Source organism: Streptomyces sp. CBMA152 (assembly GCF_014596475.1).
Lineage (GTDB): Bacteria > Actinomycetota > Actinomycetes > Streptomycetales > Streptomycetaceae > Streptomyces.
The window spans coordinates 173,015-229,607 of record NZ_MECJ01000025.1 but is presented as its reverse complement, the minus strand read 5'-3'; the positions used below and the strand labels follow the sequence as shown (position 1 = coordinate 229,607).

At 70.8% G+C, this 56,593-nt stretch carries 53 protein-coding genes (2 of these 53 cut by a window edge); 32 read left to right on the top strand and 21 right to left on the bottom strand.

What is annotated here, in order from left to right; all coding sequences use genetic code 11:
• The 15 genes from prmC to BG418_RS22365 all read left to right on the top strand — a co-directional run.
• On the top strand, positions 1-710 hold the 3' portion of the coding sequence (gene prmC, locus BG418_RS22435) for a peptide chain release factor N(5)-glutamine methyltransferase (RefSeq protein WP_188275747.1). The gene continues 172 nt to the left of window position 1, outside the view; the window shows 710 of its 882 coding nt (coding positions 173-882); its start codon lies off the left edge, out of view; the stop codon is at positions 708-710.
• 56 nt (positions 711-766) lie between these two features.
• On the top strand, positions 767-1,414 hold the full coding sequence (locus BG418_RS22430; protein ID WP_188275746.1) for an L-threonylcarbamoyladenylate synthase: 648 nt from the start codon (positions 767-769) through the stop codon (positions 1,412-1,414).
• On the top strand, positions 1,411-2,061 hold the full coding sequence (locus BG418_RS22425; RefSeq protein WP_188275745.1) for a protein-tyrosine-phosphatase: 651 nt from the start codon (positions 1,411-1,413) through the stop codon (positions 2,059-2,061). The genes BG418_RS22430 and BG418_RS22425 overlap by 4 nt, the downstream gene beginning before the upstream one ends.
• Before the next feature lie 270 nt (positions 2,062-2,331).
• Positions 2,332-3,606: a serine hydroxymethyltransferase gene (glyA, locus tag BG418_RS22420; RefSeq protein ID WP_188275744.1), complete on the top strand. Its 1,275-nt coding sequence runs from the start codon at positions 2,332-2,334 to the stop codon at positions 3,604-3,606.
• 105 nt (positions 3,607-3,711) lie between these two features.
• The gene (locus BG418_RS22415) at positions 3,712-5,046 is read left to right on the top strand and encodes an MraY family glycosyltransferase (protein ID WP_317453722.1); all 1,335 of its coding nucleotides are present in this window, start codon (positions 3,712-3,714) and stop codon (positions 5,044-5,046) included.
• A gap of 263 nt (positions 5,047-5,309) precedes the next feature.
• A complete protein-coding gene (locus tag BG418_RS22410; RefSeq protein ID WP_188275743.1) occupies positions 5,310-5,744 on the top strand; it encodes a hypothetical protein in 435 nt (144 codons plus the stop codon).
• Positions 5,745-5,954: 210 nt separating this feature from the next.
• On the top strand, positions 5,955-6,794 hold the full coding sequence (gene atpB / locus BG418_RS22405) for a F0F1 ATP synthase subunit A (protein ID WP_188275779.1): 840 nt from the start codon (positions 5,955-5,957) through the stop codon (positions 6,792-6,794).
• Between the two features lie 77 nt (positions 6,795-6,871).
• The gene (gene atpE / locus BG418_RS22400) at positions 6,872-7,108 is read left to right on the top strand and encodes an ATP synthase F0 subunit C (RefSeq protein ID WP_188275742.1); all 237 of its coding nucleotides are present in this window, start codon (positions 6,872-6,874) and stop codon (positions 7,106-7,108) included.
• Between the two features lie 52 nt (positions 7,109-7,160).
• Positions 7,161-7,706, top strand: coding sequence for a F0F1 ATP synthase subunit B (locus BG418_RS22395; RefSeq protein WP_188275741.1), 546 nt, complete (start codon positions 7,161-7,163; stop codon positions 7,704-7,706).
• Complete coding sequence (locus tag BG418_RS22390) at positions 7,703-8,518, top strand: F0F1 ATP synthase subunit delta (protein WP_188275740.1); 816 nt, start codon at positions 7,703-7,705, stop codon at positions 8,516-8,518. The genes BG418_RS22395 and BG418_RS22390 overlap by 4 nt, the downstream gene beginning before the upstream one ends.
• A gap of 142 nt (positions 8,519-8,660) precedes the next feature.
• Positions 8,661-10,253: a F0F1 ATP synthase subunit alpha gene (atpA, locus tag BG418_RS22385; protein WP_188275739.1), complete on the top strand. Its 1,593-nt coding sequence runs from the start codon at positions 8,661-8,663 to the stop codon at positions 10,251-10,253.
• 20 nt (positions 10,254-10,273) lie between these two features.
• Positions 10,274-11,191, top strand: coding sequence for a F0F1 ATP synthase subunit gamma (locus BG418_RS22380; protein ID WP_188275738.1), 918 nt, complete (start codon positions 10,274-10,276; stop codon positions 11,189-11,191).
• Positions 11,191-12,633 carry a F0F1 ATP synthase subunit beta gene (atpD, locus tag BG418_RS22375; RefSeq protein ID WP_188275737.1) on the top strand — a complete coding sequence of 481 codons (1,443 nt, stop codon included), beginning with the start codon at positions 11,191-11,193 and terminating at the stop codon, positions 12,631-12,633. The genes BG418_RS22380 and atpD overlap by 1 nt, the downstream gene beginning before the upstream one ends.
• Positions 12,634-12,762: 129 nt before the next feature.
• Positions 12,763-13,137, top strand: coding sequence for a F0F1 ATP synthase subunit epsilon (locus tag BG418_RS22370; protein ID WP_188275736.1), 375 nt, complete (start codon positions 12,763-12,765; stop codon positions 13,135-13,137).
• 138 nt (positions 13,138-13,275) lie between these two features.
• Positions 13,276-13,722, top strand: coding sequence for a DUF2550 domain-containing protein (locus BG418_RS22365; protein WP_188275735.1), 447 nt, complete (start codon positions 13,276-13,278; stop codon positions 13,720-13,722).
• A gap of 209 nt (positions 13,723-13,931) precedes the next feature.
• On the opposite strand, the gene BG418_RS22360 is transcribed toward BG418_RS22365, so the two are convergent.
• From BG418_RS22360 to BG418_RS22345, 4 genes are all read right to left on the bottom strand, one after another.
• Positions 13,932-15,785: a glycoside hydrolase family 18 chitinase gene (locus BG418_RS22360; RefSeq protein ID WP_188275734.1), complete on the bottom strand. Its 1,854-nt coding sequence runs from the start codon at positions 15,783-15,785 to the stop codon at positions 13,932-13,934.
• Between the two features lie 159 nt (positions 15,786-15,944).
• Positions 15,945-16,589 carry a response regulator transcription factor gene (locus tag BG418_RS22355; RefSeq protein WP_188275733.1) on the bottom strand — a complete coding sequence of 215 codons (645 nt, stop codon included), beginning with the start codon at positions 16,587-16,589 and terminating at the stop codon, positions 15,945-15,947.
• Positions 16,586-17,779, bottom strand: coding sequence for a histidine kinase (locus tag BG418_RS22350; RefSeq protein ID WP_188275732.1), 1,194 nt, complete (start codon positions 17,777-17,779; stop codon positions 16,586-16,588). The genes BG418_RS22355 and BG418_RS22350 overlap by 4 nt, the downstream gene beginning before the upstream one ends.
• 89 nt (positions 17,780-17,868) lie before the next feature.
• Positions 17,869-18,441, bottom strand: a complete 573-nt coding sequence (locus BG418_RS22345) for a cob(I)yrinic acid a,c-diamide adenosyltransferase (protein WP_188275731.1) — start codon at positions 18,439-18,441, stop codon at positions 17,869-17,871.
• Between the two features lie 281 nt (positions 18,442-18,722).
• Between BG418_RS22345 and BG418_RS22340 the strand changes: the two genes are divergently transcribed.
• The 3 genes from BG418_RS22340 to BG418_RS22330 all read left to right on the top strand — a co-directional run bounded on the left by BG418_RS22340 (position 18,723) and on the right by BG418_RS22330 (position 22,957).
• Entirely contained in the window at positions 18,723-19,571 is an 849-nt protein-coding gene (locus tag BG418_RS22340; protein WP_188275730.1) for a 3-hydroxyacyl-CoA dehydrogenase family protein, read from the top strand.
• Between the two features lie 159 nt (positions 19,572-19,730).
• Positions 19,731-20,054, top strand: a complete 324-nt coding sequence (locus tag BG418_RS22335) for an STAS domain-containing protein (RefSeq protein ID WP_067163978.1) — start codon at positions 19,731-19,733, stop codon at positions 20,052-20,054.
• A gap of 263 nt (positions 20,055-20,317) precedes the next feature.
• Positions 20,318-22,957: an ATP-binding protein gene (locus BG418_RS22330; protein ID WP_188275729.1), complete on the top strand. Its 2,640-nt coding sequence runs from the start codon at positions 20,318-20,320 to the stop codon at positions 22,955-22,957.
• A gap of 292 nt (positions 22,958-23,249) precedes the next feature.
• On the opposite strand, the gene nucS is transcribed toward BG418_RS22330, so the two are convergent.
• The gene (gene nucS, locus BG418_RS22325) at positions 23,250-23,921 is read right to left on the bottom strand and encodes an endonuclease NucS (RefSeq protein WP_188275728.1); all 672 of its coding nucleotides are present in this window, start codon (positions 23,919-23,921) and stop codon (positions 23,250-23,252) included.
• A gap of 215 nt (positions 23,922-24,136) precedes the next feature.
• Between nucS and BG418_RS22320 the strand changes: the two genes are divergently transcribed.
• Entirely contained in the window at positions 24,137-24,529 is a 393-nt protein-coding gene (locus tag BG418_RS22320) for an SCO5389 family protein (RefSeq protein ID WP_188275727.1), read from the top strand.
• Between the two features lie 170 nt (positions 24,530-24,699).
• Here BG418_RS22320 and BG418_RS22315 read toward each other — a convergent pair whose 3' ends face one another.
• A complete protein-coding gene (locus BG418_RS22315) occupies positions 24,700-25,746 on the bottom strand; it encodes an LLM class flavin-dependent oxidoreductase (RefSeq protein ID WP_188275726.1) in 1,047 nt (348 codons plus the stop codon).
• Positions 25,747-25,960: 214 nt separating this feature from the next.
• On the opposite strand from BG418_RS22315, the gene BG418_RS22310 reads away from it, so the two are divergent.
• Positions 25,961-26,290, top strand: coding sequence for an ATP/GTP-binding protein (locus tag BG418_RS22310; protein WP_188275725.1), 330 nt, complete (start codon positions 25,961-25,963; stop codon positions 26,288-26,290).
• Positions 26,291-26,314: 24 nt separating this feature from the next.
• Here BG418_RS22310 and BG418_RS22305 read toward each other — a convergent pair whose 3' ends face one another.
• From BG418_RS22305 to mce, 7 genes are all read right to left on the bottom strand, one after another.
• Complete coding sequence (locus BG418_RS22305) at positions 26,315-27,160, bottom strand: ABC transporter permease (protein WP_188275724.1); 846 nt, start codon at positions 27,158-27,160, stop codon at positions 26,315-26,317.
• Entirely contained in the window at positions 27,157-28,308 is a 1,152-nt protein-coding gene (locus BG418_RS22300) for an ABC transporter ATP-binding protein (protein ID WP_188275723.1), read from the bottom strand. Before BG418_RS22300 ends, BG418_RS22305 begins: the two co-directional genes overlap by 4 nt.
• 175 nt (positions 28,309-28,483) lie before the next feature.
• Positions 28,484-29,263, bottom strand: coding sequence for an ABC transporter permease (locus BG418_RS22295; RefSeq protein WP_188275722.1), 780 nt, complete (start codon positions 29,261-29,263; stop codon positions 28,484-28,486).
• A 1-nt stretch (position 29,264) separates the two neighbouring features.
• Positions 29,265-30,275 (bottom strand): ABC transporter ATP-binding protein, encoded by a 1,011-nt coding sequence (locus BG418_RS22290; protein WP_188275721.1) that lies wholly within the window; start codon positions 30,273-30,275, stop codon positions 29,265-29,267.
• A 148-nt stretch (positions 30,276-30,423) separates the two neighbouring features.
• On the bottom strand, positions 30,424-31,362 hold the full coding sequence (locus BG418_RS22285; protein ID WP_188275720.1) for a cellulose-binding protein: 939 nt from the start codon (positions 31,360-31,362) through the stop codon (positions 30,424-30,426).
• Positions 31,363-31,476: 114 nt separating this feature from the next.
• Positions 31,477-35,649 (bottom strand): polarized growth protein Scy, encoded by a 4,173-nt coding sequence (scy, locus tag BG418_RS22280; protein WP_188275719.1) that lies wholly within the window; start codon positions 35,647-35,649, stop codon positions 31,477-31,479.
• A gap of 169 nt (positions 35,650-35,818) precedes the next feature.
• Complete coding sequence (gene mce, locus BG418_RS22275; protein ID WP_188275718.1) at positions 35,819-36,247, bottom strand: methylmalonyl-CoA epimerase; 429 nt, start codon at positions 36,245-36,247, stop codon at positions 35,819-35,821.
• 138 nt (positions 36,248-36,385) lie between these two features.
• Between mce and BG418_RS22270 the strand changes: the two genes are divergently transcribed.
• Positions 36,386-37,588, top strand: a complete 1,203-nt coding sequence (locus BG418_RS22270; RefSeq protein ID WP_188275717.1) for an acetyl-CoA C-acetyltransferase — start codon at positions 36,386-36,388, stop codon at positions 37,586-37,588.
• 49 nt (positions 37,589-37,637) lie between these two features.
• A complete protein-coding gene (gene meaB / locus BG418_RS22265; protein ID WP_188275716.1) occupies positions 37,638-38,597 on the top strand; it encodes a methylmalonyl Co-A mutase-associated GTPase MeaB in 960 nt (319 codons plus the stop codon).
• 377 nt (positions 38,598-38,974) lie between these two features.
• Here meaB and BG418_RS22260 read toward each other — a convergent pair whose 3' ends face one another.
• The 4 genes from BG418_RS22260 to BG418_RS22245 all read right to left on the bottom strand — a co-directional run bounded on the left by BG418_RS22260 (position 38,975) and on the right by BG418_RS22245 (position 41,654).
• Positions 38,975-39,451, bottom strand: coding sequence for a MarR family winged helix-turn-helix transcriptional regulator (locus tag BG418_RS22260; protein WP_188275715.1), 477 nt, complete (start codon positions 39,449-39,451; stop codon positions 38,975-38,977).
• A 135-nt stretch (positions 39,452-39,586) separates the two neighbouring features.
• Positions 39,587-40,369, bottom strand: coding sequence for an AIM24 family protein (locus BG418_RS22255; RefSeq protein ID WP_188275714.1), 783 nt, complete (start codon positions 40,367-40,369; stop codon positions 39,587-39,589).
• On the bottom strand, positions 40,366-41,016 hold the full coding sequence (locus BG418_RS22250; protein ID WP_188275713.1) for an AIM24 family protein: 651 nt from the start codon (positions 41,014-41,016) through the stop codon (positions 40,366-40,368). The genes BG418_RS22255 and BG418_RS22250 overlap by 4 nt, the downstream gene beginning before the upstream one ends.
• Positions 41,016-41,654 (bottom strand): AIM24 family protein, encoded by a 639-nt coding sequence (locus BG418_RS22245; RefSeq protein WP_188275712.1) that lies wholly within the window; start codon positions 41,652-41,654, stop codon positions 41,016-41,018. The genes BG418_RS22250 and BG418_RS22245 overlap by 1 nt, the downstream gene beginning before the upstream one ends.
• A gap of 216 nt (positions 41,655-41,870) precedes the next feature.
• On the opposite strand from BG418_RS22245, the gene BG418_RS22240 reads away from it, so the two are divergent.
• The 4 genes from BG418_RS22240 to BG418_RS22225 all read left to right on the top strand — a co-directional run bounded on the left by BG418_RS22240 (position 41,871) and on the right by BG418_RS22225 (position 46,423).
• On the top strand, positions 41,871-42,212 hold the full coding sequence (locus BG418_RS22240; protein WP_188275711.1) for a DUF3817 domain-containing protein: 342 nt from the start codon (positions 41,871-41,873) through the stop codon (positions 42,210-42,212).
• Positions 42,209-42,502 carry an MTH1187 family thiamine-binding protein gene (locus tag BG418_RS22235; RefSeq protein ID WP_188275710.1) on the top strand — a complete coding sequence of 98 codons (294 nt, stop codon included), beginning with the start codon at positions 42,209-42,211 and terminating at the stop codon, positions 42,500-42,502. Before BG418_RS22240 ends, BG418_RS22235 begins: the two co-directional genes overlap by 4 nt.
• A 147-nt stretch (positions 42,503-42,649) precedes the next feature.
• On the top strand, positions 42,650-44,464 hold the full coding sequence (locus BG418_RS22230) for a glycosyltransferase family 2 protein (RefSeq protein ID WP_188275709.1): 1,815 nt from the start codon (positions 42,650-42,652) through the stop codon (positions 44,462-44,464).
• A gap of 3 nt (positions 44,465-44,467) precedes the next feature.
• Entirely contained in the window at positions 44,468-46,423 is a 1,956-nt protein-coding gene (locus tag BG418_RS22225; RefSeq protein ID WP_188275708.1) for a kelch motif-containing protein, read from the top strand.
• A 5-nt stretch (positions 46,424-46,428) separates the two neighbouring features.
• On the opposite strand, the gene BG418_RS22220 is transcribed toward BG418_RS22225, so the two are convergent.
• Complete coding sequence (locus BG418_RS22220; RefSeq protein WP_188275707.1) at positions 46,429-47,463, bottom strand: glycoside hydrolase family 6 protein; 1,035 nt, start codon at positions 47,461-47,463, stop codon at positions 46,429-46,431.
• Positions 47,464-47,609: 146 nt separating this feature from the next.
• Between BG418_RS22220 and BG418_RS22215 the strand changes: the two genes are divergently transcribed.
• From BG418_RS22215 to BG418_RS22205, 3 genes are all read left to right on the top strand, one after another.
• Positions 47,610-48,119, top strand: a complete 510-nt coding sequence (locus BG418_RS22215) for a MarR family winged helix-turn-helix transcriptional regulator (protein WP_188275706.1) — start codon at positions 47,610-47,612, stop codon at positions 48,117-48,119.
• Between the two features lie 148 nt (positions 48,120-48,267).
• Positions 48,268-48,606, top strand: coding sequence for a DUF3817 domain-containing protein (locus tag BG418_RS22210; RefSeq protein WP_188275705.1), 339 nt, complete (start codon positions 48,268-48,270; stop codon positions 48,604-48,606).
• A gap of 72 nt (positions 48,607-48,678) precedes the next feature.
• Positions 48,679-50,379 carry a methylmalonyl-CoA mutase gene (locus tag BG418_RS22205; RefSeq protein WP_188275704.1) on the top strand — a complete coding sequence of 567 codons (1,701 nt, stop codon included), beginning with the start codon at positions 48,679-48,681 and terminating at the stop codon, positions 50,377-50,379.
• Positions 50,380-50,574: 195 nt separating this feature from the next.
• Here BG418_RS22205 and BG418_RS22200 read toward each other — a convergent pair whose 3' ends face one another.
• Together BG418_RS22200 and BG418_RS22195 are read right to left on the bottom strand one after the other, a co-directional pair.
• A complete protein-coding gene (locus tag BG418_RS22200; RefSeq protein ID WP_188275703.1) occupies positions 50,575-51,951 on the bottom strand; it encodes a cell wall metabolism sensor histidine kinase WalK in 1,377 nt (458 codons plus the stop codon).
• Positions 51,948-52,688 (bottom strand): response regulator transcription factor, encoded by a 741-nt coding sequence (locus BG418_RS22195; RefSeq protein ID WP_188275778.1) that lies wholly within the window; start codon positions 52,686-52,688, stop codon positions 51,948-51,950. Before BG418_RS22195 ends, BG418_RS22200 begins: the two co-directional genes overlap by 4 nt.
• Positions 52,689-52,766: 78 nt before the next feature.
• On the opposite strand from BG418_RS22195, the gene BG418_RS22190 reads away from it, so the two are divergent.
• Entirely contained in the window at positions 52,767-53,924 is a 1,158-nt protein-coding gene (locus BG418_RS22190; RefSeq protein WP_188275702.1) for a glycosyltransferase, read from the top strand.
• Complete coding sequence (locus BG418_RS22185) at positions 53,921-54,910, top strand: SDR family NAD(P)-dependent oxidoreductase (RefSeq protein ID WP_188275701.1); 990 nt, start codon at positions 53,921-53,923, stop codon at positions 54,908-54,910. The genes BG418_RS22190 and BG418_RS22185 overlap by 4 nt, the downstream gene beginning before the upstream one ends.
• A 295-nt stretch (positions 54,911-55,205) precedes the next feature.
• On the opposite strand, the gene BG418_RS22180 is transcribed toward BG418_RS22185, so the two are convergent.
• Positions 55,206-55,832: a TetR/AcrR family transcriptional regulator gene (locus tag BG418_RS22180; protein ID WP_188275700.1), complete on the bottom strand. Its 627-nt coding sequence runs from the start codon at positions 55,830-55,832 to the stop codon at positions 55,206-55,208.
• A gap of 328 nt (positions 55,833-56,160) precedes the next feature.
• Here BG418_RS22180 and BG418_RS22175 point away from each other — a divergent pair, with 328 nt between their 5' ends.
• On the top strand, positions 56,161-56,593 hold the 5' portion of the coding sequence (locus BG418_RS22175; protein ID WP_188275699.1) for a tetratricopeptide repeat protein. It continues 539 nt past the right edge of the window; only the first 433 of its 972 coding nucleotides appear in the window; its start codon is at positions 56,161-56,163; its stop codon lies off the right edge, out of view.

Sequence of the window (56,593 nt, the reverse complement as noted above, 5' to 3'; positions counted from 1 at the left end):
AGGACGCCGACTTCGACGCCCGTTACTGGGAGGCGGTCGCCCGGCGCGAGGCGCGCGAGCCGCTCCAGCACATCACCGGCCGCGCGTTCTTCCGCTATCTGGAACTCCAGGTCGGCCCCGGCGTCTTCGTGCCCCGTCCCGAGACCGAGTCGGTCGTCGGCTGGGCCATAGACGCCGTGCGCGCCATGGACGTGGTCGAGCCGCTCATCGTCGACCTGTGCACCGGCTCCGGCGCGATCGCGCTCGCCATGGCCCAGGAGGTGCCCCGCTCGCGGGTGCACGCCGTGGAACTGTCCGAGGACGCGCTCAACTGGACCCGCAAGAACGTCGAGGGCTCGCGCGTCGTGCTGCACCAGGGCGACGCGTTGACCGCGCTGCCCGAGCTCGACGGCCAGGTCGACCTGGTCATCTCCAACCCGCCGTACATCCCGCTCACCGAGTGGGAGTACGTCGCCCCCGAGGCCCGGGACCACGATCCCGAACTCGCCCTCTTCTCCGGCGAGGACGGCCTCGACACCATCCGCGGCATCGAGCGCACCGCGCACCGTCTCCTGCGGCCCGGCGGGCTCGTCGTCATCGAGCACGCCGACACCCAGGGCGGCCAGGTTCCGTGGATCTTCAACGAGGAGGCCGGCTGGGCGGACGCGGCCGACCACCCCGACCTGAACAACCGCCCGCGCTTCGCCACGGCCCGCAAGGCCCTGCCGTGACCATCCTGACCCTTACCTGCTTCAAGACCGCGTACGTGTACGAGGAGGCCCGTTAAATGGCTCGGCGATACGACTGCAACGACGCGACCGACCGCACGACCGGTCTGCGCGAGGCCGCCTCCGCAGTGCGCCGCGGCGAACTCGTCGTCCTCCCGACGGACACCGTGTACGGCATCGGCGCCGACGCGTTCAGCTCCGAGGCCGTCGCCGGCCTGCTGGACGCCAAGGGGCGCGGCCGCAACATGCCCACCCCTGTGCTCATCGGGTCCCCGAACACGCTGCACGGCCTGGTCACGGACTTCTCCGAGCAGGCGTGGGAGCTCGTGGACGCGTTCTGGCCGGGTGCCCTCACCCTGGTCGCCCGCCACCAGCCGTCGCTGCAGTGGGACCTCGGCGACACCCGGGGCACGGTCGCGATCCGGATGCCGCTGCACCCGGTCGCCATCGAGCTGCTGACCGAGGTCGGCCCGATGGCCGTGTCCTCAGCCAACCTCACCGGGCACCCCTCGCCCGAGGACTGCGACGCCGCGCAGGAGATGCTGGGCGACTCCGTCTCGGTCTACCTGGACGGCGGCCCGACCCCGGGCATCGTCCCGTCGTCGATCGTGGACGTCACGGGCAAGGTCCCGGTACTGCTGCGCGCGGGCGCGCTCGACGCCGACGAGCTGCGCAAGGTGGTACCCGACCTTGAGGTGGCGAATTGACAGCCCCTGAGACGGGGCGTGGCATAGGCACCGGGATCACCGGCACCACCTTCCGCATCCTCCACGTCAGCACCGGCAACGTGTGCCGCTCGCCCATCACCGAGCGGCTGACGCGGCATGCCCTGTGCGACCGCCTCGGCGACCCGTACACCGGGGGTCTGATCGTGGAGTCCGCGGGCACCTGGGGCCACGAGGGCGCCCCGATGGAGGCCAACGCGGCGGCGGTCCTCGCCGACTTCGGCGCGGACGCCTCCGGCTTCACCGGACGCGAGCTGCTCGACGAGCACGTCATCACCGCGGACCTGGTCCTCACCGCCACCCGGGACCACCGCGCCCAGGTCATCTCGATGGGCCACTCGGCGGGGCTGCGCACCTTCACGCTCAAGGAGTTCACCCGCCTGGTGCGCGCCATAGACCCGGCGACGCTGCCCGACCCGGACCAGGACGGCATGGTCGAGCGCGCCCGCGCCCTGGTGCGCGCGGCCGCCGCCCTGCGCGGCTGGCTGCTGGCCCCCAGCGCCGAGGCGGACGAGGTCAACGACCCGTACGGCGCCCCGATCACGTTCTTCCGCTCGATCGGCGACGAGATCAACACGGCCCTTGAGCCGGTGGTCACGGCGCTCACGGGTGTGCCGGCGCCGCACTGACGGGCGTCCACGCGCTGTTTACGGGCGTCCCCGCGCCGCACTGTCGCGGGCGCGGGCCCTGCGCCGCTCTGACGGGCTATCGGCCCCGTGCCGGCCCCGGCGTACCGGTCGCGTACCGAAAGGCCCGCAGGCGGCGCCAGGCGGGTTGTGCGGGGCATCGCCCGCGCCCGGCGCGCGCAGGGGTGACGTGAATCCGCCGGGCGCGGGCGCACGCGGCGGCCTACATTGGATCTGACGCCCCCACGCCCCCTGCCAGGCCCGGAGACCCCGATGACGGTCACCACCGCAGCCGTATCCGCCGCCCGCGGGAAAGCCCCCGACAAGGCCCCCGAGGGGGCGCTCGACGCTCTGCGGCGCCAGGACCCCGAGATCGCCGAGGTGCTGCTCGCCGAGGAGGCCCGCCAGGGCGCGTCCCTCCAGCTCATCGCCGCCGAGAACTTCACCTCGCCCGCCGTCCTCGCGGCGCTCGGCTCCCGGCTCAGCAACAAGTACGCCGAGGGCTACCCGGGCGCGCGCCACCACGGCGGCTGCGAGGTCGTCGACGTGGCCGAGCGGATCGCGGTGGACCGGGCCAAGGCGCTCTTCGGGGCCGAGCACGCCAACGTCCAGCCGCACAGCGGCAGTTCGGCCGTGCTCGCGGCCTACGCGGCGCTCCTGCGGCCGGGCGACACCGTCCTCGCGATGGGGCTCCCGTACGGCGGACACCTCACGCACGGCTCGCCCGCCAACTTCTCCGGGCGGTGGTTCGACTTCGTGGGCTACGGCGTCGACCCGGAGACCGGGATCATCGACTACGCCGAGGTCGCCGAACTGGCCGAGCGCCACCGCCCCAAAGCGATCGTCTGCGGCTCGATCTGCTACCCGCGCCACATCGACTACGCGGCCTTCCGCGAGGTCGCCGACGCGGTGGGGGCGTATCTGATCGCGGACGCCGCGCACCCCATGGGTCTAGTGGCCGGGGGAGCGGCGCCCAACCCCGTCCCGTACGCGGACGTCGTCTGCGCGACCACCCACAAGGTGCTGCGCGGCCCGCGCGGCGGGATGCTGCTGTGCGGCGAGCAGCTGGCGGCCCGTATCGACCGGGCGGTCTTCCCGTTCACCCAGGGCGGCGCCCAGATGCACACCATCGCGGCGAAGGCGGTCGCGTTCGGCGAGGCGGCGACGCCCGCGTTCAGCGGGTACGCCCATCAGGTGGTCGCCAACGCGCGCGTGCTCGCGGCCGGGCTCGCCGCCGAGGGGTTCTCGCTGGTCACCGGCGGCACCGACACCCATCTGATCCTGGCCGACCCGGCACCGCTGGGCACCGACGGCCGCAGCGCCCGGGGCCGGCTCGCGGGCACCGGGATCGTGCTTGACACCTGCGCCCTGCCGTACGACGACGCCCGCGGCATCCGGCTCGGCACGGCCGCCGTGACCACCCAGGGGATGGGCGAGGCGGAGATGGCGAGGATCGCGGTGCTGTTCTCGGCGGCGCTGGGAGAGGACCCCGACATCCGTGCCGAAGTGCGCGAACTGGCCGAAAGGTTCCCTCCTTACGCGCACTAGACGGGGTTGACTGCAACCATCTCGTGTACCCGCATGTCCTCAACCATGTGGTCGCGAAGCTAGTGTGTGGGGCTGAGATGGCCAGCGATACCTCTGGGGCAGCCCGTGCGTGAATACCTGCTGACGTTGTGCGTCACGGCCGCGGTGACCTACCTGCTGACCGGGCCGGTGCGGAAGTTCGCCATCGCGACCGGTGCGATGCCGGAGATCCGTGCCCGCGACGTGCACCGGGAGCCGACGCCGCGGCTCGGCGGTATCGCCATGTTCGGCGGCCTGTGCGCGGGTCTGCTCGTCGCCGACCACCTCGACAGCCTCAACGGCGTCTTCGAGCGGTCCAACGAGCCGCGCGCGCTGCTCTCCGGCGCCGCCCTGATCTGGATCATCGGCGTCCTCGACGACAAGTTCGAGATCGACGCGCTGATCAAGCTCGGCGGCCAGATGATCGCGGCGGGTGTGATGGTCGTGCAGGGTCTGACGATCCTGTGGCTGCCCATTCCCGGCATCGGCACGGTCTCGCTGACCTCCTGGCAGTCGACCCTGCTCACGGTCGCCCTGGTGGTCATCACCATCAACGCGGTGAACTTCGTGGACGGCCTCGACGGCCTCGCCGCCGGCACGGTCTGCATCGCCTCGGCGGCGTTCTTCATCTACGCGTACCGGATCTGGTTCGGATACGGCATCGAGGCCGCGGCCCCGGCCACCCTCTTCGCGGCCATCCTGATGGGCATGTGCCTGGGCTTCCTGCCGCACAACATGCACCCCGCGCGGATCTTCATGGGCGACTCCGGCTCGATGCTGATCGGCCTGGTGCTCGCGGCGGGCGCGATCTCGATCACCGGGCAGGTCGACCCGGACTCGATGAACCTGTTCGTCGGCGGCGAGCGCGCGGCCACCCACGCGATGCTGCCGGTCTTCATCCCGCTGCTGCTGCCGCTGACGATCATCGCGCTGCCGATGACCGACCTGGTGCTCGCGATCGTGCGCCGCACGTGGAAGGGCCAGTCGCCGTTCGCGGCCGACCGCGGGCATCTGCACCACCGCCTGCTGGAGATCGGCCACTCGCACAGCCGGGCCGTGCTGATCATGTACTTCTGGTCGGCGCTGCTGTCCTTCGGCGCGGTGGCGTACTCGGTGCACTCGGCGTCGATGTGGATCGTGTTCCTGATCGTCGCGCTGAGCGCGGTGGGTCTGGTGCTGCTCCTGCTGCCGCGCTTCACGCCGCGCGCGCCGCGTTGGGCGGAGGCGTTCGTCCCGCCGCGCTACCGGCGCCGTACGCGGCTCGCCGCCGCCTCGGCCGGGGCCGGTGGTGCGCAGGAGTGGGACGGGACGGAAGAGGAGCGCACGCCGGTCGGCGCGGGTGTCTCCGGCGTCAACGGAGCGACCGCCGTCGGCCCCCGTTCGCGCTTCCCCGACCGACGGAAGACGAGTGCGTCACGCTGACGAATTGCCGCACCGGGTCCCAATACCAGACAAGTCGCCGCCCGTTTTGCACATGCGCGCATGTTCACTCTCATGTGTGACGGGCAGCACATCACCATGGTAAAGACCTCATCAAATAGTTTGTGATACGGTTCACGAGACCCGGCAACAGAGCCGAAGGACCGTAGTGCGACGGCCCATTGGCCCGAGGGATCACACCTCGGCCGGGGCCTACGCTCGTCCATGACGACACCCTGCCCCCACCAGTAAGCGGAGCTGCCGCCATGCCGTCCAACGACGCCCGCACCCTCCTTCAGACCGCCGTACCCACCGCTGCCGCCGGCGCGCTCGCCGTCGTGATCAGCTCCGTGGTCGCGGGCGGCAAGGGGGCCATCGGCGCCGCCATCGCGACGGTCGTGGTCATCGCTTTCATGGGGATCGGGCTCATCGTCCTGCAACGTACGGCGCGGAACCTGCCGCATCTGTTCCAGGGCATGGGACTGATGCTGTACACGGCTCAGCTGTTGCTGCTCTTCATCTTCGTCGCGGTCTTCAAGAACACGACGCTGTTCAACCCCAAGGCATTCGCCGCCACGCTCGTCGCGCTGACCCTCGTCTGGATCGGCATGCAGGCGCGTGCGCACATGAAGGCCAAGATCCTTTACGTGGAGCCGGATTCGGAGGGCCACAAGCCCGAGAAGTCCGGGTCTTCGTCGTGAAGGGTAGGGGCGGGATAAATGCGAGTTCGAGACCCTGCTATCGTCCGGTGCCAACTGCGGCACTGCGGACGCGGGCATCTGAGCTGACGCCTGCTCGATCGCGAGGCTCGATGCCCGACCGCCGCCCCATCATCCGTAACACCAGTCCAGTGCCGAACCGCGGCTGCGCGCCGCGCCGACACAACGAGGTTGCCGTACCTATGCGCCACGCTGAAGGAGCCCGCGGTGAGTGCTGACCCGACGCAGCTCGCTTTCGACACCAGTTGCCACCTGTTCCAGGACTGCGGTGGCTTCGAGGGTCCGGGCCTGCACTCGTTCCTGTTCAAGCCTCTCTGGGGCGACGCGGACGGCAACGGCGTTTATTTCAACAAGCCGATGCTGCTCGCCCTGCTGGGTTCGGTCATCATCCTCGGCTTCTTCTGGGCCGCCTTCCGCAAGCCGAAGGTCGTCCCCGGCAAGCTCCAGATGGTCGCCGAGGCGGGCTACGACTTCGTACGCCGCGGCATCGTCTACGAGACGATCGGCAAGAAGGAGGGCGAGAAGTGGGTTCCCCTCATGGTCTCGCTGTTCTTCTTCGTCTGGATGATGAACCTGTGGTCGATCGTTCCGGTCGCGCAGTTCCCGGTGACGTCGATCATCGCGTACCCGGCGGCTCTCGCGGGGATCGTCTACGTCGTCTGGATGAGCCTCACCTTTAAGCGCCACGGCTTCATCGGCGGCTTCAAGAACCTCACGGGTTACGACAAGTCGCTCGGCGCGGTGCTGCCGATGGTCATGGTCATCGAGTTCTTCTCGAACGTGATCGTGCGCCCCTTCACCCACGCGGTGCGACTGTTCGCGAACATGTTCGCCGGTCACACCCTGCTGCTGCTCTTCACGATCGCCAGCTGGTACATGCTCAACGGCATCGGTATCGCCTACTCGGGTGTGTCGTTCGTGATGGTCGTCGTGATGACCGGCTTCGAGCTCTTCATCCAGGCCGTCCAGGCGTACGTGTTCGTGCTTCTGGCCTGCAGCTTCATCCAGGGCGCCGTCGCCGAGCACCACTGACCGCCCGCCCCCTCAAAACCCCCCAGTCGTCCGGTGGCCAACCCCCACCGGTCCGTGAAAGAGAAGGAAGAACTGGCATGTCCCAGATCCTCGCTGCTGCTTCCGATGGCGTCACCGGCTCCCTCAGCTCCGTCGGTTACGGCCTTGCCGCGATCGGCCCCGGCGTCGGCGTCGGCATCATCTTCGGTAACGGCACCCAGGCCATGGCCCGTCAGCCCGAGGCGGCCGGCCTGATCCGCGCCAACCAGATCCTCGGTTTCGCGTTCTGTGAGGCGCTGGCCCTCATCGGCCTCGTCATGCCGTTCGTCTACTAAGACGAACGACGACTAGACCGATCCGACGAAAGGCACTGATGTGAACCTCACCATGGTTCAGCTGGCGGCCGAGGGCAAGGAAAACCCCCTCGTTCCGCCGTGGCCTGAGCTGGTCATCGGCCTGATCGCCTTCGTCATCGTCTTCGGCTTCCTCGCCAAGAAGCTCCTCCCGAACATCAACAAGGTTCTGGACGAGCGTCGCGAGGCCATCGAGGGCGGTATCGAGAAGGCCGAGGCCGCGCAGACCGAGGCTCAGAGCGTGCTGGAGCAGTACAAGGCCCAGCTCGCCGAGGCCCGCCACGAGGCTGCCCGCCTGCGCCAGGAGGCGACCGAGCAGGGCACCGCGCTCATCCAGGAGATGAGGGCGGAAGGCCAGCGGCAGCGTGAGGAGATCATCGCTGCCGGTCACGCCCAGATCGAGGCGGACCGCAAGGCCGCCGCGCACGCGCTCCGTCAGGACGTGGGCAAGCTCGCCACCGACCTGGCCGGCAAGCTCGTCGGCGAGTCCCTCGAGGACCACGCCCGACAGAGCCGCACCATCGACCGCTTCCTCGAGGGTCTTGAGGACAGCGCGGCGAAGGCCGAGGCCACGCGATGAACGGAGCGAGCCGCGAGGCACTGGCTGCCGCGCGCGAGCGACTCGACGCGCTGATGGACAACACGTCCGTCGACGCGGCGAAGCTCGCCGGTGAGCTGGCCGCCGTCACCGCGCTGCTCGACCGCGAGGTGTCGCTGCGTCGGGTCCTGACCGACCCGGCGCAGGCCGGCGAGGCCAAGGCCGAGCTGGCCGGACGCATCCTCGGCGGCCAGGTCGGCGGCGAGAGCGCCGACCTGGTGAGCGGCATGGTCCGCTCCCGCTGGTCGCGTTCGCGCGACCTGGTGGACGCGCTGGAGGAGCTGGCGAACACCGCCGACCTCACCGCCGCGCAGAAGTCCGGCGCGCTGGACGACGTCGAGGACGAGCTGTTCCGGTTCGGCCGGATCGTCACCTCGAACCCCGAGCTGCGGTCCGCCCTGACCAACCGCGCCGCCGCCTCGTCCGCCAAGGGCGAGCTGCTGCGCAGCCTGCTGGGCGGCAAGGCGAACGCGGCCACCGAGCGGATCGTCACGCGGCTTGTGACCCAGCCCCGTGGACGTAGCCTGGAAGCGGGCCTCGAGTCCCTTTCCAAGCTCGCCGCGGCGCGCCGGGACCGCATGGTCGCGGTCGTCACCTCGGCGGTGCCGCTGACCGACGCCCAGAAGCAGCGCCTCGGTGCGGCTCTGGCGAAGGTGTACGGCCGCCAGATGCACCTGAACCTGGACGTGGACCCGACGGTCCTCGGCGGGATCTCGGTGCGGGTCGGTGACGAGCTCATCGACGGGACCGTCGCGGAGCGTCTCGACGAGGCGAGCCGGCGGCTGGCCGGCTGACCTGCTCCGGCAGCGTCACCAACTCAACAAAGCATCACCAGCGGCCCGGTTGGGCCGTGCAGAGATTGCAGAAGATTCCTGGGGGTCGGCCCCCAGACCCCCAAAGAAACTTCGGGCCCAACAAGGAGAGCAGGGAACCCAGATGGCGGAGCTCACGATCCGGCCGGAGGAGATCCGGGACGCGCTGGAGACCTTTGTCCAGTCGTACAAGCCGGACGCGGCCTCGCGCGAGGAGGTCGGTACGGTCAGCCTTGCCGGCGACGGCATTGCCAAGGTCGAGGGCCTTCCCTCGGCGATGGCCAACGAGCTGCTGAAGTTCGAGGACGGCACCCTCGGTCTCGCCCTCAACCTCGAGGAGCGCGAGATCGGTGCGATCGTCCTCGGCGAGTTCAGCGGCATCGAAGAGGGCCAGCCGGTCACCCGTACCGGCGAGGTCCTGTCCGTCGCCGTCGGCGAGGGCTACCTGGGTCGCGTCGTCGACCCGCTCGGCAACCCGATCGACGGCCTCGGCGAGATCGAGACCGACGGCCGCCGCGCCCTTGAGCTGCAGGCCCCGGGCGTCATGGTCCGCAAGTCGGTCCACGAGCCGATGCAGACCGGCTACAAGGCCGTCGACGCGATGGTGCCGATCGGCCGCGGCCAGCGTCAGCTGATCATCGGCGACCGTCAGACCGGCAAGACCGCGCTGGCCGTCGACACGATCATCAACCAGCGCGACAACTGGCGCACGGGCGACCCGAAGAAGCAGGTCCGCTGCATCTACGTCGCCATCGGCCAGAAGGGCTCCACCATCGCCTCGGTGCGCGGTGCCCTGGAAGAGGCCGGCGCGCTGGAGTACACGACCATCGTCGCCGCCCCGGCGTCCGACCCGGCCGGCTTCAAGTACCTTGCGCCGTACACCGGTTCGGCCATCGGTCAGCACTGGATGTACCAGGGCAAGCACGTCCTGATCATCTTCGACGACCTGTCGAAGCAGGCCGACGCCTACCGCGCCGTGTCGCTGCTGCTGCGCCGTCCGCCGGGCCGCGAGGCCTACCCGGGCGACGTCTTCTACTTGCACTCGCGTCTGCTGGAGCGCTGCGCCAAGCTCTCCGACGACATGGGTGCCGGTTCGATGACGGGCCTCCCGATCGTCGAGACCAAGGCGAACGACGTGTCGGCGTTCATCCCGACCAACGTCATCTCCATCACCGACGGCCAGTGCTTCCTGGAGTCCGACCTGTTCAACGCCGGCCAGCGTCCGGCCCTGAACGTCGGTATCTCGGTCTCCCGTGTCGGTGGCTCGGCCCAGCACAAGGCGATGCGCCAGGTGTCCGGCCGACTGCGTGTGGACCTCGCCCAGTACCGCGAGCTGGAGGCGTTCGCCGCCTTCGGTTCCGACCTGGACGCGGCCTCCAAGGCGTCGCTGGAGCGCGGTAAGCGCATGGTCGAGCTGCTGAAGCAGGGCCAGTACCAGCCGATGCCGGTCGAGGAGCAGGTCGTCTCCGTCTGGGCCGGTACCACCGGCAAGATGGACGACGTCCCGGTCGAGGACATCCGCCGCTTCGAGGCCGAGCTGCTGGAGTACCTGCGCCGCGAGCGCAAGGAGCTCCTCACCTCGATCGCCGAGGGCGCCAAGATGTCGGACGACACGCTGCAGTCGATCGCCGACGCCATCGCTGCCTTCAAGCGCCAGTTCGAGACCTCGGACGGCAAGCTCCTGGGCGACGACGCGCCGGTCTCCACCAGCAAGTGACGACGGAAGGGACCTGACTCATGGGAGCGCAGCTCCGGGTCTACAAGCGTCGCATCCGATCCGTCACCGCGACCAAGAAGATCACCAAGGCGATGGAGATGATCGCCGCCTCGCGCATCGTCAAGGCGCAGCGCAAGGTGGCCGCCTCCAAGCCGTACGCGACCGAGCTCACCCGCGCGGTGACCGCGGTGGCGAACGGTTCGACCACCAAGCACCCGCTCACCACCGAGGCCGAGTCCCCGGTCCGGGCCGCGGTCCTGCTCGTCACGAGCGACCGCGGTCTGGCCGGCGGCTACTCCTCCAACGCCATCAAGGCGGCGGAGCAGCTCACCGCGCGGCTGCGCGGCGAGGGCAAGGAGGTCGACACGTACATCGTCGGCCGCAAGGGTGTCGCCTACTACGCATTCCGTGAGCGCAAGGTCGCGGACGCGTGGACCGGCTTCACCGACAGCCCGACGTACGCGGACGCCAAGCAGGTGGCCGCCCCCCTCATCGAGGCCGTCCAGACGGACACGGCCGAGGGTGGCGTGGACGAGCTGCACATCGTCTTCACGGAGTTCGTGTCGATGATGACGCAGACGCCGGTGGACAACCGGATGCTGCCGCTGTCGCTGGACCAGGTCGAGGAGGAGAGCGGCAAGAAGGGCGAGATCCTTCCGCTGTTCGACTTCGAGCCGTCGGCGGAGGACGTCCTCGACGCCCTGCTGCCGCGCTACGTCGAGAGCCGTATCTACAACGCGCTGCTGCAGGCCGCGGCTTCCGAGCACGCCGCCCGCCGCCGCGCGATGAAGTCGGCGACCGACAACGCCGGGGAGCTCATCAAGAGCCTCTCCCGGCTTGCCAACGCGGCCCGCCAGGCCGAAATCACCCAGGAAATCAGCGAGATCGTCGGTGGCGCGAGCGCCCTGGCCGACGCGACCGCGGGGAGTGACAAGTAATGACGACGACAGTTGAGACGGCCGTTGCCACGGGCCGCGTCGCCCGGGTCATCGGCCCGGTCGTCGACGTGGAGTTCCCCGTCGACGCCATGCCGGAGATCTACAACGCGCTGCACGTCGAGGTGGCCGACCCGGCCGAGGACGGCAAGCTCAAGACGCTGACCCTGGAAGTGGCCCAGCACCTGGGTGACGGCCTGGTCCGCACCATCTCGATGCAGCCCACCGACGGTCTGGTCCGCCAGGCCCCGGTCGTCGACACCGGCAACGGCATCACCGTTCCGGTCGGCGACGTCACCAAGGGCAAGGTGTTCAACACCCTCGGCGAGATCCTGAACGTGGACCCGTCCACGGTCGAGGTCACCGAGCGCTGGCCGATCCACCGCAAGGCCCCGAACTTCGACCAGCTCGAGTCGAAGACGGAGATGTTCGAGACCGGCGTCAAGGTCATCGACCTTCTCACCCCGTACGTCAAGGGTGGAAAGATCGGCCTCTTCGGCGGCGCCGGCGTCGGCAAGACGGTGCTCATCCAGGAGATGATCTACCGTGTCGCCAACAACCACGACGGTGTGTCGGTGTTCGCGGGCGTCGGTGAGCGTACCCGTGAGGGCAACGACCTCATCGAGGAGATGACGGACTCCGGCGTCATCGACAAGACCGCGCTGGTCTTCGGCCAGATGGACGAGCCCCCGGGCACGCGTCTTCGGGTCGCCCTGGCCGGTCTGACGATGGCGGAGTACTTCCGTGACGTCCAGAAGCAGGACGTCCTCTTCTTCATCGACAACATCTTCCGGTACACCCAGGCGGGTTCCGAGGTGTCGACCCTGCTCGGCCGTATGCCCTCCGCGGTGGGCTACCAGCCGAACCTGGCCGACGAGATGGGTCTCCTCCAGGAGCGCATCACCTCGACCCGTGGTCACTCGATCACCTCGATGCAGGCGATCTACGTCCCCGCGGACGACCTGACCGACCCGGCCCCGGCCACCACGTTCGCCCACCTCGACGCGACGACGGTTCTCTCCCGTCCGATCTCCGAGAAGGGCATCTACCCGGCCGTGGACCCGCTGGACTCCACGTCCCGCATCCTGGACCCGCGGTACATCGCGGCGGACCACTACAACGCCGCGATGCGCGTCAAGGGGATCCTGCAGAAGTACAAGGACCTCCAGGACATCATCGCGATCCTCGGTATCGACGAGCTGGGCGAAGAGGACAAGCTCGTTGTCCACCGCGCCCGTCGCGTCGAGCGCTTCCTGTCCCAGAACACCCACGTCGCCAAGCAGTTCACCGGCGTGGACGGCTCGGACGTGCCGCTCGACGAGTCGATCGCCGCGTTCAACTCGATCTGCGACGGTGAGTACGACCACTTCCCCGAGCAGGCGTTCTTCATGTGCGGTGGCATCGAGGACCTGAAGGCCAACGCCAAGGAGCTGGGCGTCTCCTGAATCGCCTGACTCGTAAGAGTCGCGTTTCGGTGGAGAGGGGCGGGCCGGTCCCGCCCCTCTCCTCACGCCTACTAGACTTTGACCCAACACCCGGCAGTAACCGCCGGGTGGTGACCCGAGGAGCCCACCTTGGCTGCTGAGCTGCACGTCGAGCTCGTCGCCGCGGACCGTAGTGTCTGGTCCGGCGAGGCCACCCTGGTCGTCGCGCGCACCGCGTCCGGCGACATCGGCGTCATGCCCGGTCACCAGCCGCTCCTCGGAGTGCTGGAGTCCGGCCCGGTGACCATCCGTACGAGCGAGGGCAGCACCGTCGTCGCCGCTGTGCACGGCGGGTTCATCTCGTTCGCGGACAACAAGCTCTCTCTGCTCGCGGAGATCGCGGAGCTCGCGGACGAGATCGACGTCCAGCGTGCCGAGCGCGCGCTGGAGAGCGCCAAGTCGGCCGAGGACGCCGTCGCCGAGCGGCGCGCCGAGGTCCGGCTGCGTACGGTGTCGGTGCGCTAGCGCCCCGCCGAACAGTTTTGCCCTCAGCCGCGGTCACGGGTCTGGAATTTTCCACACCCGGCCGCGGCTGAGGCGATGCAGGCACAGTGAGACCGGGGTGATCCCCCGGCCCCGAATGGAGCGAGGAGGTCGGTGGAGATGACCCTCGTTCTGCTTGTGGGCGGCGTGGTTGTCGCGCTGGTACTGGTGGGACTCTTCGTCTTCGGTCTGCGCCGACGCCTGATCCAGCGTTCCGGCGGGACCTTCGACTGCAGTCTCCGCTGGAACGTGCCGGAGGGGGGCGACCCCGGGGGCAAGGGCTGGGTGTACGGGGTGGCCCGCTACAGCGGCGACCGTATCGAGTGGTACCGCGTCTTCTCGTACGCGCCTCGGCCCCGCCGTCTTCTTGAGCGCTCCGCCATCGAGGTGGTCGCCCGGCGCAAGCCCGCGGGCGAGGAGGAGCTGGCGCTCCTGTCCGACGCGATCGTGCTCGGCTGTACGCACCGTGGCGTGCGCCTCGAACTCGCGATGAGCGAGGACGCGCTGACGGGGTTCCTGGCATGGCTGGAGGCGGCGCCGCCCGGCCAACGGGTGAACGTGGCTTAGGGATTAGCCCCCACCCCGCCCCTTCCCGAAATCCTGCGGAGCCCCATAGGGGCGCGGGGAACTGCGCGATCAGCCCAGCACGGTCCGCAGGCGAAAACTGTTCCTTTGGCCGCAGGCCGTCTGTGGCTTGTCGCGCAGTTCCCCGCGCCCCTGAGGGGTACCCGGGCAAGCGGGGACGGGCCGCCTGCCCGGGAGCGTGGTCGGGCCTGCTATCGCAAGCCCGCGTCGATCGCCGACACCAGCTCGCCGCCAGGCGTGTCGCCGCTGAACTCCCAGAAGAACGCGCCCTTGAGGCCCTGGTTCTTCACGTAGGACATCTTCCCCGCGATCGTCGACGGGGTGTCGTAGCTCCACCAGTTGGTGCCGCAGTGGGCGTACGCCGTGCCGGCGATCGTTCCGGTCGTGGGGCACGCGGTCTTGAGGACCTTGTAGTCCTCGATGCCCTGCTCGTACGTGCCGGGCGCCGGGCCCGTCGCCGTGCCGCCGGGGGCGTCCTGGGTGACGCCCGTCCAGCCGCGGCCGTAGAAGCCGATCCCCAGGTTCAGTTTGGCCGCGGGGATCCCCTTGACCTTGTACTTCTGGATCGCCGCGTCCGTGTTGAAGCCCGCGATCGGGATGCCGGCGTACGAGGTGAGCGGCGAGTGCGGAGCCGTCGGCCCCTTCGCGTCCCACGCACCGAAGAAGTCGTACGTCATCACGTTGTACCAGTCGACGTACTGTGCCGCCCCGGCGTAGTCCGCCTGGTCCATCTTGCCGTTGGCCGAGCCGTCGGCGGTGACGGCGGCCGTCACCAGCGCCGAGGAGCCGAACTTGGCCCGCAGCGCCGCCAGCAGGTTCTTCAGCGACGCCTGACCACTGGTGTCGCAGGACAGGCCGCACGCGTTCGGGTACTCCCAGTCGATGTCGATGCCGTCGAAGACGTCGGCCCAGCGCGGGTCCTTGACCAGGGAGTAGCAGGAGTCGGCGAACGCGGCCGGGTTGGCCGCCGCGGCGCCGAAGCCGCCCGACCAGGTCCAGCCGCCGAACGACCACAGCACCTTGAGGTTCGGGTACTTCTTCTTCAGCTCGCGCAGCTGGTTGATGTTGCCCGCGACCGGCTGGTCCCAGGTGTCGGCGGTGCCGTCGACGCTGGAGGAGGCGTCGTACGTCTTCTGGTAGTCGGCGTACGCGTCACCGATGGCGCACTGGCCGTTGGTGACGTTCCCGAACGCGTAGTTGATGTGGGTGAGCTTCGCCGCCGAGCCCGAGGTGACGATGTTCTTCACCTGGTAGTTGCGCTGGTAGATGCCCCAGTCGGTGAAGTAGCCGAGCTTGACGGTGGAGCCCGGGTTCGGGGTGCCGCCACCGCCCGTGGTGGTGACGGTGAGCGAGCCGGAGGAGGGCCCCATCTGGTCGGCGCTGTCGCGCGCGGTCACGCTGTACGTGTACGTCGTCCCGGCGGTGAGGCCGGAGTCGGCGTACGTCGTGCCGGTGACCGTCGCGATCTTCGTCGAGCCGCGGTAGACGTCGTAGTTCTTGACGCCCTTGTCGTCGGTGGCCGCGCTCCACGACAGGCTCAGCGAGGTGTCGGTGACGTTGCTCGCGGTCGGGGTGCCGGGCGCGGAGGGCGGGTTGTCGCCGGGCGGGGTCGAACTCCCGTCACAGGAGCCGCCGTTGAGCTTGCAGCCCGACGGGGCACCGGAGCCCGCGCCGTTGAAGCCGAAGGTGACGCTGGCGCCGGGGGCGAGCGTGCCGTTGTACGACTTGTTCTTGGCGGTCCAGTGGTCGGCGGTGTGGGTGACGTCCGCGTCCCAGAACGAGGTGACGGACGTACCGGAGGGGTAGTCCCACTCCACGGTCCAGGAGGTGAGCGTCGTGGTGCCGGTGTTCTTGACGGTCCACTGGGCGCCGAAGCCGGAGCCCCAGTCCTGGGTCTTGGCGTAGGTGGCGGAGGCCGAGGCGGCGGCCTCGGCGGGGGACGCGGCGGCCAGGCCGACGAGTGCGGCCAGGGGGAGTGCCAGCGCGGTCAGGGCCGCGGTCGCTCTCGATCTCAAGCGGGTGCGCAGGCGTGGTGCAGTGCTCAAGGGAGACTCCCTGAGTGAGGTCCGACGGGTGTGGGGGTGGGACCCTGCTCCGTCCGGTGAGCACACGGATGTCGTGGCACGCTCACACAGCAGTGCCGTGAGCGTAGGAAGGTCTGGACCAATCGTCAAGAGGTCCAGACCAACGGCCGGAAGTCGTCGTCATATCCCCAACTCCTGGGCGAGAACCGCAGCTTGGACCCTGCTGCGCAGCTCCAGCTTCCCCAGCAGACGGCTGACATGCGTCTTCACCGTGGCCTCCGCCATCTCCAGGCGTACCGCGATCTCGGCGTTGGAGAGACCCTCGCCCAGACACGACAGGACCTCGCGCTCGCGGCGGGTGAGTGCGTCGAGGGCGGCCGGCGGCTCGGCCGGGGCCTTCGGGGTCGGCGCCGCGAACTCCGCGATCAGACGGCGGGTGACCGCCGGGGCGATCAGGCCCTCGCCGCGCGCCACCGTCCGTACCGCCTCGATCAGGTCCTTCGCCTCCGTGTTCTTCAGCAGAAAGCCCGCGGCGCCCGCGCGCAGCGCGCCGAAGACGTACTCGTCGAGGTCGAAGGTGGTCAGGACCAGGACGTCGGCGAGCTGTTCCGCGACCACCTGACGCGTCGCCGATACGCCGTCCAGCCTCGGCATCTGCACGTCCATCAGGACCAGATCCGGGCGCAGTTCGCGCGCGAGGCGCACCGCCTCCTCGCCGTCGGCGGCCTCCCCGGCCACCTCGATGTCGGGGGCGCTGCCCAGGATCAGCACCAGACCCGCCCGCACCGACGACTGGTCCTCGGCGACCAGTACCCGGATCGTCATACGCTCGACTCGCCTTCCGTGATGGGCAGTTCGGCCCACACCCGCCAGATCCTGCCGCCGTCGCCGCCCGGTTCCGGGCCCGCCGCGAAGGTCCCGCCGAGCAGCGCGGTCCGCTCCCGCATCCCCACCAGACCCGCCCCCGACCCGGGCGCGCGCGACCCCGGCCGGTCGCCGTACGGGCTGGTCACCTCGACCGTGAGCGCCCGCCCGGTGTGCGCGAGGGTTGTCGTGACCGTGCCCGGCGAGGCGTGTTTGAGGGCGTTGGTCAGCGACTCCTGGACGATCCGGTACGCGGCGAGCTCGACCGGTGCGGGCAGCACGGCGCCCGGTGGCCGGGTGTCGTCGAGGGCGAAGTCGAGCCCGCTGGAGGCGCCGTTGGTACGGGCCCGTCGGAGCAGTGCGTCGAGCGCGGCGAGCGTGGGCGCGGCGGCCGGTTCGCTCTCGGCGCCGCTGTCCCGGAGCAGCCCGATGAGCCGGCGCATCTCGTCGAGCCCGGCCACGCTGTTTTCGCGGATCACGGTGAGCGCCCGGCCGGTGGTCGCCGGATCGTCCAGGGAGAGCGCGGCGGTGGAGTGGATCGCGATGGCGGAGAGGTGGCCCGCGACCAGGTCGTGCAGCTCGCGGGCCATCCGGGCGCGCTCGCCGACCACGGCCTGGGCGCGGTCGATCTCGGCGAGCAGCGCGGTCTGCTCGGCGCGCAGCGTCGCCGTCTCGGCCGCGTCGCGATGGTTGCGCACCAGCGCGCCGGTGGTGGCGGGCGTGAAGAGGACGAGCCCGGCGGCGATGCCGATGAGCAGGGCCTGCGGGGTGCGGAACCAGGCGAGGAAGCCGATGGTCAGGGCGACGCTGACCAGTCCGGTGGCGACCGGGACACGGCGGGCGGCGGCGGGCGTGCCGTACAGGACGGCCGCGTAGACGAGGTCCGTGAACATCAGGACCGTGGCCAGGTTCCCCGCGGTGAACTGGTCGGCGACCACCATGGCCGCACCGCCGGCCAGGGTGGCCTGCGGGCGGGTGCGGCGCAGCAGCTCCAGGCCCGCGGTCACCCCGAGCGGCACCAGCGACCAGCCCCAGCCGAGCAGCCCGCTGCCCCCGGAGACCAGCCGCAGCACCCACAGCAGCACACCGCCGCCGAGCCCGACGACGGCGATCTGGACGTCGTGGCGGTGCGGGCGGGGAAAGCGTTTCACCGCCCCATGAAACACGGTGGCAGGGGCCCGGGCGTCCTCTTACCGGCCGAGACGGCGCTACACCGAAGGATGCAGTGGCCGCGCTCTTCCTACCGCTCGCCGCCCGGCACCCACAACACGTCCCCGACCTCCTTGTTCGCGGTGCGGGCCAGGATGAACAGGAGGTCGGAGAGGCGGTTCAGATACGTCGCGGTCAGCGGGTTCATCGCCTCGCCGTGCACCTCAAGCGCCGCCCACGTCGAACGCTCCGCGCGGCGCACCACCGTGCACGCCTGGTGCAGCAGCGCGGCGCCGGGAGTGCCGCCCGGGAGGATGAAGCTGCGCAGCTTCTCCAACTGCTCGTTGAAGCGGTCGCAGTCCGCCTCAAGGCGGTCGACGTAGAACTGCTCGACCCGCAGCGGCGGGTACTTGGGGTCCTCGACCACCGGCGTCGACAGGTCCGCGCCCACGTCGAACAGGTCGTTCTGGACCCGGACGAGAACCTTCGCCACCTCCTCGGACAGCTGCCCGAGCGCCAGCGCCGTGCCGATCACGGCGTTCGCCTCGTTGGCGTCCGCGTACGCCGAGATCCGCAGATCCGTCTTGGCGGTACGGCTCATGTCACCCAGGGCCGTCGTGCCCTTGTCGCCGGTACGGGTGTAGATACGCGTCAGATTGACCATGGGGTCAGAGTAGTTAGCCCCAGGCCGTCCCCAAAGTGACCCGCGACGCCCTCGTGGTCCTCGATGACATTGAGGAGGTGTGGGGCCAAAAGGTGCTCAAGTACGCGGTAAAGCCCGAGCGATGACCATGATCCCTGCCCCCGATGAGACCCGGCACACCCATCTCGGTGTGATGTCCGTCATCTGAGACGTGACGCGCATCTCTTAGGGCTCCCAAGACGGCTCACGGCCGATAGCCTCCGCCGGAGAGCCGTACAAGTAAGCCGTCAAAGGGGTGTGAAGTGGCCAGGAAGCTCGCCGTCATCGGGGCCGGACTCATGGGTTCGGGTATCGCGCAGGTCTCCGCCCAGGCGGGCTGGGACGTGGTGCTGCGCGACGTCACCGACGCGGCGCTGACCCGGGGCACCGACGGCATCAAGGCCTCGTACGACAAGTTCGTGAGCAAGGGCAAGCTGGCCGCCGAGGACGCGGAGGCCGCGCTCGCCCGCATCACCACCACGACCGACCTGGACGCGGTGGCCGACGCGGACATCGTCGTCGAGGCCGTCTTCGAGAAGCTGGAGGTCAAGCACGACATCTTCCGCGCGCTCGACCAGATCGTGCGGGACGACACCGTGCTCGCCTCCAACACCTCCGCCATCCCGATCACCAAGATCGCGGCGGTCACCAAGCGCCCCGAGCGGGTCGTCGGCGCGCACTTCTTCTCGCCGGTCCCGCTGATGCAGCTGTGCGAGCTCGTACGCGGCTACAAGACCAGCGACGAAACCCTCGCCATCACCCGTGAGTTCGCCGAGTCGGTCGGCAAGACCTGCATCGTCGTCAACCGCGACGTCGCCGGTTTCGTCACCACCCGCCTCATCTCGGCGCTCGTCGTCGAGGCGGCGAAGCTGTACGAGTCGGGCGTGGCCACCGCCGAGGACATCGACCTCGCCTGCAAGCTGGGCTTCGGCCACGCGATGGGACCGCTGGCCACCGCCGACATGACCGGCGTGGACATCCTGCTCCACGCCACCGGCAACATCTACACCGAGTCCCAGGACGAGAAGTTCGCGCCGCCGGAGCTGATGCGCCGGATGGTTGACGCGGGTGACATCGGGCGCAAGAGCGGGCAGGGCTTCTACAAGCACTGATTGACACACCCTCACCTCCTGTCTCCCCAGCATCACTCCATGGGGTGAATTAGGTATCGGTTCGCTCACAGACGGCAACTTCCCTGCGTTCTGTGCAGTCAGTTGGTGCAGTAAGAGACGACAGGCAGACAGGCATACGGAGCACTCCGGGGAGTACACATGCATATCAGGGGCGACCACGTCGAGCTGGTCGTCGGGGGCCGCCTCGACGTCCGCAGCGCGGCGGACGCCCGTACGGTCCTGCACTCGGCCGTCGACGACGGAGCCGGCGACCTGGTGCTCGACCTGACCGAACTCGACTCCTGGGACGCCACCGGGCTCGGCGTGATCATGGGCGCCCACCGGCGGGCCGGCCGCTGCGGCCGACGGCTCGTCCTGCGCGGCGTGCCACCCCAGATGCAGCGCCTGCTCGTGGCGACCCGGCTGCACCGCATCCTCGCCATCGAGGGCGGCATCGCGGCCGAGGCGCTGCCGCGCGTATGACCATGGCAGGTGGCTCCCGCGGACGACTTGTGCAGTAGTTGTGCGCGGGGTGTGAGAGCGGCACTCCGCGCGCAATCCTCACCGGACTGTGACGCTCTGGGCGGGGTGGCACCCCGCCGCTACAGAGATACTGGGCGAAGGATTAAGGTGCGGTCTCCCGCCGGTCGACATCCCAAGCGGCGGGGTCCGGACCAGAGCGACAGCGCAGTACGTAGCGGCCGGGAGGGGCACCGTTACGCACGCGCATCTGGGGGGCTTTCACCATGGACCCGATGGACGACAACCGGGGACCGGAAGAGTTCGACCACGATTCGGACGGCCCGGACGCCTCGGGCGCCGGTGCCGGTGCGCCGCATCCGCAGCGCGACCGTGACGCCGTGACCCCCAGCCTCGGCCGGCGCAGCGCCGGTCCGGCCCGTACGGTCCAGCTCGTCTCCGGCGACTTCCTGCTCACCGTCAACCCCGTCGACGGCAGCGAGATCGAGCCGTGCCCGCCCGGCGAGATACCCGGACGGCCCGCCCGCCGCACCGCCGCCGAGCGCGCCGAGCGCGAACGCTCGCTCAGGCCCCCGGTGCCCGCGGCCCCCGCCGCGCCCGCGCCCGTCCTGCTTGAGCGCGGCGAGGAGCGCGAGCGTCTTGGCCGGCTGCTCGGGCGCGGCCGCTCGGTGCGGCTCACCGGTCCGGCCGGCTCCGGGCGCACCGTGCTGCTCGACGCCGTCGCCGCCGACTGCGCGCGCCTCGCGCCCGACGGCGTCGTCCGCCTCAACGGCCACCGCCGCACCGCCCATGAACTGCTGCACGAGCTGTACGCGGCCGTCTACCGCTCCCCGCTGCACCGGCCCGACCGGGCGGGGCTGCGGGAGCGGGTGCGCGAGATCGGCGCGGTCGTCCTCGTCGACGACCTGGAGTTCGGCGGGGCCGCGCTGGAGGAACTGCTCGACGCCGCGCCCGAGTGCGCGTTCCTGCTCGCGGCGACGCCCGAGGTCGCGGCGCCGCTCGCCGACTCGCACCTCGAAGAGGTCTTCCTGGCCGGTCTCGGCCGGGGCGCCTCCCTTGAACTCCTTGAGCAGGCCGTGGAGCGGCCGCTCACCGACGACGAGGCCAACTGGGCGGGCGACCTCTGGTTCGAGTCGGAGGGCCTGCCACTGCGGTTCGTCCAGGCGGGTGCGCTGCTGCGGCAGCGGGACACGCTGCGCGGCGAGGGCGTCGCGCGCGACGAGTTCGGGCTGCCGGTGGAGGAGCCGTCCGACCTGTCCGTGTTCTCGGCCGAGGGCCGGGAAGTGCCGCTGCCCTCGCTCGGCGACGGCGCGGCCCCCGCCGCCCCGCTCGCGGCCCGACTCGGCCAGGCCGCCCGGGACACCCTGCGGTTCGCCGTCGCGCTCGGCGGCGAGGTGCCGCACCAGGCGCATCTGCCCGCGCTCATCGGGGACACCCACGCCGACGCCGCGCTCGGCGAACTGCTCGGCTGTGGCCTGCTCTCCCCGGCCGGTACGCGCTACCGGCTCGCGGCGGGCGTGCTCACCCAGCTCGACGCGGCCGGATACGGCGAGGAGGCGGGGGAGCGGGCGCACACGGCGGCCCAGCACTACGTCTGGTGGACCGGGCACCCTTCGGTCACCCCCGAGCGCGCGGCCGCCGAGTCGGACGCGGTGCTCGCGGCGCTCGGCGCGCTGGTGCCGGGCGGCGACTCCGGCCACCCCGCGACGGCGGTCGAGCTCGCGCGCAGCGCGGCCCCCGCTTTTGCGGCCGGGTTGCAGTGGGGCGCGTGGGAACGGGCGCTGCGCATAGGCTCGGCAGCAGCACGCGTGACAGGCGAGGTGGCCCAAGAGGCGTACTTCCACCACGAGTTGGGCGTACTGGCGCTGTGCAGCGGGAACGTGGACCGCGCACGGGCCGAGCTGGAGGCGTCCATCGGGCTCAAGGGCGCGCTCTCCGACAAGCGCGGCACGGTCGCGGGCCGGCGGGCGCTGGCCCTGGTCGAGGACCGCTCCGGCGGCCCGGTGGTCTCCGGCGGCCGCACCCCGGCGGGCGACGAGGTCCCGGCGGCGCGGTACGAGGAGTCCCAGTCGCCCCCGGCCGGCGTCCCGGCGCCGCCGATACCGCTCGAACTCCCGGACTCCACGCCCACCTTGCTGACCCCGCGCGCGGTCACCGCCCCGGCCCGTCGTCGCCGTACGTTGCTGACCGGCACGCGCCGCAACCTGGTGGCGGCGGGGGCGGGCGCGCTGCTGGCGGCGGTCCTGGGCACGGTGGTCACCCTGGGCGCCACGTCCAGCGGCTCCTCGGACTCGCCCGGCGACAAGGTCAAGCAGCAGCAGTCGGCGAACGAGGGGGATGTGGGGGGCGAGGGCGGGGTGCCCGCGCAGACGCCGTCGGACGGTGCGACGGAGCGGACGCCGGGCGGCGGCTCCCACTCGACTCCCGGCCACTCGTCCAAGCCCGGCACCCCCGGGACGACCCCGGACACCCCCGGCACCACGCCGCCGGGTTCCACGACGCCCTCGGGCAAGCCGTCCACGCCGACGTCGAAGCCGACGAAGCCGACCGGGAAGCCGTCGTCGCCCACGACCGGGGGGACGTCGGGGTCGCCCACGACGGGGGGCACGACGTCGACCGGGGGGTCGAGCACGGGGGGTACGACGGGTGGCACCTCGACGGGTCCGACCACGGGCGGGTCGACGACCACGTCGGGCGGTTCGGGGTCGACGGGCGGGTCGGGCACGGGTGGCACGACGGGGCCGACCTCGGGTGGGTCGACGACATCGGGAGGGACGGGGTCGGGCGGTACGACGGGGTCGACCACCGGCGGTACGACGACGACCGGCACGTCCGCGGGCACGACGGGCTCGGGCACGTCCGGCACGCCGGGCGGCAGCACGTCCCCGAGCCCGTCGAAGTCGTAGTCCCCCACCCCGCCCCTTCCCGAAAGCCTCCGGCGGATGTCTTTCGGCTGGCCGCCGGTGGGGGCTTGTCGCGCAGTTCCCCGCGCCCCTAAGAGAGGGCCCGAAGGGCCCATTTAAGGGGCGCGGGGAACTGCGCGAGCAACCCAGCACGATCCGCAGACGAAGAACGGGGTGCAGGGGCGCAGCCCCGCTTGAGGGGTCCGGGGGCCTAGCCCCCGGGAAACACCTCCGCCCCCCACCCACCCCCGGAGGGTCTAGGTGAAGGGGCGGGGTGGGGCCCGGAACCGGGGGGCTAGAACAGGCGGAGTTTGTCGTCCTCGATGCCGCGCATCGCGTTGTAGTCCAGGACCACACACCCGATGCCCCGGTCCGTGGCGAGCACGCGAGCCTGCGGCTTGATCTCCTGCGCCGCGAACACCCCCTGCACAGGGGCAAGGTGCGGATCGCGGTTCAGCAGCTCCAGGTAGCGCGTGAGCTGCTCGACCCCGTCGATCTCGCCCCGGCGCTTGATCTCGACCGCCACCGTCCCGCCGGACGCGTTGCGGCACAGGATGTCGACCGGCCCGATCGCCGTCGGGTACTCGCGGCGGATCAGCGTGTACCCCTCGCCCAGCGTCTCGATCCGGTCCGCGAGCAGCTCCTGCAGATGCGCTTCCACGCCGTCCTTGATGAGACCAGGGTCCACACCCAGTTCGTGCGAGGAGTCGTGCAGGATCTCCTCCATCGTGATGATGAGCTTCTCGCCCGCTTTGTTGACGACCGTCCAGACGCCGGAGTCGTCCCCGGTCCCCTCCTTGAGGGTGCAGGGCGGAGACATCCAGTTGAGGGGCTTGTACGCCCGGTCGTCCGCGTGAATGGAGACACTGTTGTCCGCCTTCACCAGGATCAGCCGGGTGGCGGAGGGCAGATGGGCGGTGAGGCGGCCCGCGTAGTCGACGGAGCAGCGGGCGATGACGAGACGCATGGTCGACAACGCTACTCGAATCCCCCCGCCGAACGCGATTCGTCCGGCAAAGCGTTGTTCGTTATTGGCCGGTTACGTGCCGAGTACCTGTCGCGGGCCCCATACCGCGCCTACCGTATAAGCGGGAGGTTGTCGGCCAAGCACGCTGCGTGGCCGACTTCGTTCCTTTCCCTGCCCGTAAGACCCCCACGTTCGGGGTCGCGAGAGGAGAAACCATGTCGCTCGACGTCTCACCGGCCCTACTCGAACAGGCCGAGCGAGGCGAGGTCGACGAAGCCGATTTCGTCGACTGCGTCCGGAACTCCCTACCGTACGCATGGGAGATGATCAGTTCGCTGGTGGCTCAGCTGAAGGTGGACGGCGGCGAGTTCGCCGACAACCAGACGCCTCCGCCGGATGAACAGGCACGTGGCCAGCTGCTGCGTGCGCTCGCGAGTGACGCCATCCGCGGTGCTCTCCAGCGGCACTTCGGTGTCCGTCTGGCGTTCCAGAACTGCCACCGTGTCGCGGTGTTCCCGTTGGACCCGTCGTCCGACGAGCGGCTCGCCCGCTTCACGTCGATCCGGGGCCAGCTGCTCAACCAGTCGCCGGAGCTGAGGGACTGCTGAAACCTTGCCGCCGCTCCGCATCGCGGGAGGTGCAACTGATGCGGAGCGGGGGTCCGATCGCGGGGCTCCGCCCACCAGCCCCGCCCAACGCCCGTCACGGTCTTCCGGCGGCGTTACGTACGGTCCCTCCGGCGGCGCACATATCCCTCACGGTCCCTCCGGCACCCCCGTCACGTCCCCTCCGGCCGCTCAAGGAGCGGCACCACCTCAGCGCCCAGACGTCGTACGTTCTCCTCCGTCGCCGCCAGGTCGCCCGCGCCCTCGACCAGGAAGGCGAAGCGCGTGACCCCCGTCTTCTCGGACGTCGCCGCGATCCGGTCGGCCGCCAGCTGCGGAGGGCCCACCGGGTGCAGGGAGCACAGGAGTTCCGTGTACGCGATGGGGTCGCGCATCGGGCGGTGGCGGCCGTCGACCGTCACATGGGCGTCGAGCCCCGTCTTCAGCCAGCCGGGCATCGACTTGAGCAGCGTCTCGGCCGCGTCGGCCTGGCTGTCCGCGATCTGGGCCACTCCGGCCGACACATGCGGCGCGGCCGCGACCGCGTCCGGCGCCACACCGGACGCCAGCGCGTGCGAGCGCCACAGGGCGACCATCTCCGCCTTCTCCTCGTCGCCGCAGTGCATCCCGAGCAGCATCGGCAGGCCGCGCTCGGCGGCGAGTTTGACGCTCTTGGGCGAGGTGCACGCCACGATGACCTCGGGCCCGGGCGGGCCGTCCGCGAGGAGCTCGTCGGGCCGGGGCACCACCGGGACCTCCCGGAAGGCGAAACGTTCTCCCAGACTCGAGACCCGCGGTTCGGTCAGCCAGCGCAGAAGCAGGTCGAGGGACTCCGGGAAGCCCTCCTCGTACGCCTTCAGGCCGGAGCCGAAGACCTCCAGGTCGACCCAGGGCCCGCCGCGGCCCACGCCCAGCGAGAACCGGCCACCGGACGTCAGGTGCAGCAGCGCCGCCTGTTCGCCGAGTGCCACCGGGTGCGCGCTGGGCAGCACGCTGACGGCCGTCCCGACGCGGATCCTGCGCGTACGCCCCAGGAGCAGCGCGGCCAGGGTCACGGCCGACGGGCACACCCCGTACGGCACGAAATGGTGTTCGGCGAGCCACACGGAGTCGAGGCCCGACTCCTCGGCCACTTCGGCGGACCGCACCGCCCGGTGCAGTGCCTCCCCCTGGCCCTGGCCCGGGAACTGGGCTGCCAGTACAAAAGTTCCGACGCGCATCGCTCTTGCCTCCTTACGGCCGACGCGGCCCCCCTCTTACCGGCAACAACGCATGACAAGTGCCAAGGGCACGGCCCGGCGTGAACTTCTTGCGATAGTCCGGTAAGTGTCCCCCGTACGAGTCAACGTGCCACTTCGGTCCGGGCTCGGGTACCCGGGTCCGGTGGCTCTACGCTGGAGGCAGCCCGTCCGCCCGGCCCCGTGAGGTGTTTCCGTGTCCCCGCGCCGCAACCGCCCCAAGGGCGGCGACCAGCCGACCGAGCCGACCGCCGCGGGAAGCGGCGACCGCTACGGCCTTCAGCGCACCGAGACGTATCAGGGCGAGGAGTGGTCCGTACGTCATGTGAGCGGTGCGAGCTCAGGCGGCAAGCGGTACCGCTGTCCTGGCTGTGACCAGGAGATCCCGGCCGGGGTCCCGCACGTCGTGGCGTGGCCCGAGTACGGCGGCGTCGACGACCGGCGGCACTGGCACAAGGCGTGCTGGAACGCGAAGGACCGCCGCACCAGCAGGGTGCAGCGGTCCAGGAACGCGCCGAGGTACTGACCGTACGTAGTACGGAAGATGGCGTCAGACGTCGCGCCTGCCCAGGGCCGCGAACGCGCCACCGAGGGCGACCGCCGTCACACCCGCCAGGATCAGCAGCGGCATCCAGCCGTGCGGACCGGAATCGGTCACCGACGCGCCGTAGAACACGGCCAGTTGGCTCGGGATCGAGTACTGGAACAGGGCCTGGCGCACCGAGTCGAGCGACGGCGAGAACATGAACAGCGCCAGCACGAGCGGCAGCAGCACCACGCCGATCATGACGGTGATCGCGCCGGCCGAGTGCCGGATCAGCGCGCCGATGGCGAGCGAGAGCAGGCCGAGCGTCGAGATGTAGAGCCCGACGCCGACGGTCGCCTTCAGCAGCTCGCCGCCGGACGGCTGCCTGCCGCTGGTCACCATGCTGGTCTGGAACATCGCCACCAGGAAGGTGGAGGCCGTCACGATGACGAACGACAGCAGGAAGAAGACGACCGCCTTCGCGGTGAGGATCCGGGCCCGGCTGGGGCACGCGGTCAGCGTCGTGCGGATCATGCCGGTGCCGTACTCGGAGGCGATGGTCAGCACGCCGAGCGTGATCACACAGATCGAGCCGAGCAGCACGCCGTAGAAGCCGAGGCTCACCACCGGGGTGTCGCCCATGTGCGAGTCCGACGAGTTCACGGCGACGGCCGCGAGCAGCCCGATGCCGAGCACGAGCACGATCAGCACGCCGAGCGTCCACATCGTGGAACGCACCGAGCGGATCTTGGTCCACTCCGAGGCGAGCGCGTCGCCGAGGGTGGCGGGCCGCACCGGGATCGGCGAGGTGTACGCGCCGTAGGCCGCACCCTGCGCCTGCTGCGGGGCCTGCTGGTAGGGGGTGCTCATCGGGCGTCCTCGGGCTCGGTCAGGGAGGGTGCGGCGGCGGGGGCCGGGGGAGCGGCGGGAGCGGCCACCGGGGGCTGCGCCGGGGCGGCCGGGGCCACAGGAGCCTGGCCCGGGGCCGCGTACGGGTTCTGTCCCGGCGGCGGCGGTGCGTACCAGCCCTGGGTGGGCACCTCGGGGATCACCGGCGGCGGCGCGTACCCGGGCGGCACCGGCGGCATCAGACCGGCCTTCTGGTCGGCCGTGGAGCGGTAGTCCACCGCGCCCTGCGTCATCCGCATGTACGCCTCCTCAAGGGAGGCCTGGTGCGGCGAGAGCTCCCACAGGCGTACGTCGGCGCCGTGCGCCAGGTCGCTGATGCGCGGCAGCGCGAGACCGGTCACCCGCAGGGCGCCGTCCGGCTCCGGCATGACCTGGCCGCCGGCCTCGGTGAGTGCGGCCGTCAGCTTCTCGCGCCCGGTCTGCTCGGGCGTGCGCACGCGCGCGAAGTCGGCGGAGTTGTGCGAGATGAAGTCCTTGACGCTCATGTCGGCGAGCAGCTGGCCCCGGCCGATCACGATCAAGTGGTCGGCGGTCAGCGCCATTTCGCTCATCAGGTGCGAGGAGACGAAGACGGTCCGGCCCTCGGCGGCGAGCTGCTTCATGAGGTTGCGCACCCACAGGATGCCCTCGGGGTCGAGCCCGTTGACCGGCTCGTCGAAGAGCAGGACGTGCGGGTCGCCGAGGAGCGCGGCGGCGATGCCGAGCCGCTGGCCCATGCCGAGCGAGAACCCCTTGGAGCGTCTGCCCGCCACGTCCTGGAGGCCGACGACCCCCAGCACCTCGTCGACGCGGCGGGCCGGGATGCCGGAGAGCTGGGCGAGGGAGAGCAGATGGTTGCGGGCGCTGCGGCCGCCGTGCACGGCCTTGGCGTCGAGCAGCGCGCCGACCTGACGGGGCGCGTTGGGGAGCGTACGGAAGGGGTGGCCGCCGATGGTGACATGGCCGGAAGTGGGCTGGTCCAGGCCGAGGATCATGCGCATGGTCGTCGACTTGCCGGAGCCGTTGGGCCCCAGGAAGCCGGTGACGGCGCCGGGCCTCACCTGGAAGGAAAGGTTGTACACGGCTGTCTTGGCGCCATAGCGCTTCGTCAGGCCGACTGCCTCGATCATTCTCCAGCCCCATCGACGGTGTGGGTCGTCGGGGCGGTGGCCGTCCGCAGCCAGGGTGCCCCCGTATGAGTGAGGAGCTTATCCAGGACTTTACGGTTCCGGCCAAGCGAAGAGACGTGCGTTACGTGTGCTTCTGCCCGGTATGCACTGCACGCCTCCCGGCCCTCACCAGGCGCTACGCGTCCCGCTCCTTCAGCACCAGATAGCCGCCCACGAGCGCCGCGACCACCCACAGCGCCATGATCCCGAGCCCCGCCCAGGGCCCGTACGGCGGTGGCTCGCTGTTCATCGCGTCCGGCACCACCCGCATGATCTTCGAGCCTGCCTGGTCCGGGAAGTAGCGGGCCACCTTCTTGGCGCCCGGCACCGCCGACAGGATCTGCGAGACCAGGAAGAAGAACGGCATCAGGATGCCGAGCGAGAGCATCGAGCTGCGCAGCATCGTGGCCACGCCCATCGAGAAGAGCGCGATCAGCGCCATGTAGAGGCCCGCGCCGAAGACCGCGCGCAGCACGTTGGGCTCGCCGATGGTGGTGCGGTGCGGGCCGAGCAGCGCCTGGCCCAGGAAGAAGGAGAGGAAGCTGGTCGCCATGCCCACGACCAGCGCGAGGGCGGTGGCGACCGCGAGCTTGGCGAAGAGGAAGGTGGCCCGCTGCGGCACGGCGGCCAGTGAGGTGCGGATCATGCCGGAGCTGTACTCGGTGCCGACCACCAGGACGCCGAAGACGACCATCGCGAGCTGGCCGAGCACCATCCCGGAGAAGCTGATGAAGGTCGGGTCGAAGGTGGCGCGCTCGGCCGGCTTGAGGTCGTTGAACTGCGACTTCATCAGCGCGCTCAGGGCCGCGCTCACCGCGACCGTGACGACGAACGCGCTGATCAGGGTCCAGGAGGTGGAGGAGACCGAACGGATCTTGGTCCACTCCGAGCGCAGTACGGCGGGTGCCGATGCCATGTCAGACCCCCTCGCCCCGGGAGGTGGCGTCCTCGTTCCTCGCCCGGTAGTCCTCGCCCCAGTTCGGCGCGGGCGCCTTGGGGCTCTGTGGCGGACCGTGGGCGGTGTCCGAGTGCGCGTGGTACTCCACCGAAGCCGCCGTCATCTGCATGAACGCCTCCTCCAGGGACGCCTGCTGGCCGGAGAGTTCATGCAGCACGATCTGGTGCTGGGCGGCCAGTTCGCCGAGCCGCTCGATCCTGCCGTTGTCGATCTCCAGGGCGCCGTCGGCGGTCTGCGTCACGGTGATCCCGGCCCGGCTCAATACGTCGAGCAGGTGTTCCCATTGGGGTGAGCGAAGTCGTACGAAACTCCGAGAATTCTGGCGAATGAAATCCGCCATCGATGTATCGGCGAGCAGTCGCCCCTGCCCGATAACGATCAAGTGATCCGCCGTCAGCGCCATTTCGCTCATCAGGTGAGACGACACGAAGATCGTTCTGCCTTCGGCGGCGAGGGCTTTCATGAGATTGCGGATCCAGTGAATTCCCTCGGGGTCCAGACCATTGACGGGTTCGTCGAACATCAGGATCTCGGGGTCGCCGAGCAGCGCGGACGCGATTCCCAGACGCTGGCCCATGCCGAGCGAGAAGCCCTTCGACTTCTTCTTCGCGACCGGCGTGAGACCCACCGTGTCCAGGACCTCCGCGACCCGCCGCTCGGGGATGCGGTTCGACTGGGCAAGGCACAGCAGGTTGTTGTACGCGCTGCGGCCGCCGTGCATCGCCTTGGCGTCCAGGAGCGCCCCGATGTACTTCAGCGGCTCGTCGAGGTCGCGGTAGTGGCGGCCGTCGATGCGCACCGTGCCGCTGGTCGGGTTGTCGAGATCGAGCATCATGCGCATCGTCGTGGACTTGCCGGCGCCGTTGGGGCCCAGGAACCCGGTCACCACACCCGGTCTGACCTGGAAGGACAGGTCGTCGACCGCGACTTTGGAACCGAAGCGCTTGGTAAGACCCGCTAGCTCGATCATGGAGTCACGCTAAACGCGGACAAAGCCCCCCGCCACTTGTGTGACGGGGGGCTTCATGTCGTACTCATACGTCCCGTACCACCGCGTGCCGTACGCACGCGGTGGACACGGACGCAGCCCACGGGGGAGGAGCTGCGGCCGCTGCGGACTAGCGGGACTGCTGGGCCGGGACGCCGCGCGAGACGGGCTCGTCGTCGACCGGGGAACCGGCGGCGGCCACGGCCGCACCGGTCAGCGTCGCCAGCATTTCGCGGACGTTGGTCAGCTGCGCGTTGATCGAGTCGCGGCGGTTGGTGAGCGCCGCCAGCTCCCGCTCGGATTCCGAACGGATGCGGTCGGCCTTGGCGTTGGCGTCCGCCACGATGTCCTCGGCCTGACGCTGGGCCGTCTCGACCGTCTGACGGGCCCGGCGCTCCGCGTCCGTACGCAGCTTCTCGGCCTCCAGGCGCAGCTGCTCCGCGCGGTGCTCGATCTCCGCGAGGCGCTTCTCGGCCTTGGCCTGACGCGACGCCAGGTCGCGCTCGGACTGCTCGCGGCGCTTGGCGAGGTTCGTCTCGAAGTCGGCGGCGGCCTGCGCGGCCTTGGCGCGGGTCTCCTCGAAGAGGGCGTCTGCCTCCTCGCGCTTGGACTGCGCGTCCTTCTGGGCCTCGGTGCGCAGCTGGGAGGCGTCACCCTTCGCCTTCTCGACGATGCGGACGCCCTCGTCCTCCGCCTTCGCCTTGCGCTCGGCGGCGAACGATTCTGCGTCGTTGCGCACCTGCTGGGCCGCCGACTCGGCGAGCTCACGGTGCTGCTCGGCGGCCCGACGGGCCTCCTCGCGCAGGTCCTTCGCCTCTTCCTCGGCGAGGCGGAGGATCTTCTCGACCCGCGCGCCGAGGCCCGCGTACGACGGCTCCGCGTCGCTCACCTGGGCCTGGGCGTTCTGCGTTTCGAGGTGCAGCTCCTCGATGCGCTTTTCCAGAGAAGTGATCCGTGCCAGAGCGCTGTCACGGTCGGCGACGAGCTTGGTAATGCGGTCGTCCACCTGACCGCGGTCGTAACCACGCCGCACGAGCTCGAAGCCGAAGGGGGAGGAAGTGTCGCTCATGGGGTTCCTGTCGAATGAGACCGGTGAGGTGATAGGGGGAATCCTAGGGGCCCAGGCGGCGTGTCATCGAGCGGATGCCCGTTTGATCTGGAGAATTACCAGCCTTTTGAGTGGCTACCCCTCCGAAGACTTGCCACTCGAACGTGTACTTCCCGCCGCCGCCCCAGCCTTGGCCGCCTCCTTGCCCGCGGCCTTGCCGCCCAAGGACGGGGCCTCGAAAGACTCCAACGCCTCAAGTACGTCCTGGACACGGGAGATCTCGGCATTGATGTCCGCGCGCCGCCTGACCAGCACGTCCAGCTCGCGCTTGCCCTCCTCGACGGTGCGCTTGGCCTCCGCCTCCGCCTCGTCGCGCAACTTGGTGGCCTCGCGGATCAGCTCGGCCTTCTTGGCCTCGGCCTCCTTGAGCAGACCCTCCGCCTTCTTGACGGCGGCGATACGGACCTTGCTCGCCTCGGAGTTGGCGTCCGACAGAAGTTCCTTGGCCTTCGCCTCGGCCTCGACGGTCTGCTCGGTGGCCGCCGTGACCAGTTTGTCGACGCGCTCGCCCGCCGTCTTCATCTGCTCGGCGCTCTCCCGCCGGGCCCGCTCGTGCAGCTCCTCGATCTCCGACTCGGTCCGCGCGCGCATCTCCTCGGTGCGCTCCCTTATGGCGGTGGCGTCCGTACGGGCGCCGGCCAGCAGCTCGTCCGCGTCCGTACGGGCCTTCTCCACCAGGGAGTTGCCCTCCACGGTCGCCTCGGAGACGATCCGCTCGGCCTCCTTGCGGGCAGCGCCCACCATCGTGTCGGCCTGCTCCTCGGCCAGGGTCGCCGCGAGCAGCGCCTCCTCCTGGGCCTTGTTGATGAGCTGGTCGGCCTGCTCGGCCGCGTCCGCCCGGCGCTTGGCCGCGGCCGTACGGGCCTCGTCGAGCAGCCGGTCGGCCTCCTCGCGGGCCTCGCTGCGGGCCTGCTCGGCGGCCTCCTCGGCCTGGACCCGCGTCTTGTCGGCCTCCGCACGGATGCGCTGCGCGGCCTGCTGGGCGGAGCCCACGGTCTCGGCGGCCTCGGCACGCAGCCGCTCGGCCTCACCATTGGCCTCGGTGCGCACGCGCTCGGCGTCCGCGCTCGCCTCGGAGAGGATCCGCTCGGCCTCGCTGCTCGCCTCGCCGATGAGCTGGTCGGCCTGCTCGGCGGCGTCGGTCCGGCGCTTGTCGGCGGCCTGACGGGCCTCGTCGAGCAGCCGCTCCGACTCCGTACGGGCCTCGCCCACCAGCTGTTCGGCCTCGGCGCGCGCCTCGGCGACGGTCTGCTCGGCCTCGGCGGCCGCGGCCCCGAGGGTCGAACCGGCGTCCGCGCGCGCCTCGGTGGTGACCAGCTCGGCGTAGGTGTCGGCCTCGGAGGTGGTGCGCTCGGCCTGCGCGGTCGCCTCCGCGATGAGACGGTCGTGCTCCGACTGGCCCTCGTCGCGCAGCTGCTGGGCCTCCGAGAGCAACCGCTCGGCGGTCGCCGTCGACTCGGCGGCGAGCAGTTCGGCCTGCGAAGTCGCCTCGGTGACCAGGCGGTCGGCCTGGCTCGCGGCGTCGCTGCGGATGCGGTTGGCGTCCTCGCGGGCGTCCGCCCGGGTGCGCGCGGCGTCCTGCTCGGAGGAGGCGAGCGCGTCGGAGGCCTCGGTGCGCATCCGCTGCGCGTACTCGGACGCGTCCGAACGGGCCTTCTCCGCCTCGGCGATGGCGTCCGCCATCGTCCGCTCGGCGAGCGCCTTGGCGGCCTCGGCCTCCTCGTTGGCGCGCTCACGGGTGCGGTTGGCGTCCTCGGTGGCGCGCTCGCGCTCGGCGTAGGCGTCGGCGCGGACCCGGTCCGCCTCCTCCTGCGCCTCGTTCTTGGTCCGCTCGGCGACATGCTCGGCGGTCGAGCGCAGACCGGAGATCTCCTGCTCGGCCTCCTCGCGCAGCCCCGCCACGGAGTCGCGCACCTGCTGGGCGGTCTGCTCGGCGGCGGCCACCAGCTCGGTGGCGCGCCGGTCGGCCTCCTCGCCGAGCCGCTGCGCCTCGGCCTGCGCCTCCTCGACCCGGCGACGGGCCGAGGCGAGCAGTTCCTCGCTCTGCTCGCGGGCCTGCGCCCGCTCCGAATCGGCCTCGGCGCGCGCCGAGTTCAGCGTCTCCTCGGCCTCGCGGCGACGACGGGTCGCCTCCTCCTGGGCGGCGGCCAGTGCCTCGGCGGCCTCGGCGCCGACCCGCTCGGCGGCGGCCGCGGCCTCCGCGCGCATCCGGTCGGCGGTGTCCTGGGCCTCGCTCTTGAGCCGCTCGGCCTCGGCGGCGGCCTCGGTGCGCAGTCGTACGGCCGCGCTCTCCGCCTCCGCGCGGGCCTCCGACGCGTCGGACGCGGCCTCGGTGCGCAGCCGCTCGGCCTCCTGCTCGGCCTGGGCCTGGAGCGTACGGACGCGCTCGGCGGCCTCGGTGCGCAGCCGCTCGGTCTCCTCGGCGGCCTCGCGGCGGATGCGCTCGCTCTCGGCGCGCGCCTCGGTCAGGGCCTGGTCGGCGGAGGTGTGCCGCTGCTCGGCCTCGGTGTGCAGCCGGGTCAGCTCGTCGGCGGCCTCGGCCTGGCGGGCGGCGACGGCCCGCTCGGTCTCCTCGCGCAGCAGGACGGCCGCCTGCTCGGCGGACGTACGGGTGGACTCGGCGTGCTCCTCGGCCTCGGCGCGCATCCGCTCGGCCTCGGCGCGGGTGCGCTCCAGGGTCTCCTCGGCCTGCTTGCGCAGCGTGGTCGCGCGCTCCAGGGCTTCGTTCCGCACACGCTCGGACTCGGCGCCCGCGGAGGTGCGCAGCTCCTCGGCGTCCGCCTTCGCCTTGGTCAGCAGCTCCTCGGCGGTCCTGGCCGCCTCCTCGATCTGCTGGACGCCCTCGCGGCGGGCCTCGCCGCGGATGCGCTCGCCCTCGGCGACCGCCTCGGCCCGCAGCTGCTCGGCCTCGCCGCGCAGCCTGCGTGCCTCCTCCTGGAGTTCGACCGTCTTGGCCCGGTACTCCTTGGTGTCGTCCTTGGCCGCGCCCTTGAGCTCGACGGCCTGCTCCTCGGCCTGCGAGCGCAGCCGTTCGGCCTCCGCCTCGGCCTCGCGGCGGATCCGCTCGGCCTCCTCGGACGCCTTGCGGGTGGTCTCCTGGGCGTCCGCGGACGCCTTGGTGAGGACTTCCTCGGCGCTGCGGGCGGCCTTGGCGAGCTGGGCCGCGGTGTCCTCGGCGGCGCTGGTGCGGGCCTTGTCGGCGGCCTCGGCGACCAGCCGCTCGGCCTCGGCGCGCGCGTCGTCACGGGCCTGCTGGGCCTCGGCCTTGAGGGCCTCGGCCTCCTGGGTCGCCTCGGCCACCAGACGGGCGACCTCGGTCCTGGCGGTGCGGGTGCGCTGCTCGTTGGCCGACTCGGCGGCGGCGAGCTGCTTGCTCGCCGAGTCCTTGGCCTCGGTGAGGACCTTGTCGGCCTCGGCGCGCGCCTCGCGCAGCGCGCTCTCGGCCTCCTGCATCCGCTGCTCGGCGGCCCGGCTCAGCTCGGCGGCCTGCTGGCGCGCCTGGTCGGACTCGGCGGTGGTGGAGGAGCGCAGCTGCTCGGCGTGGGAGGTGGCCTCCTGGGCCTGTGTGGAGGCGGCGTTGAGGAGGCGCTCGGCGTCCTTGCGGGCGCGCAGCAGGGTCGCCTCGGCCTCGGCGCGGGCCGACTCGGCCTCGGCGCCCAGGCGTTGACGGGTCTCCTCGGCGACTCGGGCGGCCTCCGCGCGGGCGGCGGCCAGCGCCGCCTCGCTCTCGGCGCGCGACTCATCCAGCAGCCGGCGGGCCTGCGCCTCGGTACGGGCGCGCAGCTGCTCGGCCCACGCCACGTTCTCGTTGACGTGCGACTCGACGGTCGCGCGGCGCTCGGCCAGCTCCTGGTCGAGCCGCTGGCGGCGGTTGACCGCCTCCGCGTGCAGCTCGGCCTGGAGCCGGGCCTGGTGCTCGGCGTGCTCCTGGAGGATGCGCTGGGTCTGGGCCCGGGCGTCGCGCAGCTCGCGCTCGGCGTCCGTGCGTAGCTGCTCGGCCTGCATCTGGGCGTTGCGCAGCAGCTGTTCGGCCTGGTAGCCGATGTCCGCCGCGTCGTAGGCAGGGCGAGTCGCGAGGTTGCGGCGCGCCTCGTGCAGCTTGGCGCGCAGCACCTCGACCTGGTAGCCGAGGTCCTCGGCGTGCTGAACGGCCTTCTCCCGCTCGGTCTTCAGCCGGTCCATCTCGGCCTCGAACCGCGAGAGGTGGTCGTCAGGCCGGTGGCTGTCCTGGCGTTCGTAGCCCCGCACTGCGCGGTCCCATCCGTCCCCTGGTCGCGAACACTGCCCGTACGAGCACCGTCCGACGACGGACGGGCCCCCGGTGAATGGTGTCAGATCGACAAGGGGGCGTGGGTCCCAGGCCCCGACCCGACCCCGGCCCGGAACCGCCCACTGTACCGGCCCCGGAATCCGGTGGTCAGTGCTCCGTTGCCGAGGTGACCAGTTCGGTCAGTACGCCGTGGCAGTCCTTGGGGTGCAGGAACGTGATGCGGGAGCCCATCGAACCGATGCGCGGCTCGTCGTAGAGGACCCGGACGCCCTTGTTCCGGATGGCCTCGGCGTCGCCGTCGACGTCGGCCGTGCCGAAGGCGATGTGGTGCACTCCTTCGCCGTTCTTGGCCAGCCACTTGCCCACCGCGGAGTCCTCCCGGGTGGGCTCCAGGAGCTGGAGGTACGAGGCGCCGCCGTCCGACGTACCGTTGATCTTGAGCATGGCCTCGCGCACGCCCTGCTCCTCGTTGACCTCGGAGTGGAACACCTCGAATCCGTACGTAGCACGATAGAACTCGACGGTCTTGTCGAGGTCGAAACAGGCGATTCCGATGTGGTCGATTCGCGTCAGCATGGGTCCAGTGCAGCGCCCCGGAGGTGGTTACGCAACGTGCGCGCGATCACACCGGCTGGCCGGTGACGCCGCCGGTACCGCTCAGTACATTTCCAGTAAACCCTCGTTCACTTCTCACCTCCCAAGGGGCTGTGCCTCATGTCTGGAACGACCGGTACCACTTCAGTGATCGTCGCGGGCGCCCGGACGCCCATGGGCCGACTGCTCGGCTCGCTCAAGACCTTCTCGGGCGCCGACCTCGGCGGCGTCGCCATCAAGGCCGCGCTCGACCGGGCCGGCATCGGCGGCGACCAGGTCCAGTACGTGATCATGGGCCAGGTGCTCCAGGCCGGCGCGGGCCAGATCCCGGCCCGCCAGGCGGCCGTCAAGGCCGGCATCCCGATGAACGTTCCCGCGCTCACGATCAACAAGGTCTGCCTCTCGGGCCTGGACGCGATCGCGCTCGCCGACCAGCTGATCCGCGCGGGCGAGTTCGACATCGTGGTGGCGGGCGGCCAGGAGTCGATGACCAACGCCCCGCACCTGCTGCCGAAGTCCCGCGAGGGCTACAAGTACGGCGCGATCGAGATGCTGGACGCGATGGCGCACGACGGTCTGACCGACGCCTTCGAGAACATCGCCATGGGCGAGTCCACCGAGAAGCACAACGCGCGCCTGGGCATCCAGCGCGCCGACCAGGACGAGATCGCCGCGCTCTCCCACCAGCGCGCGGCCGCCGCCCAGAAGAACGGGCTCTTCGAGGCCGAGATCACCCCGGTCGAGATCCCGCAGCGCAAGGGCGAGCCGGTGGTCTTTGCCAAGGACGAGGGCATCCGCGCCGAGACCACGGTCGAGTCGCTCGGCAAGCTGCGCCCGGCGTTCGCCAAGGACGGCACCATCACGGCCGGCACCTCCTCGCAGATCTCGGACGGCGCGGCCGCGGTGGTCGTCATGTCCAAGGCGAAGGCCGAGGAGCTGGGCCTGGAGTGGATCGCGGAGATCGGGGCGCACGGCAACGTGGCGGGCCCGGACAACTCGCTCCAGTCGCAGCCCTCCAACGCCATCAAGCACGCGCTGGGCAAGGAGGGCATCGGCGTCGAGGACCTCGACCTCATCGAGATCAACGAGGCGTTCGCGGCGGTCGCGGTCCAGTCGATGAAGGACCTCGGGGTGTCCCCGGAAAAGGTGAACGTCAACGGTGGCGCGATCGCCCTGGGCCACCCGATCGGCATGTCCGGCGCGCGCGTGGTGCTCCACCTCGCGCTGGAGCTGAAGCGCCGGGGCGGCGGCACGGGCGCGGCCGCGCTGTGCGGCGGCGGTGGCCAGGGCGACGCCCTGATCATCCGCGTGCCCGGCAAGTAAGCGCCACTCCTGTACGTACGCACTGAACCCTGAACCGAACGGAGCGGCAATGGTGGACGTCCCCGAACTGGTGGCCCGGGCGAGGGAGGGCAGGCCGCGTGCGGTGGCCCGGCTGATCTCGCTGGTCGAGGGGGCGTCCCCGCAACTGCGCGAGGTGATGGCGCAGTTGGCTCCGCTGACGGGCGGTGCGTACGTGGTGGGGCTCACGGGGTCGCCGGGTGTCGGCAAGTCGACATCCACCTCGGCGCTGGTGACGGCGTACCGGCGGGCGGGCAAGCGGGTCGGCGTCCTGGCGGTCGACCCGTCCTCGCCGTTCTCGGGCGGCGCGCTCCTGGGCGACCGGGTCCGCATGTCCGACCACGCGTCCGACCCGGGTGTGTACATCCGCTCCATGGCCACCCGTGGCCACCTGGGCGGGCTTGCCTGGGCCGCCCCGCAGGCGATCCGGGTGCTGGACGCGGCGGGGTGCGAGGTGATCCTGGTGGAGACGGTCGGCGTCGGCCAGTCGGAGGTGGAGATCGCCTCGCAGGCGGACACGTCGGTGGTGCTCCTCGCGCCCGGCATGGGCGACGGGATCCAGGCCGCGAAGGCGGGAATCCTGGAGATCGGCGACGTGTACGTGGTGAACAAGGCGGACCGGGACGGCGCGGACGCCACGGCCCGGGAGCTGAACCACATGCTGGGCCTGGGCGAGTCCCGGGGGCCCGGCGACTGGCGCCCGCCCATCGTGAAGACGGTCGCCGCCCGTTCCGAGGGCATCGACGAGGTGGTCGAGGCGCTGGAGAAGCATCACGCGTGGATGGCGGAGCGGGGGGTGCTGGCGGAGCGGCGGCTGGCGCGGGCGTCGCGGGAGGTCGAGACGATCGCGGTCACGGCCCTGCGCGAGCGCATCGGCGACCTCCACGGCGACCGCCGCCTCTCCGCCCTCGCGTCCCGCATCGTCGAGGGCACCCTGGACCCGTACGCGGCGGCGGACGAGCTGGTGGCGGGGCTGACGGGCGAGTCCTGATCCCCACCCCGCCCCTTCCCTGAAGCCCTTGGCGGGCGGCCGGGTGGGGGTCGGGGTGGGCTGCCGGGGGCTTTGCCCCCGGACCCCCTTGGTTTGTCTGCGGCCCGGTGGGGGCTTGTCGCGCAGTTCCCCGCGCCCCTAGGTATTTAGGGGCGCGGGGAACTGCGCGAGCAACCCAGCACGGTCCGCAGCCGAAGTGGGGTGCAGGGGCGCAGCCCCGCGTACCCACCCGCCCCACCGGGGCCCGGGGCGGAGCCCCGTAGCGGGGTGCAGGGGGCGCAGCCCCCGCCCAGGGGGTCCGGGGGGCGCGCCCCCCGGCAAACCCACCTCAACCCCCACCCACCCCCGGAGGGTTTAGGGAAGGGGCGGGGTGGGGCCTACGACTTGGCGCGGTGGCCGCGCAGATGGTCCGCCACCGGCCCCAGCGCGGCCCGCAGGTCCGAGAGCGCCTCGCTCGACAGCAGGTCGATGAAGTGCTTGCGCACGGACGAGACATGGTGCGGCGCGACCTTCTCCATGGTCTCCGCCCCCGTCTCGGTGAGCACCGCGAACAACCCCCGCCGATCCGACTCGCAGTTCTCCCGCCGCACAAGACCCGCGTTCTCCATCCGCGTGATCTGATGCGAGAGTCGGCTCTTGGACTGGAGGGTCGCGGCGGCGAGGTCGCTCATCCGCAGCCGTTGCCCCTCGGCCTCCGAGAGGTTGACCAGGATCTCGTAGTCGTTGTTGGTCAGGCCGAACGGCTGCAGGTCCTTTTCCATCTGGTGCGTCAGCATCCTGTTGACGTCCAGATAGGTACGCCAGGCGCACTGCTCGCTATCGGTCAGCCAGTTGGTGGCCGTCTCGGTCTCCATATGTGGATTCTACCTAAGAAGTTGAATTCTGAACGAAGCCTGGGAGTGTGACGCCCCGCACGCACCGGCACAAGGGTCGTGGTCAGCGCCCGGCAAGGGTGCACGCGTTCGACGTCACACTCCGCAGACTACCGCTCACAGGCCGAAGCGACGCTGGAGGTCCCCGAGCTGGCCGGGAAGGCGCGGTACGGAACCCGCCTGACCGCCCGGCCCGCCCGACGCCCCGCCACCCGGAACGCCCGGCTCACGGGGCACTTCCCCGGTGCTCTGCTCGGCCATCAGCACTTCGGTCGACTGGAGCAGGACCGTTCCGGCGCCCACGAACTCGAACTGGTGCTCCTCGCCCGAGGTGCCCCCGAGGCCCGTGAGTGACCGGATTCCGCCCAACACACCGGTCATATAGGCATGATCGTAGTGGTGGCAGGGCGACGGACAGTCCGACCAGCCGACCAGCGCCTGCGGGTCGACCCGGATCGGCGGCTCCATGAACACCACCGGCCCGTTCGAGGCCGCCACGAACTTCCCGGTCCCGATCAGCGTCAGGAAACCCGGCACGATCGACTGCTTCAGGGCCAGCGTCGGCTGGTACGCGAGCAGGTTCCCGGCCCGGATCGTCAGGTTGCCGTCGTCCAGGTCGTACGAGTTCACGTCGAAGGCCCGGTCCGCGAGCAGCATCTTGCCGGAGCCGTCCGCGACCACCCAGTCGCTGGCGTGCAGCGGTGAGTGGAAGCTGGTGCGCAGCAGCCGGTCGAGGCGCCCGTGGCCGATGCCGTTGAACTCGATCCGCCCGTAATAGGCGATCATCTTGCCCTTCTGCAGGAACCACTGGCTCGATTTGAGCTCCACGCAGAAGGTGTACTTGTTGACGTTGTCGTCGTACGGAAGCGAGTACGGGTCGAAGATCACAGGGGCGGTCACAGCTTCTCCTCCGAGGCCTGGACGTACACCGCGCCGCTGCCGGACAGTTCGAGCTGGAACGCCTCGCCCGAGCCCCGGCCCACCATGTCGCGCCAGCCGAGCGCCGTGGAGAGCTTGTTGCGTACGTCTCCGTGGTGCGCCACATACGCCTGCGGGTCGACGTGGACCGGGCGCTGCGGGGTGATCGGCAGCTCGACGACCCCGCCGTGCGCCATCACCGCCACCGCGCCGTGGCCCTTCAGCGTGGTCGTGAACAGGCCCTGGCCGGTCACCTGGCCCCGGACCATGCCCATGACACCGCCCTGCGAGCCCATGAACATCGTGCCCTGCTGGAGCGTCCCGTCGAAGGCGAGCAGCCGGTCCGCCTCCACATAGAGCGTGTCCCCGGCGAGGTTGATGACCTGGATGTGGTGGCCGCCGTGGCCGAACATCACCGTGCCGTTGCCCTCGACGGTCATCAGCGGGGTCGCCTCGTTGGCCACCCGCCGGCCGATCATCGACATGAACCCGCCCTGGCCGCCCTGGATGTTGGGCGTGAAGGACACGTCGCCCTTGTACGCGAGCATCGCGCCGCGCTGGCTGAACATCTTCTGGCCGGGGGCCACGGTGGCCTCGACCATCTTGGAGTTGATCTCGCGGAACGGCATCAGAGCTCGCCCCCGATGGTGTTGCGCTCGCTGGGCTGCACGTACACCAGGCCCTCGCCCTCGAACCGGATCTGGAACGCCTCGCCCGAGCCCTCGCCCAGGAACGTCCGGAAGGTCACCCCGGACTGGAAGTGCTGCTGGAGGTTGCCCTGGTGCGCGATGTAGGCGCCGGGGTCGACGGAGAGCGGGTACTGCGCGCTCACCCGCAGCACCACGGCCGGGCCGTCCGACATGATCGCCGCCTGGCCGTGGCCCTCGACCGTGGTGGTGAACAGGCCGTTGCCCTGGCTCGCGCCGCGCAGGCCGGTGAAGGTGGTGCCGGTGCGCAGCCCGGCGTCCGTGGCGAGCAGATTGCTCGCCTCCACGTAGAGCTTGTCGCCCTGGAGCGAGACCAGGTTGATCTCACTGGCCCGGTCCGCGAAGTAGCAGGTGCCGTTTCCCTTCACCTCCATCACGGTCATCGATTCGCCGGTGAGGCGGCGGGTCACCATGCCGCGCAGGCCCTCGCCGCCGCCGGTCATCTTCTTGAAGGTCATCTGGCCGTCATAGGCGACCATCGAGCCGTTCTTCGCCTTGACGGCGTCGCCGGTCATCTCGACGGCCAGCATTTTGCTGCCTTGGAGTCGGAACGTTGCCACGGGGTGAAGGTAGCGGCCCGCCGCCCCGGCCGGACAGGGCCCTGGGGATGATCCCGCCCCTGGTCCGACCCGGATTCCGGTCCCGGGTGCGTGCTCGGCCCGACCCCCACCAAGATCCCCCCGCCACCGATGTCACAATAGGGAACGTTTGTGCTTGCGTTCACAAGCGTTGTCGCACGCCCCGCCCGTCAGACCCCTCCCACCGAAGGTGCCCCCGTGGACATCAAGACCGCATCCGCGTTCCACCGTCTCCGACTGGTCTCGGCCCCGGAGGCCGTCTCCTTCCTGCTGCTGCTCGTCTGCTCGGTGCTGAAGCGGACGACCGACATCAACGCCGTCCCGGTGATGGGCGCCGTCCACGGCATCCTCTTCATCCTGTACGTGATCTTCTGGGCGGACGCCTGGAACAAGGCGAAGTGGCCCGCGAAGACCGCCGCCCTGTTCTTCGTCCTGTCCGTGCTGCCGTTCGGCGGCTTCGTGGCCGAGCGCAAGCTCAAGCGCCAGGCCACGGACGCGGTCATCGCCGCCCGCGCCCGCAAGGAAGGCGTGGTCGCGTGATCGTCGCCTTCTCGGTCACCCCGCTGGGTGTGGGCGAGGACGTCGGGGAGTACGTCGCCGACGCCGTACGGGTCGTCCGCGAGTCGGGACTGCCCAACCGCACCGACGCCATGTTCACCTCGATCGAGGGGGAGTGGGACGAGGTGATGGACGTGGTGAAGCGGGCCGTCGCCGCTGTCGAGGCCCGCGCCCCGCGCGTCTCGGTCGTCCTGAAGGCCGACATCCGTCCGGGCGTCACCGACGGCCTCACCTCCAAGGTGGACGCGGTGGAGCGCCACCTCTCCGCCTGAGCCCCGCAGTTCGAGCCCCCGGCCGCCGCCCCCGGCAACCGGGGGCTCTGCCGTGCCTCGACCCGGGCACGACCCCGTACGCACCGCTCAAACCAAGATCGCTCACTCGGAGTACTCCGCTCGACACGCCGAGGAATATCCACTTCTGTGGGGATATCTACCTGGCTCGATCAGCTGGAGGGCACAGTGCGGTCGGAGAGTACGTCGGAGCACTACGACTACGAGACCCACAGCCGGCTCGCCGGACCGCTCACGGAACCGGACAGGCTGGCCTACCGCGTGCGGTACCGGAGTCTCCTCTCCGCCGAGCCCCGCCGAATACGCGCCGTCCTGCTGATGACGCTGGCGCCCGTGCTCACCGCCGTCCTGCTGATCTACCTCGTGTGGCCGACCCACTGGGTGGAGCGCGAGGGCGGCGACGAGTGGCTGGTCGCCCTGGACATCGCGATGCTCGTGGCCATCGGCCTGATCGAGTTCTTCATGGTCGTCAACGTCCTCTCCATCGCCCACGCCACGATGGTCGCCCGCGACCCCGTACCCGTGGTCCCCGAGCCCGGCACCCGGGTCGCCTTCCTCACCACGTACGTGCCCGGCAAGGAACCCATATCCATGGTCCGGGCCACCCTCGAAGGCGCGGTCCGGCTGCACCACACCGGCCCCCTCGACGTCTGGCTGCTCGACGAGGGTGACGACGCCCAGGCCAAGGCGCTCTGCGAGGAACTGGGTGTACGGCACTTCACCCGCAGCGGCGTCCCCGAATGGAACCGCGACAAGGGCCCCCACAAGGCCCGTACCAAACACGGCAACTACAACGCCTGGCTGGCCATGCACGGCCGGTCCTACGACTTCTTCGCCTCCGTCGACACCGACCACGTGCCGCTCCCCAACTTCCTGGAGCGGATGATGGGCTACTTCCGCGACCCGGATGTCGCGTTCGTGGTCGGACCGCAGGTGTACGGGAACTACGACTCGCCCGTGACCAAGGCCGCCGAGTCCCAGCAGTTCCTCTTCCACGCGCTGATCCAGCGGGCCGGCAACCGCTACCGCGCCCCGATGTTCGTCGGCACCAACAACATCGTCCGGATCACCGCGCTCATCCAGGTCGGCGGGCTCTACGACTCGATCACCGAGGACATGGCCACCGGCTTCGAGCTGCACCGCCGCAAGAACCCCAAGACCGGCCACTTCTGGAGATCGGTGTACACCCCGGACGTGCTGGCCGTCGGAGAGGGCCCGGAGTCCTGGACCGACTTCTTCACCCAGCAGACGCGCTGGTCGCGCGGGACGTACGAGACGCTGCTCCGGCAGTACTGGAAAGCGCCGTTCCGGGTCCCGCCCGGGCGGCTCCTCTCGTACACCCTGATGCTCGTCTACTACCCCATGACTGCCGTCAACTGGCTGCTCGGCATGGTCAGTTGTGTGCTCTTCCTCTGGTTCGGCGCCTCCGGCACCCAGGTCTCCGCCTCCGTCTGGCTGATGCTCTACAGCGACGCCGCCGCCCTCCAGATCGGGCTCTACCTCTGGAACCGCCGCCACAACGTCTCCCCGCACGAGCCCGAGGGCTCCGGCGGACTCGCCGGGATGGGGATGTCCGCGCTCTGCGCGCCCATCTACCTCAAGTCGCTCGGCTCGGCGCTGCTGCGCACCCGGGGCCGGTTCGTCGTCACCCCCAAGGGCGACGAGGCCAGCCCCGACCGGCTGTGGACGTTCCGGATCCATCTGTTCTGGGCGGCCGTGCTCGTCACCTCGCTCGGCGCCTCCGTGGTCTACCGGCACACCCACGCGGCGATGCGCACCTGGGCCGTGCTCGCCCTGGCCATCGCGCTCGCCCCGGTCGCGGTCTGGTCCCTGACCACGCTGCGCGAACGCGCCGCCGCCCGCCGGCGCGCGGCCGTCGAGCCCGCCGAGGCCGAGGCCCCGCTCGCCGCCGCACCGGCCGCCACGACGACCGGAGGGAACTGACCCATGGCCTACCGGCCCTCGAAGCAGATGAAGAAGACCCTGCTCGGCGGCGGCGCGATCGTGCTGCTCGCCGGGCTCAACGCCCCGGCCGCGCTCTCCTTCGCCGAGGAGCAGTACCACGCGTACCAGATCCGCCGACCCGACTACATGCGCAAGTACGGCGCCTGGGACACCGTCGACATCCCCGCGAAGTACCGCACCAACGCGATCCACGCGGCCCTGCTGCACACCGGCAAGGTCCTCATCATCGCGGGCTCCGGCAACAAGCAGGAGAAGTTCGACGCGGGCTCCTTCGACACCGTGCTGTGGAACCCGAAGGACAACACCTTCAAGAAGGTCCACACCCCCGAGGACTTCTTCTGCGGCGGCCACGCCCAACTGCCGGACGGCAGGCTCCTGGTGGCGGGCGGCACCGCGCGCTACGAGGTCCTGGACGGCCATGTGAAGCGGGCCGCGGGCGGCATGCGCGTCAAGAACGAGAACCCGGAGAAGGACGTCACCATCAAGAAGGGGACCAAGTTCCGCTCCCCGTCCGGCGTCGAGTACGTGGCGAAGTTCGACGTGACCGTGCCGAAGGCCAAGCGCGAGTTCGAAGTCAGCTACTTCGCGACCGGCCAGATGAAGCCCTGGAAGACCAAGGTCACCGCCGCCGAGGCGCGGGTCTTCGTGGAGGCGGTCGCCGACGGCCCGAAATCGGTCGCCACCGACCAGGCCCAGTACGAGATCGAGGGCCTCAAGGGCCACGACGCCGACAACACGTACGGGCTGGCCGAGAAGATCACCATGGAGAAGCAGGACTTCCAGGGGATCCGGGCGGCCTACGAGTTCGACCCCAAGGCCGAGAAGTACGTGCCCGTCGCGCCGATGCAGCAGGCGCGCTGGTACCCGACGCTGACCACCCTCCAGGACGGCAAGGTGCTCGCCGTCTCCGGGCTCGACGACGTCGGGACGATCCTCGCGGGCGACAACGAGATCTACGACCCGAAGACCAAGAAGTGGGGCAAGGGGCCGTTCCGCTACTTCCCCACGTACCCCTCGCTCTTCCTCACCAAGAGCGGCAAGCTCTTCTACTCCGGCGCCAACGCGGGCTACGGACCGGCCGACAAGGGCCGCGAGCCGGGCCTGTGGGACGTGACGACCAACACCTTCAAGAAGATCGACGGCCTCGGCGACCACGACCAGACCGAGACGGCCAGCTCCCTGCTGCTCCCGCCGGCCCAGAACCAGAAGTTCATGATCCTCGGTGGCGGCGGGGTCGGTGAATCCGAGAAGTCCACACCGCGCACCGCGTTGATCGACCTCAAGGAGAACAGCCCCGCGTTCAAGACCGGGCCCGAACTCCCGCAGGGCACACGGTATTTGAACAGCGTCATCCTTCCCGACGACTCGGTCTTCACCAGCGGCGGCTCCGAGGACTACCGGGGGCGCGGCGGCAGCAACATCCTCAAGGCCCAGTTCTACGACCCCCGGGCCAACGCCTTCCGCGAGGCCGCCGACCCCACGGTGGGCCGCAACTACCACTCCGAGGCGCTGCTGCTGCCCGACGGCCGGGTCGCCACCTTCGGCTCCGACTCGCTCTTCGGCGACAAGGACAACACCAAGCTCGGCAGGTTCGAGCAGCGCATGGAGGTCTACACCCCGCCGTACCTCTACCGGGACAAGGAGAAGCGGCCCGTGCTCGGCGACGGCCCGGAGGCGGTCGGCCAGGACCGGCGGGCCACGTTCAAGGCCGAGCACCCCGAGCGGATCGCCAAGGCGCGCCTGATGCGGCCGAGCGCGGTCACCCACACCACCGACGTCGAGCAGCGCTCGATCGACGTGGGTCTGACCAAGGACCGCAACTCGGTGACGGTGACGGTGCCGCGCGACAAGGCCCTGGTGCCGCCCGGCTGGTACATGCTCTTCGTCACGGACACGGAGGGGACGCCGTCGGAGGCCAAGTGGCTGCTGGTGGACTGAGGGTTTTACGTTTTCGCGCGGCGGGCAAGACCCAGCGCGTAATCCGGCCACCAGGCGCCCGCCGCCGGGCCGCCCCGGCAGGTGCCGTCCGAGTCGCCGGGCCGCTTGATCCAGAGATACGCGTCGACCAGCGGGAACCCGGTACTGGCGGTCGGCGGCGTGCCCAGGGCGCGGCCCGGCGGGTTGCACCACGCCTGGTCGCGGCCGTCGAGCAGCGGCCCCGCCCCGTTGCGGCTGGTGTCGACGACGAAGTGCTTGCCGCCGAGGCCCTGGGAGACCTTCGTGCCGTACGCGCGTACGGCGTCGTCGGTCTGGAAGTTGGAGACGTTCAGGGCGAACCCGTCGGCCCGGGCGACCCCGGCGCGGGTCAGCGGCTCGACGAGCTTGGTCGGGTCGGGGATCCAGGCCGGGTTGCCCGCGTCCAGGTAGACCTTGGTGTTGGGCAGCTTCTTGAAGTGGTCGACCGCCTCGTTGAGCAGCTGGTAGCGCTCGTCCCAGTGCTCGGGGGTGGTGCAGCCGTCGACCATGTGGGCCACCGCGTCCGGCTCCAGGACCACGATCGCCTTCGCGTCGCCGATCGCCTCGCCGAACATGCCGTACCAGGTGCGGTACGCGGCCACGTCCGGGGCGCCGCCCGCCGAGAGACCGCCGCAGTCGCGGTGCGGGATGTTGTACGCCACCAGCAGGATCGTCCGCTGGTCCTTGGCGGCGCCCGCGACCGCGGCGCGGATGCCGGGCCGCGGGTCGTCCCAGGCGGCCCAGAGCGCCGTCGGCCGGTCCGCGATCCGCCGCAGCGCCTCGGCGTCGGCCGTACGGCCCTCGCCCTCCCAGATCTTGATCTGCTTGGCCGCGCTGCTGTCCGGGTCCACCCAGAACGGGCCCCCGGGAGCGGGCTCGGCGCCCTCGCCGGAGGACCGCCCCTGACCGGCGGGGGTGGCGGTGCCGGGGCTCGGGTCGGCGGAGCCGGAGCAGCCGACGGCGAGGGCGAGGAGGGCGACGGCGGCGAGCAGGCCGCCGGGCCGGGAGATGTGCCGGGACATTCGGCCCCTCGGGGTCACGGGCGTACACGGGACAGCGACAATCGTGACATAACGGTCACCGTCCGCAGTGGAGCGCCACGGGTCGTACGCGGGCCGAAGTGTGAGACGGGGCTGACCGGCATGTGACCAGTCGGTAAGGTCGACGCGTGCCGAAGCCCCTCAGCCTCCCGTTCGACCCCATCGCCCGCGCCGACGAACTCTGGCAGCAGCGGTGGGGGCCGGTGCCCTCGATGGGCGCGATCACCTCGATCATGCGCGCGCATCAGATCCTGCTCGCGGAGGTCGACGCGGTGGTGAAGCCGTACGGGCTGACGTTCGCGCGGTACGAGGCGCTGGTGCTGCTCACCTTCTCCAAGGCGGGGGAGTTGCCGATGTCGAAGATCGGCGAGCGGTTGATGGTCCATCCGACGTCGGTGACGAACACCGTCGACCGGCTGGTGCGGTCGGGGCTCGTCGACAAGCGGCCCAATCCGAACGACGGGCGGGGCACGCTCGCGTCCATCACGGACAAGGGTCGCGAGGTCGTGGAGAACGCGACGCGGGATCTGATGGAGATGGACTTCGGGCTGGGGGTGTACGACTCGGAGGAGTGCGGCGAGATTTTCGCCCTGCTGAGGCCCCTTCGGGTTGCTGCGCGGGATTTCGAGGACGAGTAGTCGGGGGTGCGCTTTCGCCTGCGGGCCGTCTTGGGCTGGTCGCGCAGTTCCCCGCGCCCCTAAAGGCAAAAGCGGCAGCAGGGGCCCGGCCAAGAGCTGACAGGGGCCCGGCCAAGATCGCATTCGTGCGGCCGTTACGCTCGTAGGCATGAAAAAGAGCGTGCTGACCCGGTACCGGGCGATGGCCTACATCACGGGTGTCCTTCTCGTCCTGCTGACCTTGGGCGTCATCGCCAAGTACGTGCTGGACATGAACGGTGCCGCGGACTTCACCAAGATCGTGGGCATCGCGCACGGCTGGCTGTACGTGATCTACCTCGTGGTCGCCTTCGATCTGGGGTCCAAGGCGAAGTGGCCGGTCGGGAAGCAGCTCTGGGTCCTGCTCGCCGGCACGATTCCCACCGCCGCGTTTTTCGTCGAGCGCAAGGTCTCCCGTGAGGTAGAGGCCCTGGTCACGGACTCGGCGCCGGTCGCGGCCAAGGCGTAACCCCACCGCCCACGGAGAACCGTGGGCGGTCGGCCATCGACATTTACTAGGACGTCCTAGTAAATTCGGGGTATGGACGCTGACGCCATCGAGGAAGGCCGCCGTCGCTGGCAGGCCCGTTACGACAAGGCCCGCAAGCGGGACGCGGACTTCACCACGCTCTCCGGGGACGAGGTCGAGCCGGTCTACGGCCCTCGCCCCGGCGACACCTACGAGGGCTTCGAGCGGATCGGGTGGCCCGGCGAGTACCCGTACACGCGCGGGCTGCACGCCACCGGCTACCGGGGGCGTACGTGGACGATCCGGCAGTTCGCCGGGTTCGGCAACGCCGAGCAGACCAACGAGCGCTACAAGATGATCCTCGCGGCGGGCGGCGGCGGTCTCTCGGTCGCCTTCGACATGCCGACCCTGATGGGCCGCGACTCCGACGACCCGCGCTCGCTGGGCGAGGTCGGGCACTGCGGTGTCGCCATCGACTCGGCCGCCGACATGGAGGTCCTGTTCAAGGACATCCCGCTCGGTGACGTCACCACGTCCATGACGATCAGCGGCCCGGCCGTCCCGGTCTTCTGCATGTACCTGGTTGCCGCCGAGCGCCAGGGCGTCGACCCGGCGATCCTCAACGGCACGCTCCAGACGGACATCTTCAAGGAGTACATCGCGCAGAAGGAGTGGCTCTTCCAGCCCGAGCCGCATCTGCGCCTCATCGGCGACCTGATGGAGCACTGCGCGCAGGGCATCCCCGCGTACAAGCCGCTCTCGGTCTCCGGGTACCACATCCGCGAGGCGGGCGCGACGGCCGCGCAGGAGCTGGCGTACACGCTGGCGGACGGTTTCGGCTACGTGGAGCTGGGACTCAGCCGTGGGCTCGATGTCGATGTCTTCGCTCCCGGCCTCTCCTTCTTCTTCGACGCCCACCTCGACTTCTTCGAGGAGATCGCCAAGTTCCGGGCCGCGCGCCGGATCTGGGCGCGGTGGATGAAGGAGGTGTACGGGGCGAAGTCCGACAAGGCGCAGTGGCTGCGCTTCCACACCCAGACCGCCGGTGTCTCGCTGACCGCGCAGCAGCCGTACAACAACGTCGTCCGTACGGCGGTGGAGGCGCTGTCCGCCATCCTCGGCGGCACGAACTCGCTGCACACCAACGCCCTGGACGAGACCCTGGCCCTGCCGAGCGAGCAGGCGGCCGAGATCGCCCTGCGGACGCAGCAGGTGATCATGGAGGAGACGGGTGTGGCCAATGTGGCCGACCCGCTGGGCGGCGCCTGGTACGTGGAGCAGCTCACCGACCGCATCGAGGCGGACGCGGAGAAGATCTTCGACCAGATCAAGGAGCGGGGCACCCGGGCGCACCCCGACGGGCAGCACCCCATCGGCCCGATCACCTCGGGCATCCTGCGCGGGATCGAGGACGGCTGGTTCACCGGGGAGATCGCGGAGTCGGCGTTCCAGTACCAGCGGTCCCTGGAGAAGGGCGACAAGCGGGTCGTGGGCGTCAACGTCCACCACGGGTCTGTCACCGGTGACCTGGAGATCCTGCGGGTCAGCCACGAGGTGGAGCGCGAGCAGGTCCGCGTCCTGGGCGACCGCAAGGCGGGCCGGAACGAGGCGGCGGTTCGTTCTGCGCTCGACTCGATGCTGGCCGCCGCGCGCGACGGCTCGAACATGATCGCGCCGATGCTCGACGCGGTGCGCGCGGAGGCGACTCTGGGCGAGATCTGCGGGGTGCTGCGCGACGAGTGGGGCGTGTATACGGAGCCGGCGGGGTTCTAGGCGCGGGTTGACTGTGGCTGAGCGCGCAGTTCCCCGCGCCCCTAGGAGGGCCCTTCGGGCCCATTAAGGGGCGCGGGGAACTGCGCGCTCAGCCCCCACCGGCTCGCAGCCGAAGACCCCGGCCGCCCGCCCAGGGCTTTCGGGAAGGGGCGGGGTGGGGAATCGCCCGCCGCAGGCGGCAACCGGCCCGCAGGGCTACGACGGCCACGTCACGCGAAACTCCGCACCCCCGCCCGGCGCGTTCCCGGCGGTCAGCTCCGCCCCATGCGCCCGGGCGATCTGACGGGCCATGGCCAGCCCCAGGCCCGACCCGGGCAACGCACGCGCCCGGTCGGCCCGATAGAAGCGGTCGAAGACGTACGGCAGATCCTCCTCGGCGATGCCGGGCCCATGGTCCCGTACCGCCAACTCCCGGTCAGACAGGACCACTTCGACAGGCGCGCCCGCCGGGCTGAACTTCGCCGCGTTGTCCAGCAGGTTGGACAGCAACCGGGCGAGCCGGGCCGGAACCCCGGGAACAGTGGCGGCCGCATCCGTCAGATCGAGCCGGAACGGCGTCGCGGGCCAGTGCGCACGCGCCGTGTCCACGGTGTGCGCGACCAGAGGCGCGAGCCGGACCTGCTCCAGGAGCGGGGTCGGTTCCTCGTCCCGCGCAAGGTCGATCAGGTCGTTCACCATCACGGTCACCTCCCGGATCTGACGCCCGAGCGCAGACGACGCCCGAGTGCGCTGAGCATCCGTCAGACGATCGGCCCGCGCGAGGAGTTCGGCGTTCGTACGCAGCGCGGTGAGCGGCGTACGCAGCTCGTGGGACGCGTCCGCGACGAGCCGGCGCTGGGCCGTCACCGACTGCTCCAGCTCGCCCAGCATCGTGTTGAAGGACGCGGCGAGCCGGGTCACCTCGTCCTCCTTGCGGGCCGGTCCCGGCGGCAGCTCGATGCGATGGCTCGGGTCCCGCGTCGCCGCGATGTGCTCGGCGGTCGCGGTGAGCCGGGCGACCGGGGCGAGGCCGGTGCGCGAGACCCAGTAGCCGAGCCCGGCCGCGAGCAGCACCCCGGTGGCCCCGACCCCGGTGAGCAGCTGCGCCGCCTGCCGTACGCCCTGCTCCACCGTGTCGGCGCGCAGGGCGACCTGCAACGCCTCGCCGCGCGGCAGGCCGGTGGTGAGCATGCGCGCGGGGTGGCCGGAGAGGGTGATGTTGGTGAAGTACGGGCGGCGCTGCCCGGCCGCGACCTCGCGGGCCTGCGGCGGGACCGGCAGCAGATACGGCCGCGCGGGGTCCTTCGCCCGGTCGGCCGGGACGATCTGGGCGCAGGCCGGGGCGGAGAGGAAGCGGCACTCGCCGTTGAGCACGCCGGGTGCCTCGCCCCGGTTCTGCTGGGCGGCCAGGGTCGCGGACTGGGTGAGGTTCAGATCGAGTTGATGGAACAGCTCGTAACGGATCACGAAGAACGCGGCCGCGCAGACGCCGAGCGCGACCAGTGCCACCGCCGCCGAGGCAGCAACCGCCAGACGCGTGCGCAGCGGGCGATGGCGCCGCCAGCGGGCGCCGAGCCTGCGCCGCGCGCTCACGGGGTGTCCAGCCGGTAGCCGACGCCGTGGACGGTGTGGACCAGGCGCGGCTCGCCGCCCGCCTCCAGTTTGCGGCGCAGATAACCCACGTACACCGCGAGGGAGTTGGAGTCCGGGCCGAAGTCGCGGCCCCAGACGATCTCCAGGATCATCTCGCGCGGCAGGACCTGGCCCGGGTGGCGCATCAGCAGTTCCAGCAGGGCGAACTCGGTGCGGCTGAACTCCAGCGGGCGCCCGGCGCGGTGGCCGGTGCGGGTCGCCGGGTCGACCACCAGATCCGCGAACGACAGCTGCTCCGGCTCGGGCTGGTCGGGCGCGGCCCGGCGCAGCAACGCCCGTACGCGCGCGACCAGTTCGTCGAGCGCGAAGGGCTTGACGAGGTAGTCGTCCGCGCCCGCCTCCAGGCCGTCGACGCGCTCGCTCACCGAGTCGAGCGCGGTCAGGACGAGGACGGGAGTGCGGTCGCCCATCGCCCGCAGCTGACGGCAGACGGCCAGCCCGTCCAGAACCGGCATCATCACATCGAGGACGACCGCGTCCGGCTGCCAGGAGCCGATCTCGGAGAGCGCCGCGAGGCCGTCGGCGGCGCCCCGCACCTCGTACCCCTCGACCGCGAGCCCGTCCTCGACGGCGGCCCGCACCTCCGGCTCGTCGTCGACGACGAGGATACGGACGGGGGGCCGGGCGGGGGCGGGGCCGCCGTTCTGGGGGCCGCTGCCTGCGGGACCGCTGCTCATGGGGCTGCTGCTCATGGGCAAAGAGTGCCAAAGGGCGCTCTTAGAAGCCTCTTAAGCCACCCCGCGAACGTTTCGGCCATGCGCACACCACTCTCCGTCGTGATCGGTGCGGGCGGCACCGGCGGCCACATCTATCCCGGGCTCGCGCTCGCCGAGGCGCTGCGCCGGGCCGTCCCGGACGCGGTGATCTCCTTCGTCGGTACGGACCGGGGCCTGGAGACCGAGCTGATCCCCGGCGCCGGACACCGGCTGCACACCGTCGACATGATCCCCTTCGACCCGGCGCTCGGCGCCCGGCGGTATCTGCTCCCCGCAGCGCTGCTGAAGTCGGGCGCGCAGTGCCGCGCGATCCTGCGGGCGCAGGGCGCGCACGTCGCCGTCGGGATGGGCGGCTATCCCAGCGCGCCCGTCATCGTCGGCGCCAGACTCGCCGGACTGCCCAGCCTCATCCATGAGTCCAACGCGGTGCCGGGGCGGGCCAACCAGTTCGCGGCCCGGCTCACCCGGAACATCGCGGTCGCCTTCGACCGCAGCCGGGCGCATCTGACCGGCGGCGCGGACGCCATCACCACCGGGATGCCGATCTCGGCAGCGCTGGCCCGGATGGACCGGCCCACGATGCGCGCCGAGGCCCGCCGCGCCCTCGACGTCCCGCCCGGCGCGCGTCTCGTACTCGTCAACGGCGGCAGCCTGGGCGCGGCCCGGCTCACCGAGGCGGCCGTCGGGCTGGCCCAGCGCTGGCACGGCCGTGACGACGTCCACCTGATCATCAAGACCGGGCCCGCCGCCCTCGACGAGACCCGGCGGCGGCTCACCGGGCTGTGGGGCGCGCGGGCCGTGCCGTATCTCGACCGGATGGACCTGGCGTACGCGGCGGCCGATCTGGTGGTCTGCCGCGCAGGTTCGGCGACCGTCGCGGAACTCGCCACCACGGGCGTGCCATCGGTGCTCGTCCCGTATCCGCACGCGCCCGGCGACCACCAGACGCACAACGCGCGCGTGCTCTCCGACGCGGGCGCCGGGCTGCTGCTGCCGGACGCCGAGACCACGCCCGAACGCCTCGCCGCGCTCGTCGAGCCGCTGCTCGCCGACCCGGCCCGGCTCGCCGCGATGAGCGGCGCGGCCGACCCCGGCACGCACGCCCGGGCGGCGGAACTGCTCGCGGCGAAGGTCATCGAACTCGCGGCACGCACCACCCCGTACACCCTCTCGTACAAGAAGGAGCACGCAGCATGAGCAACTGGAACAACCGGACGGTCCTGGTCACCGGGGCCGAGGGGTTCATCGGCTCGACGCTCGTCGACCTGCTGGTCGAACAGGGCGCGCGGGTGCGGGCGTTGGTGCACTACAAGCCGTACGCGGAGAAGGGCCACCTCGCGCATCTGCTCGACCACCCGGCGGTCGAGATGATCGCGGGCGACGTACGCGACGCGGGCCGGGTCTCGGACGCGGTCGCGGGCTGCGACACGGTCTTCCACCTCGCCGCCCTGATCGGCATTCCGTACAGCTACGACTCGCCGGGTGCGTACGTGCAGACGAACGTGGTCGGCACCGAGAACATCGCGGAGGCGTGCCGCCGGCATGCGGTGCGGCGTCTTGTGCACACCTCCACGAGCGAGGTGTACGGGACCGCGCTGACCGCCCCGATCGGCGAGGACCACCCGCTCCAGCCCCAATCCCCCTACTCCGCCTCGAAGATCGGCGCGGACATGATGGCGCTGTCGCACTGGCACGCGTTCGAGCTGCCGGTGACGGTGGTGCGGCCGTTCAACACGTACGGGCCGCGGCAGTCGGCGCGGGCCGTGATCCCGACGATCCTGGCCCAACTGCACGCGGGCGCACGGGAGATCCGCCTCGGCTCACTTTCGCCGACGCGCGACTTCACGTACGTCACGGACACCGCGCGGGGGTTCCTGGCGGTGGCGTCGTGCGACCGGGCGCTGGGGGAGGTGGTGAACCTCGGCACCGGCCGCGAGATTTCGATCGGCGACCTGGCGTCTGCGCTGATCGCGGCGTCGGGGCGCGACGCGCGTGTCGTGGTCGACCCGGCGCGTCTGCGGCCCTCGGGCAGCGAGGTGGAACGTCTGCTTTCGGACAACACTCGGGCGCGGGAGTGGGCGGGTTGGGAGCCGGAGGTGTCCCTGGAGGAGGGGCTGAAGCGGACGTCGGAGTGGGTGGAGGGGAACTTGGGGGTGTTCGCGCCGGGGCGGTATGCGGTGTGAGTTTGGAGGCCCCTCCCCGCCCCTTCCCGCTGTGACATTTGCGGCTCCGCCGCGTGGCCTCCGGGGGATCTGTTCGGCTGCGGACCGGTGGGGGCTTGTCGCGCAGTTCCCCGCGCCCCTAGGTATTTAGGGGCGCGGGGAACTGCGCGATCAGCCACAGACGGCTCGCAGCCGACGAACCCGGCTGCCCGCCAAGGGCTTTCGGGAAGGGGCGGGGTGGGGGCCAAAGGGGGCGCGGGGAACTGCGCGAGCAACCCACTACGGCCCGCAGGCGAACTACATGCCCGCGGGCCGCCTAGGCCGTCGCCGTCAACCCCGTGCACACCAGGAGGGTGAAGTCGCGGGCCCACTCCGCGTCGACCGGCTCCGCGCTGACCAGAGCGCGGTGGACCACCGCGCCCGCGACCACGTCGAAGATGAGGTCGGCGTGGCGCGCGGAGGTGGCGGGGTCGTCCTCGTAAGGGAGTTCGCCCCGCACCTGCGCCCGCTCGCGGCCGATCAGTACGAGCCGTTTCTGGCGGTCGACGATCGCGGAGCGGATACGGCCGCGCAGGGCGTCGTCGCGGGTGGACTCGGCGACCACCGCCATCAGCGCGGTCTTCGTCTCGGGCCGTTCCAGGATCGAGGCGAACTGGAGCACCACGCCCTCCACGTCCGCCGCGAGGCTGCCGAGGTCGGGCAGTTCCAGCTCGTCGAAGAGGACCGCGACCGCGTCCACGACCAGCTCGTTCTTGCCCGCCCAGCGCCGGTACAGCGTCGTCTTGGCGACGCCCGCGCGGGTCGCCACGTCCCCCATCGTCAGCTTGGACCAGCCCAGCTCGACCAGCGCCTGCCGGGTCGCCAGCAGGATCGCCGCGTCGGCCTCGGTGCTGCGGGGGCGACCGGGGCGCGCGGTTCTGCCGGGGCTGGATTGGGAACACATGACGCACGACCATACCGGCCGGTAGGGAATGCGCCAGGGGCTCCGCCACAGGGCCCGCTGTGGGGCAGATCACGGCGTACGAGAGGACGGAGTCGACCCGCTCCAGTTACGCTACGGCTCGTAGCGAAAGACTTTGAGCGGTCATTGAGCGACAACCACATGAGGCGTCCGGTGGGGACCGGACGCCGCCAGGCACCGGGTGGGGACCGGGTGCCGAGCCGGACCGAGCTCGTCCGTGTGCCTCGCAAACCGGCGGGGGGCCATGGATGGGCCCGGATCCTGCCACCGGATTCACCACAGCCGTGCGCGGAAGGGGGAGGATGTACGCATGCAGCCTAGGAACATGTCCATGAGCGGCGTCGTCGACCTCGCCGCGGTGAAGGCGGCCGGTGAGGCCAAGGTCAAGGCGGAGCAGGCGCGCGCCGAGGCCGCCCGGCAGGGCGGGAGCGCGGCGGTACCCCCGTCGGCCCTCGTGATCGATGTCGACGAGGCCGGATTCGAGCGCGACATCCTCCAGCGCTCCGCCGAGGTGCCGGTCGTCATCGACTTCTGGGCCGAGTGGTGCGAGCCGTGCAAGCAGCTCGGCCCGCTCCTCGAACGCCTCGCCGTCGAGTACAACGGCCGTTTCCTCCTCGCCAAGATCGATGTCGACGCCAACCAGATGCTGATGCAGCAGTTCGGGATCCAGGGGATCCCGGCCGTCTTCGCGGTGGTCGCGGGACAGGCGCTGCCGCTCTTCCAGGGCGCGGCCCCGGAGCAGC

Excerpts from the sequence above, each read along its gene's own strand:
- atpE (WP_188275742.1), top strand. The coding sequence starts at position 6,872 with ATGTCCCAGATCCTCGCTGCTGCTTCCGATGGCGTCACCGGCTCCCTC.
- BG418_RS22390 (WP_188275740.1), top strand. The coding sequence starts at position 7,703 with ATGAACGGAGCGAGCCGCGAGGCACTGGCTGCCGCGCGCGAGCGACTC.
- BG418_RS22185 (WP_188275701.1), top strand. The coding sequence starts at position 53,921 with ATGAGCAACTGGAACAACCGGACGGTCCTGGTCACCGGGGCCGAGGGG.
- BG418_RS22410 (WP_188275743.1), top strand. The coding sequence starts at position 5,310 with ATGCCGTCCAACGACGCCCGCACCCTCCTTCAGACCGCCGTACCCACC.
- BG418_RS22205 (WP_188275704.1), top strand. The coding sequence starts at position 48,679 with ATGGACGCTGACGCCATCGAGGAAGGCCGCCGTCGCTGGCAGGCCCGT.
- meaB (WP_188275716.1), top strand. The coding sequence starts at position 37,638 with ATGGTGGACGTCCCCGAACTGGTGGCCCGGGCGAGGGAGGGCAGGCCG.
- BG418_RS22305 (WP_188275724.1), bottom strand. The coding sequence starts at position 27,160 with ATGAGCACCCCCTACCAGCAGGCCCCGCAGCAGGCGCAGGGTGCGGCC.
- BG418_RS22365 (WP_188275735.1), top strand. The coding sequence starts at position 13,276 with ATGACCCTCGTTCTGCTTGTGGGCGGCGTGGTTGTCGCGCTGGTACTG.
- BG418_RS22210 (WP_188275705.1), top strand. The coding sequence starts at position 48,268 with ATGAAAAAGAGCGTGCTGACCCGGTACCGGGCGATGGCCTACATCACG.
- BG418_RS22320 (WP_188275727.1), top strand. The coding sequence starts at position 24,137 with ATGTCGCTCGACGTCTCACCGGCCCTACTCGAACAGGCCGAGCGAGGC.
- BG418_RS22380 (WP_188275738.1), top strand. The coding sequence starts at position 10,274 with ATGGGAGCGCAGCTCCGGGTCTACAAGCGTCGCATCCGATCCGTCACC.
- glyA (WP_188275744.1), top strand. The coding sequence starts at position 2,332 with ATGACGGTCACCACCGCAGCCGTATCCGCCGCCCGCGGGAAAGCCCCC.
- BG418_RS22180 (WP_188275700.1), bottom strand. The coding sequence starts at position 55,832 with ATGTGTTCCCAATCCAGCCCCGGCAGAACCGCGCGCCCCGGTCGCCCC.
- nucS (WP_188275728.1), bottom strand. The coding sequence starts at position 23,921 with ATGCGTCTCGTCATCGCCCGCTGCTCCGTCGACTACGCGGGCCGCCTC.
- BG418_RS22335 (WP_067163978.1), top strand. The coding sequence starts at position 19,731 with ATGCATATCAGGGGCGACCACGTCGAGCTGGTCGTCGGGGGCCGCCTC.
- BG418_RS22225 (WP_188275708.1), top strand. The coding sequence starts at position 44,468 with ATGGCCTACCGGCCCTCGAAGCAGATGAAGAAGACCCTGCTCGGCGGC.
- BG418_RS22300 (WP_188275723.1), bottom strand. The coding sequence starts at position 28,308 with ATGATCGAGGCAGTCGGCCTGACGAAGCGCTATGGCGCCAAGACAGCC.
- BG418_RS22190 (WP_188275702.1), top strand. The coding sequence starts at position 52,767 with ATGCGCACACCACTCTCCGTCGTGATCGGTGCGGGCGGCACCGGCGGC.
- atpD (WP_188275737.1), top strand. The coding sequence starts at position 11,191 with ATGACGACGACAGTTGAGACGGCCGTTGCCACGGGCCGCGTCGCCCGG.
- BG418_RS22285 (WP_188275720.1), bottom strand. The coding sequence starts at position 31,362 with ATGAGCGACACTTCCTCCCCCTTCGGCTTCGAGCTCGTGCGGCGTGGT.
- BG418_RS22395 (WP_188275741.1), top strand. The coding sequence starts at position 7,161 with ATGGTTCAGCTGGCGGCCGAGGGCAAGGAAAACCCCCTCGTTCCGCCG.
- BG418_RS22290 (WP_188275721.1), bottom strand. The coding sequence starts at position 30,275 with ATGATCGAGCTAGCGGGTCTTACCAAGCGCTTCGGTTCCAAAGTCGCG.
- BG418_RS22345 (WP_188275731.1), bottom strand. The coding sequence starts at position 18,441 with ATGGTCAATCTGACGCGTATCTACACCCGTACCGGCGACAAGGGCACG.
- atpA (WP_188275739.1), top strand. The coding sequence starts at position 8,661 with ATGGCGGAGCTCACGATCCGGCCGGAGGAGATCCGGGACGCGCTGGAG.
- BG418_RS22315 (WP_188275726.1), bottom strand. The coding sequence starts at position 25,746 with ATGCGCGTCGGAACTTTTGTACTGGCAGCCCAGTTCCCGGGCCAGGGC.
- BG418_RS22260 (WP_188275715.1), bottom strand. The coding sequence starts at position 39,451 with ATGGAGACCGAGACGGCCACCAACTGGCTGACCGATAGCGAGCAGTGC.
- BG418_RS22295 (WP_188275722.1), bottom strand. The coding sequence starts at position 29,263 with ATGGCATCGGCACCCGCCGTACTGCGCTCGGAGTGGACCAAGATCCGT.
- BG418_RS22430 (WP_188275746.1), top strand. The coding sequence starts at position 767 with ATGGCTCGGCGATACGACTGCAACGACGCGACCGACCGCACGACCGGT.
- BG418_RS22270 (WP_188275717.1), top strand. The coding sequence starts at position 36,386 with ATGTCTGGAACGACCGGTACCACTTCAGTGATCGTCGCGGGCGCCCGG.
- BG418_RS22250 (WP_188275713.1), bottom strand. The coding sequence starts at position 41,016 with ATGCCGTTCCGCGAGATCAACTCCAAGATGGTCGAGGCCACCGTGGCC.
- BG418_RS22220 (WP_188275707.1), bottom strand. The coding sequence starts at position 47,463 with ATGTCCCGGCACATCTCCCGGCCCGGCGGCCTGCTCGCCGCCGTCGCC.
- BG418_RS22355 (WP_188275733.1), bottom strand. The coding sequence starts at position 16,589 with ATGACGATCCGGGTACTGGTCGCCGAGGACCAGTCGTCGGTGCGGGCG.
- BG418_RS22330 (WP_188275729.1), top strand. The coding sequence starts at position 20,318 with ATGGACCCGATGGACGACAACCGGGGACCGGAAGAGTTCGACCACGAT.
- mce (WP_188275718.1), bottom strand. The coding sequence starts at position 36,247 with ATGCTGACGCGAATCGACCACATCGGAATCGCCTGTTTCGACCTCGAC.
- BG418_RS22195 (WP_188275778.1), bottom strand. The coding sequence starts at position 52,688 with ATGAGCAGCGGTCCCGCAGGCAGCGGCCCCCAGAACGGCGGCCCCGCC.